At 63.8% G+C, this 57,671-nt stretch carries 44 protein-coding genes and 1 tRNA gene (1 of these 45 running past the window's edge); 22 read left to right on the plus strand and 23 right to left on the minus strand.

From position 1 onward, the window contains the following. The first annotated feature begins 202 nt into the window (after positions 1-202). The 18 genes from AAGD32_05380 (at position 203) to AAGD32_05465 (ending at position 19,948) form a co-directional block, all read left to right on the plus strand. A complete protein-coding gene (locus AAGD32_05380; protein ID MEM8873674.1) occupies positions 203-1,345 on the plus strand; it encodes a LacI family DNA-binding transcriptional regulator in 1,143 nt (380 codons plus the stop codon). Positions 1,346-1,449: 104 nt separating this feature from the next. Then, positions 1,450-2,310 carry a prepilin-type N-terminal cleavage/methylation domain-containing protein gene (locus AAGD32_05385; GenBank protein ID MEM8873675.1) on the plus strand — a complete coding sequence of 287 codons (861 nt, stop codon included), beginning with the start codon at positions 1,450-1,452 and terminating at the stop codon, positions 2,308-2,310. 74 nt (positions 2,311-2,384) lie between these two features. Then, positions 2,385-3,305 (plus strand): PEP-CTERM sorting domain-containing protein, encoded by a 921-nt coding sequence (locus tag AAGD32_05390; protein MEM8873676.1) that lies wholly within the window; start codon positions 2,385-2,387, stop codon positions 3,303-3,305. 81 nt (positions 3,306-3,386) lie between these two features. Beyond that, positions 3,387-4,187 (plus strand): hypothetical protein, encoded by an 801-nt coding sequence (locus AAGD32_05395; protein ID MEM8873677.1) that lies wholly within the window; start codon positions 3,387-3,389, stop codon positions 4,185-4,187. Positions 4,188-4,206: 19 nt separating this feature from the next. Continuing rightward, positions 4,207-5,715, plus strand: coding sequence for a sulfatase (locus tag AAGD32_05400; protein MEM8873678.1), 1,509 nt, complete (start codon positions 4,207-4,209; stop codon positions 5,713-5,715). Between the two features lie 71 nt (positions 5,716-5,786). Further along, positions 5,787-6,752, plus strand: a complete 966-nt coding sequence (locus AAGD32_05405; protein ID MEM8873679.1) for a glycoside hydrolase family 130 protein — start codon at positions 5,787-5,789, stop codon at positions 6,750-6,752. Between the two features lie 35 nt (positions 6,753-6,787). Then, a complete protein-coding gene (locus tag AAGD32_05410; GenBank protein ID MEM8873680.1) occupies positions 6,788-8,569 on the plus strand; it encodes a sulfatase-like hydrolase/transferase in 1,782 nt (593 codons plus the stop codon). Further along, a complete protein-coding gene (locus AAGD32_05415; GenBank protein MEM8873681.1) occupies positions 8,566-10,098 on the plus strand; it encodes a sulfatase-like hydrolase/transferase in 1,533 nt (510 codons plus the stop codon). Before AAGD32_05410 ends, AAGD32_05415 begins: the two co-directional genes overlap by 4 nt. A 105-nt stretch (positions 10,099-10,203) precedes the next feature. Further along, positions 10,204-11,631 carry a sulfatase gene (locus AAGD32_05420; protein MEM8873682.1) on the plus strand — a complete coding sequence of 476 codons (1,428 nt, stop codon included), beginning with the start codon at positions 10,204-10,206 and terminating at the stop codon, positions 11,629-11,631. A 49-nt stretch (positions 11,632-11,680) separates the two neighbouring features. Further along, a tRNA-Val gene (locus AAGD32_05425) sits at positions 11,681-11,754 on the plus strand. A gap of 8 nt (positions 11,755-11,762) precedes the next feature. After that, positions 11,763-12,932 carry a radical SAM family heme chaperone HemW gene (gene hemW, locus AAGD32_05430; GenBank protein MEM8873683.1) on the plus strand — a complete coding sequence of 390 codons (1,170 nt, stop codon included), beginning with the start codon at positions 11,763-11,765 and terminating at the stop codon, positions 12,930-12,932. Between the two features lie 63 nt (positions 12,933-12,995). Next, positions 12,996-13,529: a PilN domain-containing protein gene (locus tag AAGD32_05435; protein MEM8873684.1), complete on the plus strand. Its 534-nt coding sequence runs from the start codon at positions 12,996-12,998 to the stop codon at positions 13,527-13,529. Continuing rightward, a complete protein-coding gene (gene pilO, locus AAGD32_05440) occupies positions 13,526-14,089 on the plus strand; it encodes a type 4a pilus biogenesis protein PilO (GenBank protein ID MEM8873685.1) in 564 nt (187 codons plus the stop codon). Before AAGD32_05435 ends, pilO begins: the two co-directional genes overlap by 4 nt. 23 nt (positions 14,090-14,112) lie before the next feature. Then, positions 14,113-14,673 carry a hypothetical protein gene (locus tag AAGD32_05445; protein MEM8873686.1) on the plus strand — a complete coding sequence of 187 codons (561 nt, stop codon included), beginning with the start codon at positions 14,113-14,115 and terminating at the stop codon, positions 14,671-14,673. A 41-nt stretch (positions 14,674-14,714) separates the two neighbouring features. Beyond that, positions 14,715-15,869, plus strand: a complete 1,155-nt coding sequence (locus AAGD32_05450; protein MEM8873687.1) for a VWA domain-containing protein — start codon at positions 14,715-14,717, stop codon at positions 15,867-15,869. 113 nt (positions 15,870-15,982) lie between these two features. Further along, entirely contained in the window at positions 15,983-18,328 is a 2,346-nt protein-coding gene (bamA, locus tag AAGD32_05455; protein ID MEM8873688.1) for an outer membrane protein assembly factor BamA, read from the plus strand. An 82-nt stretch (positions 18,329-18,410) separates the two neighbouring features. Next, positions 18,411-19,025 carry an OmpH family outer membrane protein gene (locus AAGD32_05460; protein ID MEM8873689.1) on the plus strand — a complete coding sequence of 205 codons (615 nt, stop codon included), beginning with the start codon at positions 18,411-18,413 and terminating at the stop codon, positions 19,023-19,025. A 5-nt stretch (positions 19,026-19,030) separates the two neighbouring features. After that, positions 19,031-19,948 (plus strand): UDP-3-O-(3-hydroxymyristoyl)glucosamine N-acyltransferase, encoded by a 918-nt coding sequence (locus AAGD32_05465; protein MEM8873690.1) that lies wholly within the window; start codon positions 19,031-19,033, stop codon positions 19,946-19,948. Positions 19,949-19,972: 24 nt separating this feature from the next. On the opposite strand, the gene AAGD32_05470 is transcribed toward AAGD32_05465, so the two are convergent. From AAGD32_05470 to AAGD32_05515, 10 genes are all read right to left on the minus strand, one after another. Continuing rightward, positions 19,973-20,779, minus strand: a complete 807-nt coding sequence (locus tag AAGD32_05470; protein MEM8873691.1) for an enoyl-ACP reductase — start codon at positions 20,777-20,779, stop codon at positions 19,973-19,975. A gap of 60 nt (positions 20,780-20,839) precedes the next feature. Further along, entirely contained in the window at positions 20,840-21,280 is a 441-nt protein-coding gene (locus AAGD32_05475; GenBank protein MEM8873692.1) for a hypothetical protein, read from the minus strand. Between the two features lie 11 nt (positions 21,281-21,291). Further along, positions 21,292-21,480: a hypothetical protein gene (locus AAGD32_05480; protein ID MEM8873693.1), complete on the minus strand. Its 189-nt coding sequence runs from the start codon at positions 21,478-21,480 to the stop codon at positions 21,292-21,294. Positions 21,481-21,567: 87 nt separating this feature from the next. After that, on the minus strand, positions 21,568-22,749 hold the full coding sequence (locus tag AAGD32_05485; GenBank protein ID MEM8873694.1) for a glycosyltransferase: 1,182 nt from the start codon (positions 22,747-22,749) through the stop codon (positions 21,568-21,570). Further along, on the minus strand, positions 22,746-23,927 hold the full coding sequence (locus AAGD32_05490; GenBank protein MEM8873695.1) for a glycosyltransferase family 1 protein: 1,182 nt from the start codon (positions 23,925-23,927) through the stop codon (positions 22,746-22,748). Before AAGD32_05490 ends, AAGD32_05485 begins: the two co-directional genes overlap by 4 nt. Beyond that, positions 23,924-24,217 (minus strand): DUF2283 domain-containing protein, encoded by a 294-nt coding sequence (locus AAGD32_05495; protein ID MEM8873696.1) that lies wholly within the window; start codon positions 24,215-24,217, stop codon positions 23,924-23,926. Before AAGD32_05495 ends, AAGD32_05490 begins: the two co-directional genes overlap by 4 nt. Before the next feature lie 7 nt (positions 24,218-24,224). Continuing rightward, entirely contained in the window at positions 24,225-24,476 is a 252-nt protein-coding gene (locus AAGD32_05500) for a DUF4258 domain-containing protein (GenBank protein MEM8873697.1), read from the minus strand. Next, the gene (locus tag AAGD32_05505; protein ID MEM8873698.1) at positions 24,476-26,254 is read right to left on the minus strand and encodes an ABC transporter ATP-binding protein; all 1,779 of its coding nucleotides are present in this window, start codon (positions 26,252-26,254) and stop codon (positions 24,476-24,478) included. The genes AAGD32_05500 and AAGD32_05505 overlap by 1 nt, the downstream gene beginning before the upstream one ends. Continuing rightward, entirely contained in the window at positions 26,251-28,965 is a 2,715-nt protein-coding gene (locus tag AAGD32_05510) for a glycosyltransferase (GenBank protein ID MEM8873699.1), read from the minus strand. Before AAGD32_05510 ends, AAGD32_05505 begins: the two co-directional genes overlap by 4 nt. Before the next feature lie 87 nt (positions 28,966-29,052). After that, on the minus strand, positions 29,053-30,552 hold the full coding sequence (locus AAGD32_05515) for a hypothetical protein (GenBank protein MEM8873700.1): 1,500 nt from the start codon (positions 30,550-30,552) through the stop codon (positions 29,053-29,055). Positions 30,553-30,753: 201 nt separating this feature from the next. Between AAGD32_05515 and AAGD32_05520 the strand changes: the two genes are divergently transcribed. After that, positions 30,754-31,659: a metallophosphoesterase gene (locus AAGD32_05520; GenBank protein ID MEM8873701.1), complete on the plus strand. Its 906-nt coding sequence runs from the start codon at positions 30,754-30,756 to the stop codon at positions 31,657-31,659. Between the two features lie 7 nt (positions 31,660-31,666). Here the strand turns inward: AAGD32_05520 and AAGD32_05525 are convergent, their stop codons facing one another. From AAGD32_05525 to AAGD32_05555, 7 genes are all read right to left on the minus strand, one after another. Beyond that, entirely contained in the window at positions 31,667-33,199 is a 1,533-nt protein-coding gene (locus AAGD32_05525; protein ID MEM8873702.1) for an ABC transporter permease, read from the minus strand. After that, positions 33,192-34,448: an ABC transporter permease gene (locus AAGD32_05530; GenBank protein ID MEM8873703.1), complete on the minus strand. Its 1,257-nt coding sequence runs from the start codon at positions 34,446-34,448 to the stop codon at positions 33,192-33,194. The genes AAGD32_05525 and AAGD32_05530 overlap by 8 nt, the downstream gene beginning before the upstream one ends. 52 nt (positions 34,449-34,500) lie before the next feature. Beyond that, positions 34,501-36,504, minus strand: coding sequence for an ABC transporter substrate-binding protein (locus tag AAGD32_05535; GenBank protein MEM8873704.1), 2,004 nt, complete (start codon positions 36,502-36,504; stop codon positions 34,501-34,503). 32 nt (positions 36,505-36,536) lie between these two features. Beyond that, a complete protein-coding gene (locus AAGD32_05540) occupies positions 36,537-37,541 on the minus strand; it encodes an ABC transporter permease (protein MEM8873705.1) in 1,005 nt (334 codons plus the stop codon). Next, positions 37,538-38,530 (minus strand): ABC transporter permease, encoded by a 993-nt coding sequence (locus AAGD32_05545; GenBank protein MEM8873706.1) that lies wholly within the window; start codon positions 38,528-38,530, stop codon positions 37,538-37,540. The genes AAGD32_05540 and AAGD32_05545 overlap by 4 nt, the downstream gene beginning before the upstream one ends. A gap of 34 nt (positions 38,531-38,564) precedes the next feature. Next, positions 38,565-40,391 (minus strand): peptide ABC transporter substrate-binding protein, encoded by a 1,827-nt coding sequence (locus AAGD32_05550; protein ID MEM8873707.1) that lies wholly within the window; start codon positions 40,389-40,391, stop codon positions 38,565-38,567. Positions 40,392-40,477: 86 nt separating this feature from the next. Further along, on the minus strand, positions 40,478-41,638 hold the full coding sequence (locus tag AAGD32_05555; GenBank protein MEM8873708.1) for a hypothetical protein: 1,161 nt from the start codon (positions 41,636-41,638) through the stop codon (positions 40,478-40,480). A gap of 288 nt (positions 41,639-41,926) precedes the next feature. On the opposite strand from AAGD32_05555, the gene AAGD32_05560 reads away from it, so the two are divergent. Further along, a complete protein-coding gene (locus AAGD32_05560) occupies positions 41,927-42,562 on the plus strand; it encodes a redox-sensing transcriptional repressor Rex (GenBank protein MEM8873709.1) in 636 nt (211 codons plus the stop codon). A 29-nt stretch (positions 42,563-42,591) separates the two neighbouring features. Here AAGD32_05560 and AAGD32_05565 read toward each other — a convergent pair whose 3' ends face one another. Continuing rightward, positions 42,592-47,202: an Ig-like domain-containing protein gene (locus AAGD32_05565; protein MEM8873710.1), complete on the minus strand. Its 4,611-nt coding sequence runs from the start codon at positions 47,200-47,202 to the stop codon at positions 42,592-42,594. 153 nt (positions 47,203-47,355) lie between these two features. On the opposite strand from AAGD32_05565, the gene AAGD32_05570 reads away from it, so the two are divergent. Both AAGD32_05570 and AAGD32_05575 read left to right on the plus strand, forming a co-directional pair. Next, the gene (locus AAGD32_05570; GenBank protein ID MEM8873711.1) at positions 47,356-49,149 is read left to right on the plus strand and encodes a proline--tRNA ligase; all 1,794 of its coding nucleotides are present in this window, start codon (positions 47,356-47,358) and stop codon (positions 49,147-49,149) included. Positions 49,150-49,244: 95 nt separating this feature from the next. Next, complete coding sequence (locus AAGD32_05575) at positions 49,245-49,922, plus strand: mechanosensitive ion channel family protein (protein MEM8873712.1); 678 nt, start codon at positions 49,245-49,247, stop codon at positions 49,920-49,922. Positions 49,923-50,012: 90 nt separating this feature from the next. Here the strand turns inward: AAGD32_05575 and AAGD32_05580 are convergent, their stop codons facing one another. The 5 genes in view from AAGD32_05580 to AAGD32_05600 are tightly spaced (at most 20 nt apart) and all read right to left on the minus strand, a layout consistent with a single transcriptional unit that may run on beyond the window. Further along, positions 50,013-50,834 (minus strand): ferredoxin--NADP reductase, encoded by an 822-nt coding sequence (locus AAGD32_05580; GenBank protein MEM8873713.1) that lies wholly within the window; start codon positions 50,832-50,834, stop codon positions 50,013-50,015. 19 nt (positions 50,835-50,853) lie between these two features. Beyond that, a complete protein-coding gene (locus AAGD32_05585) occupies positions 50,854-52,206 on the minus strand; it encodes a GH1 family beta-glucosidase (protein ID MEM8873714.1) in 1,353 nt (450 codons plus the stop codon). A 20-nt stretch (positions 52,207-52,226) separates the two neighbouring features. Then, a complete protein-coding gene (locus tag AAGD32_05590) occupies positions 52,227-53,348 on the minus strand; it encodes an NPCBM/NEW2 domain-containing protein (protein MEM8873715.1) in 1,122 nt (373 codons plus the stop codon). Further along, the gene (locus tag AAGD32_05595) at positions 53,348-54,427 is read right to left on the minus strand and encodes a prenyltransferase/squalene oxidase repeat-containing protein (GenBank protein MEM8873716.1); all 1,080 of its coding nucleotides are present in this window, start codon (positions 54,425-54,427) and stop codon (positions 53,348-53,350) included. The genes AAGD32_05590 and AAGD32_05595 overlap by 1 nt, the downstream gene beginning before the upstream one ends. Next, positions 54,427-57,671, minus strand: partial view of a hypothetical protein gene (locus tag AAGD32_05600; protein ID MEM8873717.1) — the 3' portion only. 955 nt of this gene lie beyond the right edge of the window; 3,245 of the gene's 4,200 nt are visible here — the last part of the coding sequence; its start codon lies beyond the right edge, outside the window — the gene reads right to left on this strand; it ends in the stop codon at positions 54,427-54,429. Before AAGD32_05600 ends, AAGD32_05595 begins: the two co-directional genes overlap by 1 nt.

Here is a 57,671-nt window from a genome sequence, read left to right on the forward strand (position 1 = left end):
CGGCCGCGGACCAGAGCGGTGACACGAAACCACCGGCCCAAACCTCGTCTTGAAAAACAGCGACCGGGCTGTCTCGCGAACCGTGATGGGAAGTACGCCCGGAATCGGTCAGCCTCCTATTGCGGGCCATCAGTAGCCGCAATTCGATGAATGTTCGGAGTTTCGCTTGTCTTCGGGGCCGACTGCGATTGTGATAACACCAATGGCTCAATCGACACCGAGGTTGGTGGACATCGCCGAGCGATGCGGGACGTCGGTGACATCGGTGTCGAGGATACTGCGCAATCAACGGCTCGAGGAATACAGCCAGGACACACAAGACCGCGTCCGCAAAGCCGCGGCCGAGCTCGGCTGGCGGCCCAACCTCATCGTCCGCGGCATGCGGACTGGTAAGACCCAGACCATCGGTGTCTTCATCGCCCCGTACGACACCTTCTGGACCGGCGTGCTCTTTGGCGTTCACGACACGCTGCTCGAATCGGAGAAGGTTCCGCTCGTGCTCTGGCCCCACGCGCTGGTCCATCCGACACTCGACCCACACGATGCCAACCAACGCCCGGAAACCGTCTCGGCCAACAGCGACGAACGTCTGATCTTTTCCACCGGCAGCCAATCACTGACCGGATCGCCCGTCGATCCGACCGGCTCGGCCCGACGAGAACTGGATCGCATCAACTACCTCGAAGACCGGCGGGTCGACGCGATCATCTCCTGGCCCCTGCAAGAGGACAACGCACGTCAACGGCTCGCGATGCTCAGCAACCGCGGTTGGCGTGTCGTGATGATCGACGACCGACTGCCCGACGCCGAGTCGGCCCTGTTCGTCGGGATGAACGAACCGGCAACGATGAAACTAATCGCCGAGCATCTTCGAAAGCTGCAACACCAAACCATCGGGTTCGTCGGCTACGACCGTGATACGACCTGGTCCCGGCAACGCCGGGAGGCTTTCCTGGAGGTGTTCGGCCCGGACGCCCCGATGGTGAACCTCGTTGTCGACAACGACGACGTGCAGGACGAAGCGATCCGGATGCTCCGCGAACGGCCGGACATTACCGGCATCGTCGCCGGCAGCGACCACATGGCTCGCCATGTCTGCCGGGCGGCACTTCGGGTCGGGCGGTCAGTGCCGGGAGATCTTTCGGTCGTCGGCTATGGCAACGACCTTTACGGCCGGGGCGACGTACCACTGACCACGATCGACCAACGCCCGTACGATTTGGGCAAAGCGGCGGCCGATTTGGGCATTAACCGAACCGGCGATGCGTCGTCCGATGTCCTTTTTGTCGGTCAACTGGTGGAACGGGCCTCGACATCAATGCGAGGCGTCGGCGGTAAATCTTGACACGGCCAGAATTTCGGGCATTTTTCGGCACGCCCGGGAGAATCTCCGGCTTTTCGGCTTTCCCCTACACAAATGATTGTGTAGACTTCTCCGAAGGAGTTTCCATGGCTCAAAGCACCCCAACCCACCAGCAATCCACCGGGTTCACACTCGTCGAACTGCTCGTGGTCATCGGCATCATTGCCCTGCTCATCTCCATTCTGCTGCCAAGCCTTCAACGAGCCCGTGCCTCAGCGGTCGTCGTGGCCTGCCAGAGCAACATCCGCCAACTCGCCACCGGCGTCTCGCTGTATGCCGTCGAGTACGAGAATGGCATCCCGCCCGGGATTCGCACTAGAACAACGCCGAGCTTTGCCGTCTTGAACCGATTTGAAAACCCAGTCGCGCCCAATGCTCGCTTCCGCAGCGCGGCCCGCTGGCACCGGGACTATATCATGCCGGTTCTGACCGACGAGACGCTCCAGATCAACGACAAGGGTTGGGCACGCTGGCTCGAGATCGCCAACGACTCGATCTACACCTGCCCACGCGGCCGAGACCGCCCAAACTCGTTCGTCGAGAGCGAGCCGGGCGTGTTCAATCCCTGGAAATCGGGCTATGCGATCAATGGCACGCTCGGCATCGACAGCGACGAATACGAGGCCGTGACGCAGAGCCCGACATCGACGCTCAACATCAACACACTGCGCGGCAGCTTCAAGCGTCTGACCGCCGTCAAGAACGCCTCGGAAACGATGCTTCTCATCGAGTCCGAGTCTGAAAACGAAGACGCTTGGCGTATGCAGCAGGGCAGTCTCGAACAGCCCTTCAAGTTCGCCGGACTTCCGCACCTTGAAAAGAACACCATCGCTTATGCCGACGGGCACGCCCAGACGATCGTGTTCGACGACATTCCCAATCCTGACCCGACCCCAGAAGAAGCCCGCGAGCAAATCCGCTGGGAAGGCTTCTGGCTCGGCGACTAATCTCAATACGCGAGGCCATGACTGATGGTCAGTCGTGGATTTACCCTTTGTTACGTTTAGCACTTGGAGGAAACATGCTCAAGAACATCCCACTCTCTGCCGCAGTTGCGGCAACGTTCGGCCTTGCCGCGATCTCCCACGCGGCGACTCTTGCCAGTGATTCGTTCATTGTTGGCCCGGCTGATCCCGGCAACGACGCGGCCGGGATCTATACGGTCGGCTCCACCATCGAAGGCACGAACCCTGACACGTTCGGCTTCGGACCGACAAACAACTGGGGCGCCGATGGAGGAACCTATGTTGCTGACGCGGCGGGCCTGACAATCAATGGTCTGGGTGGTGGTGGTGCGGTCATCGCCACCAACACGGCCGGTAATTTCGACCAAAGCGGACGTCTGATCACCGCTGACGCTTCAGCCGTTACCGACAGCCTATTCGTCGGCGTATTGATGAACCGCAGTGAAACCATGGTTGGCGGCTCCCCGACGGGTTTGAATGAGTTTCTCACCTCCGCCTTCCTTGGCCGCGTCGGTAGCGAAGGTGGTGGCCCGATGGAGTTCGGTATTATTGGCGACGATTTTGGTGTTAATGTCAATACCACAGGCGGTAACGTTGTTTCACGCACGACCGGTAGCCTCTACACCGCCGACACGACGGTTCTGCTCGTGCTGCGTGTGGATATCAATGATGCCGAGGGTGACGACGATAATTGGTCTTTGTTCGCATTCAACGAGGGTGACACGATCCTTGAGTCGGCCACTCCTGTACTAACCGGTACGGCCCAGCTTTGGGATGCTGATACGAACTTCGGGCCAGGTGCGATTCGTTTTGTCGAAAATGAGCCTGGCACTCTTGCTGGAACCACCTCGTTCACCTTCGACGAGTTCCGTGTCGGAACCACTTTTGAATCTGTGGTTCCCATCCCTGAACCCACGGCCGCTTTGAGCGTTCTCGGTGGCCTCGGCATGCTCGGCATGCGTCGTCGGCAACGCTGATCACCCGCTAAGTTTCAACCTCCACAGCCCGGCTCCCGCTTCACCGGGAGCCGGGCTTTTTCTACCCATACCCGCCAAGCCATGAACCGCATCTCCTCCATCACCCTTCTCTGTTCCACGCTCGTCGGCGCGACAGCCGTCGCAACGGTCGGACTCGAATCAGACCAGCTCATTCTGCGCGAGTCGTTCGACGCGGCCATGTACGACGCGGGACGCTTAGACCAACAGGCACCGGAAGTAACCGGCTTCGACACGGAGCGTGGCTGGTACGTGCAAAACTTTGACGCACGCATTGTTCCTGACGATGGCCTTGAATACGAAGGGCTCCCCAGCCAGCCAGGCTGCCTGCGCCTCACCACGCGAAACAGACAGTTTGCACAGACCGGTCGGCTGATGTCCGCCGAACTCCCCGCCGACGCGGATCAGCTGTTCATCTCTTACCTTGTCAGGCTCGACGACAGCCAGCGGGGCATCATTGCGATGAATGTCGGCCGCGAGGACGAGGTCAAGGGGCCGCTGGACTTCGGATTGTCCGACGGCCAGCCGTTGCTGCGGTATCAGACGACGGGTGACCCCGAATCCGCTTCGGCGAGTGAAACGGCCGTTGCTGTCGGCGAGACCGCCCTGCTCGTACTCCGCGTCGACATCGACCCGGCCGACGGTGATGACGACACCATCCGTTTTTTCGTCAACCCGGAATCAGACAGCGAGCCCGCCGACGATGATGCGGTGATCGAGGTGACCGGCCGGATCTGGCACGAAAGCAGCGAGTTTGGATCGTTGCAGCTGCGTCGCCAGAAGTCCGTCGACGGAGAACTTACCCGCACCGTTGTCGACGAACTGCGGATTGCTTCGACCTACGCTGGTTTGTTTGCCGAGTAACCCCCTACCAACCCACCCGATGATCAATCGACTTCTTCTTGCCGTGACAGCCTGCGCCGGATCGCTGTTCGGGTCCACCGCCCTTGCGGATGAACTCCCGGAACGACCAAACATCCTTTTCATCGCCATTGACGATCTTCGCCCGGACTTGGGAGCGTACGGCAATGAACTGATCCACAGTCCAAACATTGATGGGCTCGCCGAGTCGGGCGTTCGGTTTGACCGGGCATACTGCCAACAGTCGCTCTGCGCTCCTTCGCGCACCAGCCTTATGACGGGGCTGCGGCCGGGTGTTCCTGGCGTCAACGCCACCGACTCCCGAGACAAGAAAGTCATTGATCGCGTCGTCGCCGAGGCACTCACGCTCCCCGAGTACCTGCGATCCGGCGGTTACACGACGCTCTCGGTCGGGAAGATCTTTCACACCTATGACACGCAAGGGGAAGGTGCTTGGGACAAGCAACTTCGTCCCGGTGGCGGCAGTTATCAACTCGAGAGCAACCGGGAAGCCGAACGACGCCAGCGTGAGAAGATCAAGGAAGAAGGCTCGTCGGCACGTTGGCGATATGGCCGGGGCAACGCCGCCGAATCCGCTGACGCACCGGACGAAAACTACCAAACCCATCGCATCACCACCCGGGCGCTCACACTCCTCGACGAGCACATGAACGAGGATGCCGACGAACCGTTTTTCCTGGCCGTCGGCTACCACAAACCGCACCTGCCGTTCGTCGCGCCCAAGAAGTACTGGGATCTCTACGACCGTTCGGAGATCACACTGCCATCACGCGATGAGCCTGACGGAGCACCGGAGTATTCGCTGGTACCAAGTTGGTACGAAATGCGGCTCTACGGCGATGTTCCCCGCAACCGTTCGAGGAACGTCAACGATGCCAAGACCCTGGAGTACATCCACGGGTACTACGCCTGCATCAGTTTCGTGGATGCACAAGTCGGGCGGCTCATGGATGACCTTAAAGCACGCGACCTGCTCGACAACACCGTCGTCATCCTTTGGAGCGACCACGGGTTCAAGCTCGGCGACTACGGCGACTGGTCGAAGTACACCAACATGGAAATCGACACGCGCGTACCGTTGATCGTCGCCGGGCCGGGCGTCTCGTCCGACGACAGCGACGCGCTGGTCGAGCTGATCGACCTTTACCCGACGGTCGCGGAGCTGGTCGGGATGAGCGTGCCGGAGCATGTTCAGGGAACGAGCTTCGTGCCGCTGCTGAGCGAGCCGAGTACGCCGTGGAAGCGTGGTGCCCTGTCGTACTACGACCGTCGCAACCCCGACGGCGAAGGCTTCAGCATTCGCACCGAACGATACCGCTACACCGAATGGCGTGACTTCGAGACCGGCGAAGTGTTGGCTCGCGAGTTGTACGACCAAGCCGACGGCCCGATCGTCGACCGCAACCTCGCCGACGACCCTGCCTACGCCGAAATCGTCGCCAAACACGCCGCATTGCTGGACGCTGGCTGGGAAGCACTCGTCCCAACGACCGCCGTGGAGGCTCACTGATGCACACACCGACCGACCCCGCACTGACCGCTTCCACCGGCCCGAAGCTAATCGCATCGGCGTTGCCGAACATGCCTTGGCAAGAACGCCCGGCCGGTGACAACGAGCCGATGTGGCGTCATGCCGCCAACCCGATCATCGACCGACGCCCTTTCCCCGGTGCGGATCGCGTTTACAACTCGGCCGTTGTCCCTTGGAAAGGCGGCTTCGCGGGTGTCTTCCGCAATGACGGCCGCAACGGGTTGCCGTTCCTCCACGTCGGCCGTAGCGCCGACGGTCTCGCCTGGGACTTCGATCACGAGCCGATCCTGTTCCGCCAGGCCGACGGCTCGATCAAGCAAGGTTCGGCCGACTACGGCTACCAGTACGACCCGCGCGTCGTACCCATCGATGGCCGGCAATACGTCATCTGGTGCAACGACTTCCATGGCCCGACCATCGGACTCGGCTACACCGACGACTTCGAAACGTTCCACCAACTCGAAAACGCCTTCGTTCCGTTCAACCGAAACGGCGTGCTGTTCCCGCGCAAGATCGACGGCGACTACGTCATGCTCAGCCGACCGTCCGACAGCGGCCACACGCCCTTCGGCGACATCTATCTGAGCCGAAGTACCGACCTGATCCACTGGGGCCGACACCGCTACGTCATGGGCGCGAGCGGTCCGGGCTGGTGGCAGAATCTCAAGATCGGCGCGGGTCCCGCACCGATCGAGACCTCGGCCGGCTGGCTGCTGTTCTACCACGCCGTCACCAAGCTGTGTAACGGACTGGTCTACAGCATGGGCGTCGCGCTGCTCGACCTCAACGAGCCGGACAAGGTGCTCATGCGTGGCGACGGGTATGTGCTCACGCCGGAGATGCCGTACGAGACAACCGGGCTGACGCCAAACGTGATCTTTCCGTGCGCCGCCTTGTGCGACGGCGAAACCGGCCGGATCGCGGTTTACTACGGCGGCGCAGACACTTTCACCAACGTCGCGTATACCCGGATCGAGTTGATCCTCGATTGGCTCGAAGTTCATCGCATTCGTTGACACCGTGGCCAACACTCCACAAAGTCCTCACCAACATGATCCGACCAATCCTGCATCGTGCGATCGCTTCGATTGCATTTGTTTCCATTTGCGGCTCGGCCGCCCTGGCCCAGTTCACCCGAGAAGATCTCCGCGACGGCAAAGACCGCCCCGCCAAGACCGCACTCGAACGCGCGGCCGAACGCAACGCCAATCGCATCAACGACGCCGAAGAAGCAGGCCAGCCCAACATCATCTTCTTCATCGTCGACGACCAGTATCGCGAACGGATCAACCAACTCCCCGAAGGCCGCAACGACGACGGCTCGCCGGCCAACTACACCCCAACGCTCGACCGGATGGCCGAGCAGGGCGTCATCCTCGACGGCATGCACGTCCCGTCGGCGGTCTGCATCCCGACGCGGTTCAGCGCGCTCACTGGTACCTACGGCAGCCGCGCGACCAACGACGAGATGCGGAAACGCTTCGCCCTGCATGGATTTCCACCGACCGGACAGAACACCCACATCCTCCCGGGCGAGACACGCACGATCGCCCACCTTCTCAAGGAAGCCGGCTACGTCACTGGCATGGTCGGCAAGAACCATGTCGTCGAAGTCAAGGGCTTTAAGCGATCACGTCACGACGAGGACATCAACGACCCGACCGTCGCAAAACGTCTCATTGATAATCAGGATAAAGTCCGCCGAGCATTTCACGCATCGGGTTTCGACTATGCCGAACGGCTCTACCACGACAACCTCCACCCCAACGGCCCCGGTGCACTGCTCGCGCACAACCTCGACTGGATCACCGAGGGCGCGCTGGAGTTCATCGAAGACAACCACGAGAAACCGTTCTTCCTGTTCTACTCCAGCACGCTTCCGCACGGTCCGAACGCGCCACGCTACTCGTGGCGGGCCGATCGCCGCATCACGCCGATCGGCATGCTCGACGAGCCAGTGAAAATCCTCGCGTCGCAGTGGGACATCACCAAAGCCCTTGAAAACGCCGGCATCGAAGACGATCACCGCGGCAACGGTGTCTGGATCGACTCGGCCATGGCCGCTCTCGAGGCCAAGCTCGAGGAGTTCGGAATCGCCGACAACACCATCATCATCTACTTCAACGATCACGGCGTGGAAGCCGGCAAAACGTCGGTGTTCCAGGGCGGCATGCAGACATATTCATTCGTCTACGGCCCCGACCGCTGGATCGAGGGTGAGCGCCGTGAAGATGCGCTGATCAGCAGCGTCGACCTCGCACCGACGATGCTCGCCTGGGCCGGTGCCGACCCTACCGTGCATGCCGCGACCCTCGACGGCGTCAGCGCCGCCCCGGTCATCAGCGGCCAAGTTCAAGCCACACGCACGTCGGTCTACGGCGAGATCGGTTACTCCCGCTCCATCCGCATCGGCGACTGGAAGTACATTGCCCTCCGCCCGTCACCCTACATCGAGGACATGAGCCTCGAAGACCGGCAGGCCATCCTCGACAAGTGGTTCGCCCGCCGTGACGCGATGGGCCGACGCCGGGAAGCCAACGAAGCGACCGACCCGTTCCCGCACATCATGGACATCCCCGGCGGCGTCGACAACACCTGGGGCCCGATGCGCAAGCACCCCCACTACTTCGACCGCGACCAGCTTTATAACCTCGCCGAAGATCCCAACGAACAGGTGAACCTCGCGGCCGACCCGGCCTACGCCGATATTCTCGCGACGCTCCGCCTCGAACTCGCCGACCAACTTGCCGACCTCCCCGGCCAGTTCGGAGAGTTCCCCGGCAACGGTACCCCCGCACCGGACATGCCGGACACCGACCAATCAAGCCGATGAATATCGCTCTGATCAAAAGTTGGCTCCTCATCACGGTCGGCTTGAGCCTTGCGATGGCTTCCCGCGCTGGAGCACTGCCAGCTCAATCCAAGCCCAACATCGTCGTTTTCACCGTCGACGACATGGACTTCACGTCGGTCAACGCTTTCGGCAACCCGATGGCCGGGCTCACGCCGAACATCGACCGCTTGGTAGCCGAAGGAACCAACTTTCCCAACGCACATGTGTCCACGCCCGCCTGTGCCCCCTGCCGGCAAAGCATGATGACCGGCAAACATCCGCACGCCAACGGGTCGTATGGGTTTGTCCGCATCGATCCCGACGTCGTCTCGCTCACGGACCTGCTCCGCGAACAAGGCTATTTCGCTGGCTCGATCGGCAAGGGCGGTGCTTACGGCGGCTTCGAATGGGATGCGTTCGTCGACTTCACGCCTGACTACGGCCGCAATCCGCAAGGCTACGTCGAAGCTGCGCGGGTGATGCTGGATAAAGCCGCACAAAAGGACGGTCCGTTCTATCTCGGCATCAACACGACCGACCCACACCGCCCGTTTGCGGCTTCCGATCAGGAACGCAACTACATCGAATACCGCCGCCGAAACCACCCTGACTGGGACAATCCACCGGCCCCGGTTTTTCCCGCGTTTACCACCGCCGAGGATGCGTATGTCATCCCCTATGTGCCCGACTTGGGGCCGGTCCGACGTGAGCTGGCCGAGTACTACACGAGCGTGCGCCGGGCCGACCACACCCTCGGACTTGTTCTGGACCTTCTTGACAAAAGAGGTCTGCTCGACGACACGCTTTTCGTGTTCTTCAGCGATCACGGCGCATCGCTGCCGATGGGCAAGAACAACCTCTTCAAGCATTCGACGCAAACGCCCCTGATCCTTCGTTGGCCCGGGCATGTGCCTGGCGCGACGTCTCGCGATGCCCCCATGGTCTCGACGCTCGACTTGATGCCGACGCTTCTTGAAGTCGCGAATGCACCCACGCCCGATGATCTCAATGGCCGCACCCTTTGGCCCTTGATTCGCGGCGATGATCAAACCGATCGCGACGCGGTGCTGACCACGAACAACTTCAAACAGCCGGGCCGCATCGTTTACCCAAGTCGCGCGGTGACCACACCGCGATACTCATACATCGTCAACTTCTGGGCGGACGGCCGGAGGAAGGACACCGAGAACATGCAGGGCCGATCGATGCAAGCGATCGAGAAAGCCGCCGAGCAGACCGGACGAGAAGACTTGGAAGCGTATGTCGAGTTCGCGCGCTACCGCCGGGTAGGCGACGAGCTGATTCGCGAAGAAATCTACGATTTATCGCGTGATCCCTGGAGCCGACGGAATCTGATCGACGATCCCGAGTACGCGAAAGTCAAGGACGATCTGCGGAAGAAGATGGAAGCCCGAATGAAGGCGAGTAACGATCCATTGCTCGATGCATTTTTGGCCGGCGGCAGCTTCCCCAAGTGGTGGGACGACCCGAGCCAGATGCGGGCTCGCAACTTCAAACCAATACACTGACGAGCCCGTCGAAACGGTCGCGTCCAGCAACCTGAGCAAGCTTGCCGACATTTGCGGCAACGCATGAGCATGGTGGCGAGAAGCCCACTCGGGTAACTTGTCGGCATGGCCCGGCCGAACCTACTCGTGATCCTCATGGACGACTTGGGCTGGGCGGACCTGGGTTGCTACGGCAGCACGTTTTACGAGACGCCGCGTCTCGATCGACTCGCGGCCCAAGGGGTTCGGTTTACCGATGGCTACGCCGCGGCACCGGTGTGTTCGCCGACCCGAGCGAGCCTGCTCACCGGCCAGTACCCCGCGCGGCTCAACCTCACGAACTTCATCCCTGGCAATGCGACCGGCAAACTCGCCGGGCCACCCTTTCGCCATCATCTGCCCGATGGGGCCGTGACCATCGCCGGCCTCCTGCGTGACGCCGGCTACCGCACCGGCCACATCGGCAAGTGGCACCTGGGCAATCCCCGCAACGGCCACGGGCCGCTCGACGCCGGTTTCGACCGCAACATCGCCGGCTGTAGTCGGGGGCTTCCCAACAACGGCTTCTTCAGCCCCTATGGCATGCCCGCCGAGGCCAACCTGCCCGATGGTCCCGATGGCGAGTACCTCACCGACCGCCTGACCGACGAGGCGATCGACGAACTCCACGCCGCGGCCGACGACAACCGTCCGTTCTTCATGCACCTGAGCCACTACGCCGTGCATGTCCCGATCCAGGCACCCGAACCGCTCGTCGAAAAGTACCGGACCAAGGCCGAGCGTCTGGGCCTCGACCGCGCGGACGTGATCGTGCCCGGCGAACACTTTCCGACACGTCACAAAGCAGACCAACGCATCGAACGCCGCATCATCCAGAGCGATCCGGCCTACGCGGCGATGGTCGAGAACATGGACACCAACATCGGCCGACTCCTCGACGCGCTCGATGAACTCGGCATGGCCGACGACACGCTGGTGCTTTTCACCAGCGACAACGGCGGACTGGCTACCGCTGAGGGTTCGCCGACGTGCAACGCACCGCTGAGCGAGGGCAAGGGCTGGACGGCCGACGGCGGCCTGCGTGAGCCGTTCATCATGCGCTGGCCGGGCGTGACGCCGGCGGGTGCCGAGTGCGGCGTGCCGGTGACGACGCCGGACATCCTACCGACCTTCGCCTCGGCAGCGGGGATGGAGCTGCCGGAGGATCTTCCGATCGATGGCGAGAGCCTGCTGCCGTTGCTGCGGTCGCCGGAGGTCGCATTCGATCGCCCCGGCATCTACTGGCACTACCCGCACTACAGCAACCAGGGCGGAACACCCAGCAGCGCGATCCGTGCCGGGCGTTGGAAGCTCATCGAGTTTTACGAGGATGACCGCGTCGAGTTGTACGACCTCGCCACTGACATCGGCGAGGCCCGCGACCGGGCTGCCGACGAGCCGGACATCGCTGCCGACCTGCGTCGGCGTTTGCAAACATGGCGGGCCTCGGTCGACGCCCGGTACCCCACACCCGCGCTCCCGCCCGCTCCGCCGCTCCACACCCGGCCCGAATGAGTCTCCCGGTTGATTCGCACCTGCCCGGTCCTATCGTTGGGGCCGCACCGGGCGATTAGCTCAGTTGGCTAGAGCGCTGCCGTCACATGGCAGAAGTCACTGGTTCGAGTCCAGTATCGCCCACTTTCCCCGTGAAAACGCTTACCGTCATCGACTCGTCCGTGGCGTTTGACCCGCCGCGGCCGGCGTCCGTGGCGGGCCTGTACGTACATGTCCCGTTCTGTTTTCACAAGTGCCACTACTGCGACTTCTATTCGATCACGCGGCAGACGCCGGCGCGGATGTCGGCGTTCGTGGATCGACTGCTCGTCGAAGCCGACGGATACGCGGGGCTCGGCGTCGATACGATCTTCTTCGGCGGGGGGACACCATCGCTGCTTCCGCTTGACGACATGCGTCAACTCTTGGTCGGGCTTGGCGAACGGCTCGATCTCTCGGCCGTGCGGGAGTGGACCGTCGAAGTCAATCCCGCGACCGCCGACGGTACCTACCTACGCATGATGCGAGATCACGGCGTCGATCGCGTGTCGTTCGGGGCACAGTCCTTCGACCGCGACGACCTGGCGAATCTCGAACGACACCATGATCCCGATGACGTCCCACGGAGCGTCGAGTTGGCGAGGTCGGCCGGGTACGAACGTTGGTCGATCGACCTGATCTATGCGGTGCCGGGGCAGACTTTGGCCTCGTGGGAGAGGACGCTTGCGGCGGCGTTGGAACTTCGACCGCGACACCTCTCGTGTTACGGACTGACCTACGAGCCCAACACGCCGCTGGGTGTGCGGCAACGGTTGGGGCAGGTCGACGCCGCGGAGGAGTCGCTCGAGTTGCAGATGCTCTGGCACACGCGCCGAACGCTCACCGATGCGGGACTGCCGCCGTACGAGATTTCCAACTACGCTGCACCCGGCCACGAGTCGCTCCACAATCTCCACTACTGGCACGGCGAGAACTACATCGGCCTGGGCCCGTCCGCCGCGAGCCATGTCGACGGCACCCGTTGGCGTAACGCGCCGCACATCGGCAAATGGGAACGCGGCATCGATACCGTCGGCCACGCTGCGATCGACGCCGAACGCCTCGACAGAGACGCCCGGGCATCCGAACGCACCTGGCTCGCCCTACGCACCGCGGCCGGGCTGTGTTGGGACGAACTCGACTTGCGACACTCGCACGCCGACACGATCGACATGCTCACCAAGCGTGGCCTGCTGGTCGCGGACGAAGACGGCATGCGACTAACCGACACAGGCATCCCCTTGGCCGACGCGATTGCCGCCGAGTTCTTCGGTGACGACTAGAAAATCGGACGTCCCTGTTCTTTCCAACTTGCCCCGCTTAACACCGAATCGGACGTTCCGGGTATGTCCGATCCGAATCAAGTTGCCGGTCCGTTTGTCCGAAGGTGGCTGCTCGTCGTCGCGATCGGGCTGGTGTTCGTGTGGGGTTGGTGGTCGACGCAAACGCTGCGTAACGCCGAGTACGCCAATGCCGTCGCCACCGAGGCGCTGGCCGCGGAGATGCGGCTGCGAGACACGCAACACGTACAGACCCGGCAACAGCAGGCGCTGGTCCGCCGGGCAAGCCTGATCGACGCCCTCGCCGAGACCACGCCCCGCTCCGCGATCCTGCGGGCCCTCGGCAACGCGTTGCCGACCGGTGTCGCGCTCGAACAGCTTCGGCTCTCAACCCAGCGACAAAACACCGACGACGCGACACGCCTGGATTACGACGTGAGCCTCGCCATCGTCGGCCGGGCTGACACGACGCGTGAAACCTCGGCCTTCATGTCCCGGCTGCGCACCTCGCACCTGTTCAGCGACGAAGGCGGATTGCGCGTTGTGCCCACGGACAAAGTGCGATTCGAGGCCGAACTCGATGTGGAGGTGGGGTTGTGAAACACACGAAAAAGCCGCTCGCCGGAACGCTGGGCGTCAGCCCGAACACGCAAGTCGCCGTCGCGGTCGTACTCATCCTGACCTCGGTCTGGTGGTTCGGCATCCGTGTCGCGGACCAACGACGAGCCGCCCTTTTACACGAGGAAGCCCGCATGCGTGACCACCTCGACGAACTTCGAGAGACCCACAGCCGGCCCTCCCCCGATGCCGCTCGGCCTGGTGAAGTTGACCACGCGTTACGGCTGGTCAACGACGCCCTGCCGGCGGAGCGGGAGTCGCAAACGCTCGTCGACGAGCTGGTCACGCTGGTGAAAAGGCACGGTCTGAACATGGAAAGCTGCGCCACCGCACCGATGCGTCGCGAGCCAGCCTTTAGCGAACTGCCCCTGACACTCCGCCTGCTGGGAACGTTCGACGCGTTCTACCAGTTCCTGCTCACGCTCGAGGCCTCGCCGCAGGTCATGCGCGTTACCGGACTCGATCTGAGGAAGGTCAAAGAGCCCAATGAGCCGATGCTGGTGAGAATGGAGTTGAGTTTGTTCTTCCGGCCCGACGATTGATCGACCGAGGGAGAAACATCGCCATGGATCAGGCGCACGAACGAACGACGGATCAAGTTGGCAATACCGCGCAACGGACCGGCCGAATGTCGGTCCGTCGGCTCACGGTCGTTGCGGCGTTGCTCACCATCACGGCTGGCTGGCTTTCGTACCACCTCGTCGGTGGACCGACACCGGCGTCGGGAACGTACGTCGCCGTGCCCGTCGAGCCGCTGCCGCAGTGGGACCGACAGCAACTCGACGTGCAGACCCGCACCGTACTCGCCGACTGGCCGACGATGCTCAACGACGCGCCGACCGTGCGGAACAGGCTGGCGATCCGCGCGAACCTTTTCGAAGCCGCCCGTACTCGCCAGATCGCCGGCGACCACGACGAGACCGCCCTGACCGCCGCGACGTTCATCCGCGTCCAGAGCATCATCGCGGTCGGCAACGATCTCCGCTGCACGATCGACGGCAAGCTTTACCGCACGGGCGATACGTTCACTGTCGAAGGCGTGAGCTTCGAGCTGGTCGCCGTCGGCACGACCGACATCGAAATCGCCACCGATGACGCGACGTTCAAAGTCCCCGTCCGACTGTGACTTTCCGAAACTGCCCTGACCGATTCCGCTAATATGGCACTGTGAAGTATGCCTACGGCGAGTTCGACGGCGAGGAGTTTCCGACACCGGATTCGCTCTTCGACACCGGCAATCTCATGGACTTCCTGCTCCAGCACGGCGAGGACGCCCTCGACGCGCTGCAGAACATGATGGAGTCCCAGGAAGATCCGAACATCCAGGACCTGATCGATCAGTTGATCAAGGAAGGCATGCTCGACAAGGACGGCAACGGCAAACTCCGCATGACGCCGCGGGCCGTGACGCGGATGCAACAGAAAGCGCTGGAGGAAGTGTTCAAGAACCTCCAGCGTGGCCAGCGCGAGGGGCATGAAAAGACCACCCCCGGACACGGCGGCGAGCGGATCGACGGCACCAAGGTCTACCAGTACGGCGACCCGGTCTCCGAAGTCGATCTACACCAGACGATCCACAACGCCCTGCAGCGCCGTGGCCTGCCGCAGTCCGGTCAACGCATTGCCTTCGACGAGCGTGATATGGAGTTGCACCTGCACGAAGGCCTGACCTCCTGCAGCACGGTCGTGCTCATCGACCAGTCGGGCAGCATGATGCGCTACGGCCGGTACCTCTCGGCCAAGAAGGTCGCCCTGGCGATGCAGGCGCTGGTGCGACAAAGGTTCCCGCAGGACACGATCGACTTCGTCGGTTTCTACAGCGGCGCACAGCGGGTGCCGGAGATGCAGTTGCCGCTGCTCATGCCCAAGCCGGTGACGATCTACGACAGCACGGTGCGGGTGCGGGTGCCGAAGGACCAGCTCGACGCCGGGCCGCAACACTTCACCAACCTGCACATGGGTCTGCAACTCGCACGACAGATCCTGCGACGCCGCGGGGCGGAGAACAAGCAAATCTTCATCATCACCGACGGCCAGCCGACCGCCCACGTCGAGGGCGAGTTCGTCTACCTGCTCTACCCGCCCGACCCGCGCTCGACGGCGGCGACGCTCAAGGAGGCGTTGCTCTGCACGAAGCAGGATTGTCGCATCGCCACGTTCGCGCTGGTCGAGGACTACTGGGGCATGGACTGGGTGGGTTTCGTCGACCAACTCGCCAAGCTCACCAAGGGCGTGGCGTTCTACACATCCTCGGGCGAGCTCTCCAACTGCATCATGGAGAGCTACCTCGCCGGACGAAAGACCAAGTCTTATCTGGGCTAGCCCCCACCAGTCGCTTTGACACGCGCGCGCGGCCCTTTACACTTCTCGCCACCTTGCGTGGACGCCCTCTACATCGAATGGTCCGGAAGTCGGCAGCCCTTGTGGTTTGCGGCATGCTGTGCCTTCCGGCATACGGACAAGACGCGGCCGAGCCGGCGCTCCCGCCCGTTCCCGCCGCCGCCGCGAGCGAGTTCGACAACCGTCCCATCCGAACGGTCACCATCCAGGGCAACCAACGCGTCTCCGACGAGACCATCCTCAACCTCATCCGAACCGACGTTGGTACGCAGTTCGATCACCTCACGGTGCAGGAAGACTACCAGCGGCTCGACGCGACACGTCGCTTCCGCTCGGTCACGGCCGACGTCGTGCCGACCGCCGACGGCGGCGTCGACGTGGTGTTCATCGTAAGCGAGCTTCGGCCGATCGAGTCCATCACGTTCCGCGGCAACCGCGCCGTCGACGACGAAACACTCCGCAGCCTGGTCGATCTCAACCCCGGCGAAGCGGTCGACCAGTTCCGAATCTCGTTGGCCCAACAGTCGATCGAGACGTTCTACGAGGCGCGGAACTTTCCGTTGACCCGCGTCTCCGTGGACGCACAGGCGGCCGCCGACACCGGCGAACTGGTCTTCACCATTAACGAAGGTCCCAACGTCCGCGTCCGCAACATCGACTTCATCGGCAACGAATCGTTCAGCGAAGACGCGCTCAAGAAACAGATCCGCTCGCGCACGTGGATTCCGCTGCTCCGCCGGGGCACGTTCGACGAAGACGCGATCGAGGACGACGTGGCACTGCTGGTGCGGTTCTACGAGAGCAAGGGGTTCTTCGACGCGAAAGTCGGACGCCGGCTCAGGTTCAGCGCCAACCAACGTGAGGTGCAGGTGGAGTTCCTCGTCGATGAGGGACCGCGTTACACGATCGACGCGATCCGCTTCGTCGGGAACAACATACAAGGCGAGCAGCAACTGCGTGAGTTGCTCAAGGCCGAGCCCGGTATGGCCTACGACGACGCGCTCATCCGCCGGGACGTGCGGCGTGTAGTCGAGAGCTACGCCCCGTTCGGCCGGCTCTTCGACCCGCAGTCCAACGATCCCGACTACCTGCAGGTCACCGCGCGGCCGCAGTACAAGCTAGAGCCCGGCAGCGTCGATCTTGTCTTCGAGATCAACGAGGGCGAGCCCTTCCGTGTCGGCAACGTCATCGTCCGAGGCAACCGTAAAACCCAGGACAAGGTCGCCCTCCGTGAACTCCGCTTGGCACCGGGCGATTTGTACGACACGAAGGTTCTGCTCCAGGCCAACGAACGCCTGCTCTCGGTTCCGAGCTTCGCCGACGTGCGGATCACGCCGGTGGGCAAAGACCCGAACTTCCGCGACCTCATCGTGGAAGTCGAGGAAGCGCAAACCGCGACGGTCGGATTTGCTGCGGGCGTGAACTCCAACGGCGGCTTCGGCGGCACCATCTCCTACACCCAACGTAACTTCGACATCACCAACGTGCCGGGCAGTTGGGACCAAATCCGACGCGGCGAAGCCTTCACCGGTGCGGGCCAAACCCTCTCGATCCGCATCGAGCCCGGCGACGAAACGACCAACGCCTCGATCCTCTTCACCGAGCCCTACCTTTTCGATCAGCCCTATTCGCTGACGACCGAGGCCTTCATCCGCAACCGCAGCCGAACGGAGTTCAACATCGGCCGCTCCGGCGCTCGGATTACGCTCGGTCGCTTCCTCGACGAGGACCGCGTCTATTCCATCTCCGGCACCGCCCGCATCGAGGACGTCGATATCTTCGACATTCCCGACGAGGAAATTCGCGCCTTCGAGATTCTGGCAGAAGAGGGCAACACCACGCTCGACAGCCTCAGCGTGCTCTTCCGCCGAAACACGACCGACAGCCGGTTCGTACCCACCACCGGCACGATCCTGACCGCCGGTGCCGACTTCTACGGCTTACTCGGGGGCAACGAAAACTTCCAGCGCTACACCGCCACCTTCGACTGGTTCATCCTGCTCAACGAAGACCTGCGTGACCGCAAGACCGTCTTCCGCGTCGCGACCGATGTAGGCTTCATCACCGGTGACGCGCCCTTCTTCGAGCGATTCTTCGAGGGGGGCATCCGAAGTGTCCGCGGCTTCGCCTTCCGCGGCATCTCCCCCCGATCGGGCCCCGACGACGACCGCATCGGCGGCGAATTTTCGTTCGTCGGCACCGCCGAAATCGAGTACCCGCTGCTCTCGGATGCACTGCGCGGCGTCGCGTTCGTTGACTTCGGCACCAACGAAATGGGCGTCGACTTCGACGGCATCCGCACCGCCGCCGGAGCCGGCGTACGCCTGACCCTGCCGGTCTTCGGCCAGGTGCCCATCGCCATCGACTTCGGATTCCCGATCACCAGCGAGGAAGAGGACGACATCCAACTGGTCAGTTTCTCGCTCGGGTACATTCCTTGACGTCCGAGCTCGTTCCGATGGCCGCGTGCTTTTGTTGATACCGGCTGCACTTTCGGGGGAGGGTCCATACACTTACCGGACCATGACGAAGAACCGCCCGTTGATTGCCGTTTCTTTGCTCGCCGCGCTGCTTGCTGCCGTGCTCGTCGGGCGGGAATCGGTGGCCCAGAACGCCGCCCAGCCCTCCACGGCGGTCGCGATCGTCGACCTGCCCCGCGTGTTCCGCGAAAACCAGTTCGTCCAGAACATCAACACCCGCCTCGCCGGTCGCGAACAGGAACTCGGTGCCGCACTCAAGGCACGACAGGATCAAATCCGCGCCCTGGGCAGTTCGCTCGAGATGCTCGCCGTCGGCTCCGACGAATACAAGGCCAAGCGGTCCGAGTTCATCAAAGCCCAGGTCGATCTCCAGGCATGGCAAAACTTCGAGCAGGTGCAGATCCAGAACGAACAGCGTGAACTGCTCGCACAGGTGCAAGGCAAAATCGAGGAAGCCATCGCCGAGGTCGCCCGGGCACGCGGCGTCCAGGTCGTACTCTCAAGCGACCCGTCACTCCCCGAAAATCTCGGCCAGCTCTCGCCGCAGCAACTTCAGCAGTTCGTTCTGAGCATGCGTATGCCTTACCACGACACCACGCTGGACATCAGCGCAGACGTGATCGCCAGGATCGACGCCAACTTCCAAGCGGCCGAGTAAACGACATGATGACGGTTGCGGAAATTGCCGCGCTGATTGGCTGCACGACACCGCCCGGGGCGGAGTCCGAGCGCGTCGTACGAGCGCCCAACACCCTCGAACATGCCGGGCCCGACGAGGTCGCCTTGCTTGGGAGCCAGCGGTACGTCCACCTGCTCGAGACAACGGGTGCCGGCGTGGTTATCGCGGCCGACAGTGTCGAACTACCCACCCGTGCGCAATCGCCCGTGGTGCTGCGGGTCGCGGACGCAGAAGCCGCGTTTCATTCGGTGGTCCGCCAGTTCGCCCCGCCCCGCGCAACGGGCGTACACCCGTCGGCCGTCGTCGACGCATCGGTGGTGATGGGAAGTGACTGCTACATCGGCCCGAACTGCTACGTCGGCCCCGGCACGATCCTCGGCGATCGCGTCACGCTCCAGGCCAACGTCGTGATCGGCACCGACGGGTTCGGCTATCGCTGGGACGGATCCGCCCACGTTCGCGTCCCGCACCTCGGCCATGTCGAGATCGGCGACGATGTGGAGATCGGGGCCAACACCTGTATTGACCGCAGCAAGTACGCCGCCCAGCCGACTGTCATCGGTACGGGCACCAAGATCGACAACCTTGTCCAAATCGCCCACAACGTCCGCATCGGGAAGCACTGCATCATCGTGAGCGGGACGGGCATCGCCGGATCGACCACGGTCGGCGACGGTGTCGTGTTCGCGGCCCATGTTTCGGTGCGGGACCACATCACGATCGGGGATGGTGCGGCCTTCTCGGCCCGCGCGGCCATCGCCCAAGACGTCCCGCCGGGCGCGCACCTTGGTGGCATGCCGGCCGTCAACCACCGAAATTTCCTCCGTACCGCCATCTTACTCGAGAAGCTCCCCCAGATGTTTCGGGACATCAAGGCGCTCAAGAATCGGCCGGACGAGTAGTTCGGTCTCACCGGCCGTGATGATTTACAGCCCGACCTGCCGGAAGCCGGCGTCTACATAATGGCATTCACCGGTGACGCCGCTACTCAGATCGCTGAGCAGGTAGAGCGCGGTCTTGCCGACTTCGTCGCCTTCGATGTTGCGTTTGAGCGGTGCCTTGCGTTCGGTGTGCTCGAACATCTCGTCGATGCCGCCGACGGCCATGGCGCTGAGCGTGCGGACCGGGCCAGCGGAGAGGCTGTTGACACGGATGTTCTTCTCGCCGAGCTCGAAAGCGAGGTATCGGGCGGCCGACTCCAGCGCGGCCTTGGCAACGCCCATAACGTTGTACCCGGGAACAGCTTTCTCGCTGCCGAGGTAGGTCAGCGCGATGACACTGCCGCCATCGCTCATCAGCGGCGCGGCCGCACGGGTCAGCCCGATCAACGAGTACGCCGAAATGTCCAACGCCTGGGCAAACACGTCACGCGGTGTCTCGAGAAACTTGCCCTTCGCGAGGTAAGTGCGGTCCGCGAACGCCAGCGAATGCACGAGGAAGTCGATCTTGCCGAACCGCTTACTGGCAGCATCAAAGAACTCGGCGATGGACTCGTCCGAGCCGACGTCACAGCCGTGCAGGAAGTAGTCGTCGGGGATGCCGTCAATCGCCTCGATCGCCTTGCGGGCACGCCGTTCCATCTTTTCGTTCGCCGACAGAAAGCCGTACCCGACGTCGGCACCATGGCTGACACATTGCTGCGCGATATGCCATGCGATCGAGCGATCGTTGGCGATGTTCAGGACGAGTCCGGTTTTACCGGCGAGGAGGCCGTTGGCGGTCGGGGTGGACATCCGTGGAACCTAGACAACCGCTGCCGCGAATCAAGCACGGCCACGCGATTGGCCAACACGTCAATCGAGAGCGTAACGCGCCTTCCAACTTGGCGGGATCGGGAGTCGAAGTCCGTAGAGATAGCGAATGAGTTGACCGTGGTGGGCCGATTCATGTTCGAGCAGGGCAAGGGCAAGTTCGATCCGTGCCGAGTCGAGTTCGGCCCCTTCGCCGAGTGCATCCATCACCGCGTTGGCCGAGCCACGCAGCGCATCGGCAACCGTTCCCGGGTCGCTGACGTCCTGGAGCGAGCAGGCAAACCCTTCCCACTGACCCGAGCGGATTGCCCGGGCATAACTCTCACGTGCCCCCACGACACACCAAAACTGCTCGCCGATCGTGTTGGAAGCCAGGCCGGGCAGCTTGTGCATTAACGCATCCGGCGGGATCGACTCGACGAGGTCGCCGTAAAGCCCAAAAGCCTGGCCGAGACGCTTCCGAAGGATGTCGGTCCAAGCCATGGGCGACCATCCTAATCGTCGTCGTCGAGTTCGGCTATCCGACGCAACATGGCCAGTTCGTTGAGCACGTTGCGGAGGTCGTGCTCGAGCTTGGTCGGGTCGGTGCAGCCGATGAGCTGGGCGTAGCGTTGTTCCCGTTCGCGTAGACGTTCGATCTCGCGGCGTAACTCGGCTTCGGTCATGTCGGCTGTCTCTTGCATGGGAGCCCGCCCTGCGGGAAAGCTAACGATGGATCGGCTTACTTGAGAACCCGTAAAGAAGTTTCAATCTCTTCGCAACCGGCAGATTCAGTCCAACGCATAACAGAGCAGCGTCGGCAGCAAATCTCGTGCATCAAAATGCCACTCGGCGATTTGGCGTGCTGCGGTCGCATGGCGTTGGGGGTCCGACAGGATGGTCCGAACAGCCGCAGCGGCCTCAGCAATATCCGCGAAAGCAAGGAGGCCCTCGCCGGTCGGTAGATGCTGCTCGAAGCCCGTCGACTGCGTCACGACAGGCCGACCCGACGCGAGGTAGCACGCCGAGCGGTCGCTGAACCAGCCGCAATGACTGCCCGCGTAAATCTGCTTGGCCGGCGTCAACTCCGCCAGACTGGCACCGATGTAGCCGCCGTATGCGTCAAGCGACAACGACGGCTCGGTCGGATCCGTGAACGTCCAACCACGGTCCGCAAACGCCTTGGCCACGTCGCCCGGCACCTTTGACATGGCCGGCCGATAGCTGGCGGGTACCCGATCCGGTAGGTCTCGCAAGGACAGCCAGCCCGGGGCTTTGCTGCTGAGGAATCGGCTGCCGGCAACATCGACGTGTCGATCGGAGTCGTGGTCCCATTGGCCGACGGTCGTGAACGCCCCGTCGTTCGGCACCGGCGTGACCGGCCATTGGTCCAGCACGATCGGCTGGCGTGTCGGGAACCAGTCGAGCCCGTGCGTCGGCACGTCACAGCCGGGCGTGCCAAGGTTCGTCCCGAACGTCGCACGGCGGTCGAAGTCACGCCAGTACGTGTCGAACTCCGCATCACGGGGCATCTTGCCTTGCGTGTAGACGGGGTCGGTGTCGATGCCGAGCGTGCGACGGGGTCGAGGGCGTGACGCGTGCCACGGCGTAACCCCGCTGACAGAGATGTACAGGTCGGCCGACTTGATCGCGTCGTGAAGCTCACGTTCGTTCAAGCCAAAGTGCGTCAGTTCGCCCGGGCCGGTGTGGCGACTGACATAGCACCACGGAATCTCCAGCCCGACAGCCGCGAAGCATCGCCGCAGATACGCGATCCCGTAGCTCGGGTCCGCTTCGGTGGCGAACGTCATCGGGTTGTACGGCACCGCGAACGCCCCACTGTCTTCGAGAAACGTCACCCGATGCCCGAGACGGGCCAAGCCAAGCAGATAATGCAGGTGATGCCAAGTCATCCCCGCCAGTGGCAGTCCGACGATGTACCCACCGACGACGATGTTGAGCGAAGCGGTCATGACTGGATCGCGTCGAGCATCGGCGGCAACACCCGGTCCGGCGCGAGGTGCTCACGGGCGAAGTCGTAGGCGGCGGCGCGGTGGGTCGGAAGGTCCGCTTGCATCTCGGCCAGCGCTTCGGTCGCTTCGGCCATCGTCGTGAACGCCCGGCAACCCGGGCCGCTGGGGAGGTACTTGCTCCAGCCGGTTTCCTGCACGACCGCCGGCCGGCCGGCCGCGAGGTAGCACGCGGTCCGGCAGCTGAACCACCCGCTGCGCGTGGCGACGTACACGTTCTTCGCCACCGACCACTCGCCGACGCTTGTCGCGATGAAGTCCTGATAACTCTCGGGCATGAGCGTGGCTTGCTGTCCGTCGAGGAAGTCCCAGCCAAGACCGCCGATCTTTCCCGGGTCGAACTGGTGTCCCGCCACCGCCATGCGGAGCGGCACGTCGGTCCGGCTCGGCAGCGTCTCGAACTTCTCGAACTCCGGCACCTTCTGCCCGTAGTCCACGCCCTGCCAGGTGAGCTTCCCCTTGAAATATCCCCACGTCATGATCGTCGTCCATGGCGCTCCGGGCTTGGGCGCGGGCAAAGCTTTCCATTGCGGCAACGTCACCACGCAACGCGTCGGCTTCCAATCGATGCCGCAACGAGGGATCAGGCAGTCGTCGGCGTAGAGGTTCTCCGCATACGTCAGATGCACGTCATGCGCCCGCACCGTGTCGGCCCAGCGGTCGACGTTCTCGCTCCACGTCGGCTTGGTTTCTAGGACGATCTGGTTGTAGCCGGGGTCGGTGTCGAGGAAGACACGCTTACATTGCGGGCCGAGGTTGTCGGGCAAAAAGCACGCGCCGCTGACGTTGAGATAGACGTCGGCCGTGCGGCAGACCTCGTCGAACGCCGCCTTGCTCATGCCAAAGTGCTTGTCATGCAGGAGCACATAGCACCAGCGGTCGGCCAGGTGCGGCGCGTGGCGTTCGAAGAAGCCCCGGATGAAATCGACGGTGTAGCTCGGATCGTCGACAGGATAGTTCTTGCGCGGATCGTGTGGCCAGACCCACGTGTCCTCGTGGTAGTACACCTCATGCCCAAGCTCGGCCAGACCGAGGACGTAGTGGAAGTAATCCCACGCCACCCCGCCCAACGGATACTGGCCGACAAGCCCGCCGACGATGATGCGCAGGCGTGAGGTCACGCGGCGAGTTTCTCCAGCTGCCCCAGCTCGCCACTTGGCATCGGATCAACCCCGAGTTCACCGAGTAGTTCCACAAGGTCAGCGACCACCGTCGCGTCGAAACGGAGAATCTCGACACCGAGCGGCTGACCGTCCGCATTGAAATCAACGACAAGCCCCGCGCGCATTTCCTTTGTGTTGGCCGACTTGTCTGCCCTATGCGATTCAAGATACAGGTATCCCGCGTACGGTCGGCCACGCATGAAGGAGATCGTCATCTCCATCGGTCGCATTGGTGAAATCGTCCTCATGGCTTAATCATACCGCAAAAGTCGTCACGACTTCGATCGCTTCGATGTTCTCTTGCGGCTCGACCACGATCCGCCATGCTCGACCATTCATTGTGGTATGTAGCCTTACGCGACCAGGGTACGGGTCGAAGCTCCAACCGTCGGCGCGCTCGGCCATGTCTCGGATGTCCAACTCGCTGATGTCACGCGAGGCCATCCGCTTCACCACATGCGGCGACATCACAAGCTCCCAATCCCACCAATACGGCGCGTCCCGCATCACTCCTCCTCCAGACGCAGCTGGTGTCTCGCCATCTGCCAGTAGACGCCGCGCTTCTCCAGCAGTTGCTCGTGGGTGCCCTGTTCGACGATCCGGCCGGCGTCCATGACGTGGATCACGTCGGCGTCGAGCACCGTGCTCAGGCGGTGGCTCACGACGATGATGGTGCGCTGGCGCTTGAGGCCGATGAGCGTGTCGTTGATGCGCTGCTCGTGGACAGCGTCGAGGGCGCTGGTTGGCTCGTCGAGGACGACGATCGGGGCTTCGGTGAGCAGGGCACGGGCGATGGCGATGCGTTGGCGTTGGCCGCCGGAGAGGTTGCTGCCTTGCTCGCTAATCGTCGTCGCGTAGCCGTCAGGCATCGCGTCGATGAAGTTGGCCGCCCCGGCGAGTTCGGCGGCCCGGCGGATGTCTTCGTCGGTCGCGTCGGGGCGGCCGTAGGCAATGTTCTCCGCGACACTCGTCGGCAAGATCGGGTTCTCTTGCAGCACCAACGCCACATGCCGGCGGACATCGTGAACACGCACGTCGCGCATGTCGTGATCGTCGAGCAACACCCGCCCGCCGACCGGATCGTGGAAACGTGGCAGCAGATTGAGCAGCGTCGTTTTACCCACCCCGCTGCTGCCGACGAACGCCACCATTTGCCCCGGCTCGACGGTGAAGCTCACGTCGTTGAGTACCAACTCGCCGTCGCCATAGCGGAAGTCGACGCCTTCGAAACGCAGCGTCCGCGGCCGCGTCGTCAACGCCTGAGCGTCGGGCAGATCGGAGATGATCGGGTCACGGTCCAACACCTCGAACACGCGCTCCACGCCGACCCCCGCCGACTGCAAACCGGCGGTCGAGCCCGACAGCTTGCTCAGCGGATCGTACAGCTGACCGAGGTAGCTGATGAAAAGCCAAAGCGTTCCGACGGAGATGCCGTCGTTGATCGCGCTGAGTCCGCCGAAGAGAAACATCGCGGTCGAGCCGACGGCGATGATCACGCCCAGCACGAGCCAGTACATGATCTCCTGCCAGTGCAGCCGCAGCGACGCGTCGATGTAGGTCCGGACGGTGTCGCCGAAACGTGCGTGCTCATCGCCCTGCCGGTTGAACGCCTGCACCAAACCGACCGCCGAGAGTGAGCGTTGGATCTGCGTCGTCAGGTTCGTGTCGGCTTCCTTCTGGGCGACGTTGTACTTCTTGAGCACGTTGCCCCACTTGGTGATGACGAGAAACAGCGCCGGCACGATCGCCAGCGAGATCAGCGTCAGCTTCCAATCGAGGTTCAGCATGATCACGAGCATCACGACGAGCGTGAGCACGTTGACCAGCGCCCCGGTCGCGACGCCCAGCACGCCGTGGAAGCCGTGGGTGTCGTAGCTGAGCCGGTAGATCGCGTCACCCTGCGGCTGTGACTTGTGGTAGCCGAGCGAGAGTTGTTGGAGTTTCTGGAACAGGTCCAGCTGCACGCGCGTCCGGCCGCGGTAGCCGATGAGGATGTTGAGCTGCGCTTGGACGGTGCGGATGATCTCGTTGCCGAGGCGCAGCACGAGCATCGCCGCCGTGAGGGTGACGACCATCGCCGTCGTCTTCTCGCGCGGCACCCAGTCGAACAGGCGATACACCCAGCCGCGTGCCGAGTCGTCCTCGTTCATCACGTTGAAGAAGATCGCAATCGGCACCGGCGAGAGCAGGCCGAGCAACACCATCGCGGCAATGAGCACGAAGCTCAGCAGGATCTTCCCCAGATCATCGCGGTAGTAAGCCAGCGCCCGCCGATAGGTGTTCACGAACCGGCCTCCCCACCGCGCGCGAGTTCCGCATCGCTCGGCGACGTCTTGTCGAAGCCCCCCGCGCCGGCTGATGGCGAGATCGGCTCCGCACGCATGGCCGGCTCTGGGTCATCCTTCCGCGCGTCTTCATCCACCGGCCAGAATCCCGCCTTCATCGCGGCCGTGTCGACCATGCCCAAAATCGGCCCGCGCACCTTCCACTTGTTGAACAGGAACAGCGCCCACCACGTGAGCGGGATCAACACCGCCGGGCGACTGAACGGCCAGAGCAGCAGCAAAAGCAACGCCGACAACACCAACGACCCGGCGAAGAGCACCTTGCCGAATCCGCTGGGTCGAATGTCCATGCGCAGCCGCGTGAGCATGCCCGCCGCGTGGTGCTCGGTGACGCTGGTGAGTTGCACCTTCACGTACCGGCTGCCGTAGATCTCCATGTCCCAGCCGGCCCAGCCCGAATCGACGCGCATCTTCAGTCGTGCCTTGCGCCCCTCGGCGGCGATGCGTTCGAGCAGCACATGACGATCGTGCTCGGTCGACCAGTACTGCAACACCCGACGGTCGCCGGGGGCGAAGGGGAACTTCTGCACGCGTCGATGGGCACGGGCTTCCTGGGTGAGCTCCTTCTCCTTGAGCCGAACGGTGTAGCGGGCGGCGCCGCGGGTGATCGGCTGACGCCAGTGCAAGTACGCGATGAGCGGCTTGGTCCAGATCGACGCGTGCTGCGGCCGGGGTGCCTGCCACGCCGCGACGATGGCCAACACGATCGGCACGCAGAACATCCCGAGCGCCACGTACACCAACGGCAGAAACGCCGCCGACAACAGGAAAACGAACGCGGTGAGCAGGTGCCACTCGACGCTCTGCAACAGCTGCGCGACAAGCGACACGGGTCGGCGGTAGATGGTTTGGAAAAGCCCGGTCCCCCAGACGCCGTGGTAGATGACGTCCTTGCCGACGCGCACGCCGATATCAGCCCCGTAGATGCGGCCGCGCCAATGGGCGCTGCCGAGCGTGTTGAAGCGGTCGGGGTGCTTGAACTTCAGCAGCGCCTCGGCCTCGCCGTAGCCGCGCTGTTGCTTGAGGTACGCTTCGATGGAGTTGCGGCGGTAGTGCCAGACTTGCGCGGCCGACGCGAAGCCGATCGAGCCGCCGGCGTTCTGCAAACGCCAGATGAAGTCGACGTCGTCGCCGGCCTTGCGGAACTGCGAGTCGAACCCGCCGACGTCCAACGCCGCCCAGCGGTAGAACGCCATGTTGCAGCCCGGCACATGCTCGGCGGTGCGATCGTCGATCATCACGTGCGTCGGCCCACCCGGCGAAAGCCCCACGCAGTCCGCAACCCATGAGCCTTCATCCGGGATCAAGTTCGGCCCGCCGATGCCGACATGGTCGCTGCGCGTCAGATGCAGCGCGATCTGGTACAGCCAATCCTCGTCGGCCTCGCAGTCGCTGTCGGTGTAGACGATGATCTCGCCCTCGGCCGCCTCCATGCCGACATTGCGCGCGACGCTCAGGCCCTTGTTCGTCTGCTTGATGTTCCGCACCCAGGGGAACTTGGCGAGGATGTCTTGCGTGTGGTCGGTGCTGCCATCGTCGACGAAAACGACTTCGTAGTCCGGGTAGTTGATCCGCTCCATCGACGCCAGGCACGACTCGACGGTGCTCGCGCCGTTGTAGCTGCAGACGATGACGCTGATCTTCGGCAGCTCGATATCGGCCGTCTGCGGAGCACGGCGGAACGCGTCGGCGACCGCTGCAAACGCCGGCTTCTCGATCCGCTTGCCGTCCTCACCGACCTCGGCTCGCGTGCAACCAAAGAGCCAATCGTCCACGCGATAGCCGTGCGTGAACCAGTCATCGGTGAAGGCGAAGACGAACCCGCCGGCCAGACCTTCCTCGTACATCGCGGCAAGCTGTTGTCCGAGCCGATCGGCCTGCTCCTGCTCGTCGGCTTCGCGGAAGGTATCGACGCCGTACTCGCCGAGCACCAACGGCTTCTCGCCCGCGATGTGCTGAAGCCGCGCGAGGTACCGGCGAAACGTCTCCGGCTCATGCAGATAAACGTTGTACGTCACGAAGTCGATCGCGTCGGACGTGAGGTACTCGGTGCTCGGGAAGTTGGCGAAGGTCACCAGGCACGCCGGCGCGATCGCCTTGACCTCCGCGACCAAGTCATCGAGGAACGCGCTGATCCGCTTGGCACGCATGAAGCGCACCATGTCGGCCGGGATCTCGTTGGCGATCGAGAGCGCAAAGACGGCCGGGTGATTTCCACACCGCTCTGCCGCCTCGCGCATCGACGCCTTGGCCGACTCGACGACTTCACGGTCGCTGATCGCCTGGTTCTTCGGCCAGGCCACGTCGACTAGCAGCTTCATCCCCAGCTCATCCGCCAGCGCCATCAACCAGCCCGGCGGGATGTGATACACCCGCACGCAGTTGGCCCCGCCGTCGCGCATCTGCACGAAGTCCCGCCGCGTCTGCTCCGGGTCGGGCAGCGGATCGCCATCGGCGTTGGGTTCGAACGGCCCGTAGGTGAACCCCTTGATGTACCACTTGGCATCGCCGAGCCTAAAGAACTTGCCATCAAGCCGGACCCGATTGGTCACCGGCTCGGCGACGCGCTTGCGGCCGGTGGCGGACCGCTCGGAAATTATCGCCGACGCGGCGGGATCGCGCACGGCGGGCTCGGCTTCGGACACACTCATGCGGCTAGGTATCGTAGACAATCCGCCCGCGACTGAGCACATCAACCGAAAAGCCGACAACTGCCCCCGAGTCATGACTTGGCACCATCACCCGGCGAATCCTGCGGTCGAGTCCGAATTCATGTCCCCAGGGAAGTTTTCTCTGAACCAATGACCGATCAGTCGATCGATTGATTTCTCGCTTTTGGCGTCGAAGGCGGTGACATGAGTGAACTCCCCACATCCGCGGGCCCGCAGCACGGCGTAGTTCTCGTTAAAGTCCGTGACACACTCGGCATCGAGCAACACCAGCAGGGGCTTTTCCTGACCGTCGAGGTAGCCGAACTCGTGGCCCATGCTCGGGGTGATCGAAGCATGAACGTCGCCGTTGTTCCGGGGCCGGGTCACGACCATGATGCCGCCGTCGGCGATCCACAGGCGGGATGTCACTTCATTGTACGGCGAACGGCCCTGCACGATGTCAACGGTCGCTTCGACCGGGTCGGCCCCCAGATCCGCGAGCACCTTCTTGATGCGTTCGAACAGGCGGTTGGTCTGCTGGCAGAGGTCGACGTCGAAGAATCGGCGTGAGAGAAAGATCTTGCGCCGCTTGGCCGAATACTTGCGCTCGGCCGATTCGATGAAACCGCGAAACTCCTTGCGTGCTTCGACCGGCTTGATCCAGCGGTTCGCCTTGCGGGCGACAGGATTGAGCTGCGGTTCGGTCGGGCCGTCCCATCGCACGATGTTGGTCGCGAACTGCTTGGCCGCTCCGCTTTCTCGCAACAGCGCCGAAAGCCGTGCTTGCGTGAACTCCGACGCCTGCTCCACCCCGTCCGGCTCACAGACCGCGATGAGGCTGGCAAGCCCGCTGCGCATCCCGCCACGCCGCAGCAGCGCCGAAAGAATGTTCGCCTTGGCCTCGAACAGGCATCCCAGGATCGCGTCGAGCGCGCCGGGCTCGTCCTCATGCTGAATCGCAACGGTCCGCGCGCCCTTGAGCGGGAACACCAGACGCAGCAACCGCCGCTCGGTGTCTGAGCAGATCACCGCGGCGTTGAGGTCGACCTTGTCGGCGCCGTCGGGAAAGTGCTCGCGGATCTGCTCCCGCCAGTCGTTGTCGGCCGGGAGTTGGACCCACCCGTCCTGGAGCGACGCGATCGTCCGCCACGCCAGGTCCAGCGACGGTCCGTGCTCCATCACCTCCCAGCCTTCCGCGGCCGATATCGTCTCCACGTCCGGGTCGGCCGGGTTGATCAGCTGAAGCACCATCGTCAACTCATGACGGGCCCCGCTCGCGACGGTCGCCGCCTCCGCCAGGGCAATGTTGTACGAATGGGACTTGGGCAGGTTGTCGCGGATCGCCCCGGGGCTCTCGGCGGCTGAGATTTTCACCGTCGCGATCTTGTCCAGTTTCATCAGGTCCAGCACTGACACCACCAGGTCGCCCACCGGACGACCGTTCTCGGCACGCTCTAGACCGACACGCACGTCCGTGCCTGTCATCAGTCCCAACGCCCCACGGTGGTACCACGGCACCGGCAACAACTGCTGGCCACGCGAATCCGCGCGGTGCTTCAACTCGACCAAGCCACTCAAGATCAACATGGCAACCCCTTCGACGGCTGGAGACACAGCGCCCGGCGAGCGGTCCCGAGATCGGACCGGCGAGTAACCACCTGGCACCCGGAACACTCATACTGAGCCCCGGCGTCACGTGCAAAACCGCCCGAAACTCGCCACATCTGCACGATCCGGCATTTGGCCAGCTCGATTGACGCCGATGCATGCGTGCGCAACACTGCCCGAATGAGCGACTGGGCCGACGTTTCGGATGTGACCGCGGACGAGGTGAGTGAGACCTTCGAAGCAGCGCGCGACGAGCTCATGCTCGATCCCTATCGCGACGGGCAGGTGGTACGCCTGCAAGAGAATGCCGAACTCTGGGTCACCGGCGACCTGCACGACCAGCGGACTAACTTTTCCAAACTGCTGGCCACCGCTGACCTGGGCGACAACCCACGCCGGCACCTGCTGCTGCACGAACTCATCCACGGCAGCTACTTCGATCCCAACGGGGCCGAGGATAGCTGGAAGATGCTCTACCGAGCCGCCGAGCTCAAGTGCGACTTTCCCGAGCAGGTTCACTTCATCCTCGCCAACCACGACCTGGCCCAGATCTTCGGCGAGGGCATCATGAAGGCTGGCCTCAGCGTCTGCGAGGCCTACACCAAGGGCATCAAGAACCACTTCGGCGAGACCGGCGGCGCCCTGGTCGAGTCGGTCATGACCGAATTCTTCCTCGCCCTGCCACTGGCGGTCAGCACGCCGGGCGGGACGTTCGTCTGCCACTCGCTGCCGCAGGACGAACAGATCGATGACTTCGACTACACGGTGTTCAAACGCGAACGGCTCAAGAAGCCGGACTACCAGCGTCGCACCGGCCCGGCCTACCAGCTCATCTGGGGCCGCAACATGTCGCCGGCCACCACCGAGAAGTTCGCCGAGAACGTCGGTGCCAACGTCATCATCACCGGCCATCAGCCCCAGGACAGCGGCTTCATGGTCAACGGCGACAAGCACCTCATCATCGCCTCCGACCACGCCCAGGGCGTGCTCCTGCCGATCGACTGCGGCGAGAAGTACGAGATGGCCGACCTGGTCAGCAAGATCACCCGCTTCGTCGCGATCGATCCGGAGACGTTCGGGAAGTAGCTCGACGTCAGTCCTTCTTGAGCTTCGGATCGATCGCGTCGCGGACCGATTCGCCGATGAGGATGTAGCTGAACACGGTCAGGAAAATCGCCAGTCCCGGGAAAATCGCAATCCACCAGCTGAAGCCGGTGCCGGTCTCGCGAGCTTGGTTGAGCAGCTGACCCCAAGACGGGTCCTTGGCTTCGAGGCCGAGGCCGAGGAAGCTCAGCACGGACTCGAGCAGGATGGCGGCCGCGATGCCGAAGCTGGCGTTGACCAACACCGGCGCGACGCCGTTGGGCAACATGTGACGAAACAGGATCGACCGAAGCGGCAGCCCAAGCGCTCGACCGGCCTGCACGAAGTCCTGGCCACGAAGCCGCAGGAACTCGGCGCGCACAAACCGTGCGTCCGCCGTCCATGTCATCAGCCCGATCGCGACCATCATCAGCCAGATGTCCTTACCGAAGAACTGCGTCACGATCAGCAGCACGATCAGCACCGGCACCGCCTGGAGGATCTCGATGAATCGCATCAGCACCAAGTCGACGATCCCGCCGAAGTAGCCCATCACCGCGCCAACGAAGATGCCAATGAGCGAGGAGATGCCGGTCGCGATGATGCCGATCGCAAGTGCGACGCGCGTGGCGAAAATCATCCGGCTGGCCATGTCCTCGCCGTTGATCGTCGTGCCGAGCCAGTGGTTGGTCGGAAACTCCGCCGACACTTCGTCGGCACCCCACCACGGCGCGATCTTCCGTGCGTCGCCCAAATCACGCAGGCGATCGTTTGGGCTGAACGGAATCGGGGCATTGATGACCCAGTCGATCTGTTCACGCTGCTCGGCCTGGCGCCACTGCTGGAGCCGGGCCAGGCGCGGCGGGTTGGTCGGGTTGACCGCGAACCAAACGACGATCGGCAACAACACCGCGACCAGCGCGGCCGCCGCACCGAGGCGAACCTTCGCCGACCACGCCCTCATCGTCAGCCACGGCAGCGTCGCAACCAACGCCAGCAACGCCAACACACCGGCCGCCGGCCAGCGATGTTCCAGCGGGTCTTCGGCAAGCGCGCCGTTCAAGAGCCGTTCGTGATTCGCCAGTTCCCAAAGCTCGGTCCACCAAAGCGTCAGTCCGCTTACGAAGAACACGGTCGCGAACGCACCAAGTCCGATGCCGAACGTGAGTCGACGAACAAACTTGTGAACGATCACCAGCGTCGCCACCACCCCGAAGAGGATCAGCAACAGCACGTCGATGTCCGTCAGCCCGCGCAGCAACGGCGACTCCCACGCGCCATCGCGTCGCAGCAGGAACGGCCGACTGTTGGCGATCAGCGGCGCGAACACCGCGATGAGCAGCAGGAACACGATCCACACCGCACCGACCCGCGCACCGATCTTGCGGAACGTCTCGGAAAAAACGTTGGCCAACAGCGACCGCGTCGGCGGCTCGTCCGGCGGGGGCTCGGTCGGCGGAAGCTCCTTGCCGTAGTCCGCCACGGGCTGGACCGACGACGCCTCCGCCGCGACCGCGCGATAAAGACGGATGAACTCAGTCATAGCTCACCCGCGGGTCAGCGATCGCGTACAGCACGTCGGCGATCAGGTAACTCATGATCGTCAGCAGCAGCGTGACCACCGTCAAACTCAAGAACAGCTCCTTGTCCTGGCGCAGCAGCGCCTCAATGACCAGTCGGCCCATGCCGTCGATGGTGAAGATCGTCTCGACCACCACGCTGCCGGTGATGACCGCCGGCAGCAGTGCCGCGAGGAACGTGATGATCGGGCCCAGTGCGTTACGGAACGCATGCCGCCAGACCACCACCCGCCCGGGCAAGCCCTTGGCACGCGCGGTGCGAACGAAGTCGGCGTTGAGCGTTTCGAGCATGCTCGTCCGGCTCAACTTCGACAGGTACGCGAACTGCGTGTAGGTCAGGCAAAGCACGGGCAACACCAGGTGCCACATCGAATCGAGCAGGAAACCGGGCCGGAAGTTCGCTGTGCCCCAACCGGTTGGAAAGAACGGTTGCTGCTCGGCTTCGAGGCTCGAAAGCCCGGCCGCGGGGAACCATTGAAAGTACTTGTCGTTGGCGAGGAAGCCGATCGCCAGCACGCCGGCCCAGATGATCGGGATCGAGAACAGAGCGAGTAGGGTCGAGCCGCTGACGATGTCCTGCCAACCGCCGCGATGACGGGCGGCCCACACGCCGGTCAGGATGCTGATCGAAAGCGCCAGCGGGATCGACAACGCGTTGAGCAACAGCGTCACCGGCAGGCGTTCCTTGATCAGTTCGGAGGTCGGACGTTTGAGCACGATGCTGTAGCCGAGGTCGCTGCCCTTGAACGGGTTGGTGCCCCACAGCAGGTCGCCGGACTCGATGCCGAAGTCGATCTCGCCGTCGGCGCGGGCTTTTTGCTCGATCTCATCGACGGCGTCGATGAGAGCGTCGCCGTCCAAGTCCGGGTCGTCGGCCTGCAGTTCGTTTTCGACCGTCGCGCGCCAGGCGCGTCGCTCGGCCCGCGCGTCGATCGCCGCCGGGTCGTCGAAGGGCACCGCCGTGACACCCACCGGCGAGACGTTGTTCAGCCAACGCAGGTACTGCTCGAAGAACGGCTTGTCCAAGCCGAAGCGGGCGTTGATATACGCCTCCCGCTCGGCGCGGGCACCGGGGGTCATCTGGCCGTCGGGCGGGAGGATCGAATCCTCGATGCTCACCGGCGAGAAATGCATCAACGCGAACACCAGCAACGTCGCCCCCAGCAGCGTCGGGATAAACAACAGGATGCGGCGGACGATGTAGTTGAGCATCAGGACGGATCAGGCGGACCGGCGACGAAGACCACGCGACGAACAGCAGCCACTACTGCGTGCGTTGCTGCATGGTCTGGGGGATGTACCACGGGATCACGCCGCCATTGAGGTACTCGTAGTTCAGGCCCGCCGGCGCGGTCTCGACGTTCTTGACCCGCTTGTTGAACAGACGCAGCGCTTGGCGGTTAAGCAGGAAGGTGTAGGGCTGATCCTCGTGAAGGATGCGGTGTACCTCGTGCCACTTGGGATAGCGTGCCTTCGGGTCGATCGTGGTGCGAGCGTCTTCGATAGCGGCATCCAAGCGTTCGGAACGATAGCCGGTACGATTGTCGCCGCCGACCTTGGCTTGGTCGGAGTGGAAGATCTGGTACGGGTCGGATTCGGGCGTGCTGCTCCAGCCGAGCGTCACCGCCTCGAACTCACTCTTCTTGAGCCGATCGACCAGCACAGGCCAGTCGGCACGCTCAAGATTCATCAGCACGCCACCCTCGGCGAGGTTGTCTTGGATCGAGAGGACAATCTTCTCGGTGAACTGACTGCCGCCTGGGTAGAGAAGGTTGAACTCCAACGGCGTCCCATCTTCGTTTTCGAGAATTCCGTCGCCGTCGCGGTCCTGCCAACCAATCGACTCAAGTAACTCCAACGCCGCACCGATGTCGTAGGGCCAGGGCTCGATCCCCGGGTTGCTTTGCGGTCCAGTGGGCGCGAAAGGACCATCGGCAACCGTGGCGTAACCCTTGTAGAGCTCGTCGGCCAGTCGCTGACGGTCGATCATCATCGTCATCGCCCGACGCAGCATCGGGTCGGCGAAGATCGTGTCGATCTCTTCGTCACTCTCGCGCCGGAGCTGATTCCAGCCGATGTAGGTGTACCCGCCGTACGGCGTGTCGTAGTTGAGCGGATACCCGATCTCCTGAATGTCCGAGTCAGCCTTGAGATCGTCGAAGTTCTCCGGCGTCGCGGCGTAGCGGTCGAGTTGGCCGTTGCGGAACATCACTTCCTCGGCCGCCTCTTCCTGCACTTGGCGAAAAATCATCCGGTCGAACGTCGTGGGCTTGCCCCAGTAGCGCGGATTACGCACCAGCACCACGTCTTCGGCTGGGGTCCAAGTCTCCCAATCACGCAGCATCATCGGCCCACTGCCCACCAATAGACCAAGCTCTTCGTTGTACTGCGTCGGCGAATACGTCTCGTAAATGTGCTTGGGAAAAACAAGCTGCCCGCCAACGGCAGTGAAGTTCAGGAAGTACGGCTCGTTGAACTTGAATTGGACGGTCCGGCTGTCCAGCGCTTCGTAGCTCTCAAGCTTGTCGAGGTACGAGCGGTGCCGATCGGCTTGGATTTCGGGGTTGAGAATCCAGTCGAACGTGAACACGACGTCCTCCGCCGTGAGCGGCTCGCCGTCGGAGAAGCGCAGGCCGTCGCGCAGGTAGAACGTCATCGTCAACCCGTCGTCGCTGATGTCCCACCGCTCGGCCAGCCGAGGCTCGAACTCCAGTGTGATCGGATCACGCTGGGCCATGCTCTCCTGCACGATCAGCTCGATCCATGTCTGGTACACGTCAGAGGCGACCAGCGGGGTGAGTCGACCGATTTTGGTGCCGAAGTTGTCGAGGAACCAGCCGCCGCGGGCGAAGTCGGGCATCGCCTCGGCTTCTTCGAGCAGGGCAAACGTCGCGTCGCCGTCGAACTGGGCCGACTGCTGAGCGACCTCGGCGGGATCGACATTGGGGTCTTCGGTGTCGCCGCTGTCCACCGCTTCGGTGATCTGCTCGGTGCCGGAGGTGCCGTCGCTCGGTAGCAGCGCCGCACCGCCCTGCAGAGCCGTCGGGTCGATAACGCGGATGGTGCCGTTGCGGGTCTCGGCGAGCAGGGTGTCGAGCTTCTGGCCGAGCTGGTTCAGGTCCTTGGCGAGGATCTCGTTCTGCCGATCCAGACGGGCGACGGTGTCGAACTGGCGATCGAACTGGAGCATCGCCAACACGACCGCGACGAGCACGACGGCGATCAGGCCGAACAGAAAAAAGTCTTTGACGCCGAATCGGTTTTCCATGAGTGGCTTCCGTTACGAGATACTGACCAAACTCAAATCTTCGCGGCTTCGCGCTTGGGGTCAAACAAATCCCGCAAGCCGTCACCGAGGAAGTTTAGGGCAAGCAGCGTCACCGCCAAAAGTGCGCACGGAAACACCAACTGCCACCATGTACTGCGGAATGGGTTGAACGCGTTGTCGAGCCCTTCGGACGCCAGCGAACCCCAGCTGGGCAGCGGCGGGACGACGCCGATGCCGAGGAAGCTGAGGAAACTTTCTTGCAAAATCGCCTGCGGCACCGTCAGCGTCGCGTACACGATGATCGGCCCGATGAGGTTGGGCAGCAGGTGCCGACGGAAAATGCGGAACGGCGAAAGCCCGGCGGCACGCGACGCTTCGATGAACGGCTGCTCCCGCAGGCTCAGCGTCTGGCCACGCACCACCCGCGCCATCGTGAGCCAGCTCACCAAGCCGATCGCGAGGAACATCACCGCCAGCGATGCCGCCGATGAAGGGGAGCGGAAGAACCCGACCGATTCGAAGAGCGCTTCGAGCGGGCCTTGGAGGGCGACCTTGAAAAGGATGACGAGCAGGATGTACGGCAAGCCGTACATGATGTCGACGAACCGCATGAGGGCCGCGTCGACCTTGCCGCCGGCGTAGCCCGCGAGGAGCCCGACACCGCAGCCGAGCACGACGCTGATCGCCGCGGCTGCGATGCCGACCGCGAGCGAGATCACCCCGCCCAGCAGCGTGCGCGCGAGCATCGAGCGTGACTCGGCGTCGTAGCCGAAGATGCCGATGAGCCCCTGCCCGCCTTCGAGCGGCGCGGCACTGGGCGGAACGCTTACCTGGCCGTCGTAGTAGAACGCCGAGTCCTGCATGAACAGCGTCCACGGCAACGTCACCACGCAGATCAACGCGATCACCAGCAGCACCCCTCCGCCGATGAGCACGCGATTGGACCGCAGCGCCTGCCGCCAGATCGAGTCGGGCGCGGCGGCGCGTTGGTCACGCTGGTAGTCGACGTCGGCCGTTGCGGGCGCGGGTGCCGTCATGACGCACCCCCGACGCTGATGCGAGGATCAACCACGCTGTAGAGCACGTCGACCACGAGGTTGAGCGTGAGCAGCAGGATGGAAAAGACCATGACAGTACCGAGGATCATGGGCTGATCGCGTGACTGGACGGACTCAATGAAGAAGGTGCCGAGGCCGGGGAGTTGGAAGATCTTTTCGACGACGAACGAGCCGACCAGCACGTTGGCGGTCGCGGGGCCGAGGAAGCTGAGCACGGGGAGCAGACCGTTGCGCAGGGCGTGTTTGAAGATGACCTTGATCCGGCTCACGCCCTTGGCCCGGGCGGTGCGGACGTAGTCGTTGCCGAGCACGTCGATCATGCTCACGCGGGTCAGGCGTGTGATGTACGCCATCGGCAGGAGCGAGAGCGCCGCGGCCGGGAGAATCATGTAACCGAGGTAATCGAAACACGCCGCGAGGAACGGGAACGACGAGTCGTACGCGTCGAGGTTCGCAAAGCCCCGCGTCGGCCAGCCGCCCTGCGGGAAAACTTCAAAGTTGTAGGTCAGCCCGGTGATCAGCGTCGCCGCCACCACGAAGCTCGGCAGGCTCACGCCGATGAGCGCGACCGTGAGCGAAAGGAAGTCGATCACCCCGCCCCGCCGAACCGACGCGAGCGTCCCGATGCCCACGCCCATGAACGTCGCGAAGATGATCGCCAGCGTCCCGACCGCCAGCGACACCGGCAACGCGTCGGCGATGATCTCGTTCACCGTCGTCCCCGGCCGCGAAAAGCTCGGGCCCATCTCACCCTTGAGCATGTTGACCGGGTACGTTGTGAGAAAGTCCCAGCTGCTGGTGACGTTGTATTTTTCCTTGAGCGCTTCGACACGCTCGGGATCGTTGCGTTCCGACTGGGCGGAAAACGGATCACCCGGCGCGACCCACGCGAGCAGAAACGTAACCAAGTAGATGATCGCCAGGATCAACGGAAACTGGGCGATGCGAATAGCGAGAAATCGGGCCATGAAGGTGAGGGATGCGAGGCTTGAACCGAATCAGTTACTCGGCATCAGCAGCCGCACCGTCATTGCCGTTACTCGCGCCGGGACCCGTTGACCGTGGCGTTTCGACCGCTTTGAGCATCACCATGTTTCGCGGGTTCATCGGGATGCCATCGACCGCAGGGTTCTTGATGAAGGTGTTGACGTAGTGGTAGATCGGCATGATCACCGCTTCGTCGATGAGTAGCTGCTCGGCCTGGGCGTAGAGGTCCAGGCGGGCCTGGGGATCGATCGTTTGGGCGGCCTCGTTGCAGAGGCGGGCGTATTCCTCGCTGACCCAGCCCGGCGTGTTGTTGAGCGAGTCGGGCATGAACATGTCGGTGAAGGTCGTCACGTCCATGTAGTCGCCATACCAGCTACCACGGCTGATCGCGAACTCGCCGGCACGCAGGCCGTCTCCGGCAATGGCACGCATCTCGTCAGTCTCGGCGTACTCGGGCTTGTAGCGGACCTTGAACTGGGCCATCTCGACCGGGTCCAAGTCGAACTCGATGCCGAGCTTCTCGCGCCACTGGCGGGCGAGGTTCTGGGCGATCTGCTCGTGGTCGCCGGTGCCGGTGTTGTAGAACAGCTTGAGCCGGGGGAAACCCTCGCCATTGGGGTAGCCGGCCTCGGCGAGCCACTTCTTCGCCTGCTCGACGTCGTAGTCAATGCCGGTCGGGTGGTTGTAACCGTCAAAGTAATTGGCGTTCTGCGGGATGAACGTCGTCGCGACCATCTGATCCATGCGGACGATGGTGTCGACGATCTCCTGCTTATCGACCGCGGCCGAGAGGGCCTTGCGAACCAGCACGTCAGAGATCGGGTTGTCGGTTCCGTCGGCGAGTTGGGGATCGGTGTTGAACGACCAGAAGTATGTGCCGAACGCCGGACCCACCAGCAGGTCGTCGCGGCCGGACTGCCGCATGTCGTAGGCGAACTGGCCGGGGATGTCGGTGAGCCAGTCGATCAGGCCGTTCTCGTAACGCTGGAACGCGAGGTTGTGCTCGATCGGCGAGATGCTGCGAACCGTGCGGCTCTTGACGTTTTCGGCATCCCAATAGTGCTCGTTCATCACGAGCGTCTGGCCCTGCTTCTGGTCGTTGCGGTCAAGCTTGTAGGCACCGTTGGTGACCGGGCCGTCCGCGGTCGGCTGCCACCAGTTGTCGGCGTACGTCACACGGCCCTTGTCATCGACTTCCTTGAACGGCTCCATCGACGCCTCGTGCATCGGCCAGTAGACCGTGAACGTGAGCAGGTCCGGGAAGAACGCGACCGGGCGGGTGAGGTTGACTTCGAGCGTGCGGTCGTCGATCGCCCGCATGCCGAGCATCGACTCATCGGCCATGTCGGGGCCACCTTCGCGGTAGGTCTCGGAATACTCCTTGGCACCGACGATGTACTTCTCGACGAGGTAGCTGTAGTAGCCGGCCTCGTGAAGGTGCCGTTTCCACGCGAAAATGAAATCGCCGGCGACGACAGGGTCGCCGTTGTTCCACTTGGCGTTGTCCTTGAGCGTGATGGTCCAGGTCTTGAAATCCTCGGAGTGCTCCACGCTCTCGCCCACGCCAAGGACCGGCTCGAGCGTCGCGGCGTCGAGGCGGTAGATGCCTTCCCACATGCCCTGAGCGATGCGGATGTCCTGCATCCAGGACATCTGGTTGGGATCGAGCTGGGTGACTTCGCCGCGATTGGCAAAGACGAACTCGGCCTCGGCATCCGGATTGATCTCGGGGCCGGCGAATTCCGCCGAATCGTCACACCCCACCACGGCAACCAGTGCCGCCACGGACAGGAAGCTCGAAGTGACAAGCCGGCGGCACGATACGAAAGTGGGTCTGCTCATGGCGATGACGAACGGTAAACCACACGAGCTTGCCGTTCCAGTATGAATACGGAACAACACGGCCGTGGTTCGGATTCAGAAGGCGTTCACTCGCCGGCAGGCAGTTCGCCGGGCACGCGGAGGTCGGGATATGCCGTCGAGAGGTCGCCGATCAGCGCGTCGACCAGCGGTTGGACCTGCGAAGGCGGGGTCTGGCTGCGGACATTGCTGGCAAGGGTCTTGGCCGATTCCCTGGCCTCGTTCAGCTTGGCCGGCTGGGCGACGAAGCTGGAGAAGGGGAAGAACCCGCCGCCGACATTGTCGATCAACGTGTTAATCCGGCCACGCTCGGCAGCATTCTCCGGGATCAGGTTCTGCTTCTGGGCCAGCACGAGCAAGTCGGCCAGTGCTTGCGCCACCCGCTGCTCCCGGTCGCCAAGGTTACGGACGACGTCTTTGTCGGTGAGGAACATCGTGGCGGTCAGCTCCGGCTCGGCCGTGTCGGGCAAGCCGTCGACGAACTCGGGCAACCGGGCTTCGACCAACTCGAGCACACCGTCAACGAGCAGCGGAACCGCGGCCCGAAGTTCGTTGCTGCCGTTGAGCCCTTGCGGTCCGTTGACCATGCCGACCTGAAGCGACTCGTGTACGGCGAGCAGGATCGCCGGTTCGTCGCTGAATCGCTCGGTGGCCGACACCAACTCCTCAACAAGCAACACGCCGTCGGGCTGACGCACCATCGTTGCGAGCAGCACCGGCAGGACACCTTCGGCGGCGCGGATGCCGTGGATCGCGATTGCCTGATTGTCGGACTTGACCGCAGTGAGCACGGGCTCGAGCAGGTCACCGCTGCGCGACTTGGTGGCCGCCTCGTGCAACACGATCGCGGCGTTGATCTTGGCCAAGGTGTTATCGCCACTGATCGCGGCGTTCAACGGCCCGGCCAAGGCGGAGCCGTAGGCACGCAGGAACGCGTCCGACGGCGACGGGCTTCCGCCGAGCTCCGCCAAGAGCTTCGCACGCGCGCCGGCGACAGTTGCGGGGTCGGCCAAGGCCGCGACCTCGTCGCCGACGAACTGGTTGATCGCCGCATTGTTCGACGTGGTGTCGGGGTCCGACCGGACCGAGGAAGAAAGCTGCGCACCGGCCGTCCCGGCGAAGCACGCCGAGACCAGCAGTGCTGCGGCAACGGTCCGACGGATACAACTGTGACGATGTCCGGCAAGGCGGTGGTTCAACACGATCTCCGGGGAGGTTGGTCGGGCCATGGCAGCGTGCCATGGCGGTCGCGAGCGACCCCGGCACACGCCCGTACAGGTCGTGCCGAAACCGCATTTTCGCAAGGCACGGACGCTAAACGCCGCTGCCGGGGGTGTCAAGCCGGGCGGACCCTGATGTCGCTACCGGCGACCAATCCCCGTCGTGATCGGCAGCCCACGTTCCTATCGGACACCCATCGGCAGACACGGTCGCCGCGCCACACCCATCTGCAAAACAGGCGGCGCGAAACGCAAATCACCCCCACGTCGACGATCCGCCGCCAATGATCCCTCGCCTTGCCCGACGACCCGTTGCCCACATCCGTTGCCACCCCGATGGTTCGTCGGCTCACGCTCTACCTGCGCGAGCTCGAAGCGCTGGCGTTGCAACGGGAAGCGACGGTATCGAGTCGGGTACTCGGGGCCGCGTTGTCGCTCACCGACGCGCAGGTCCGCAAGGATCTGGCCGCGTTCGGGCAGTTCGGCCAGCCGGGCGTCGGGTATCGCGTCGACGACCTCATCCACCGCTTGCGTGGGATTCTCGGGACCGACCGCCAGTGGAACGTGCTCCTCGCCGGGGCCGGCAACATCGGGCGGGCGTTGCTGACGTACAAGCCGTTCGAAACCAAGGGCTTTCGCATCGTCGCGGTCGTCGACTCGGATGCGGGGAAGATCGGCAAGTCGCTCGGCGGCGTCGAGATTCACGACCCCGCACGCATCAACCCGTTGGTCGAAACCCACGACATCACGCTCGGCATTCTCGCGGTCCCCGCCACCGCCGCGCAACGCACCGCCGACGCGTTGGCCAACGCCGGCGTCCGCGGCCTACTCAACTTCGCCCCGACCACCCTACAAACGCCCGATGACGTCTTCGTCAACAGCGTCGACCTCGTCGGCCAGATGGAACAACTGGCGTTTCGTGTGAAGGGCTAAGACCGTTTCATCAACCTGGGTTTGAACGTCTACGCCTCCACCACCACGCTCGTCGCTTCGCTCGCCGTATCGTCGGCATCGAGGGCGATGACCTGGTAGTAGTACGTCTGGCCGTCGACGACGTCGGTGTCGTTGAAGAACGAGATGTTCAGGTTGAAGCCGGTGATGTTGGTGTACTGGCCGTTGGGCGTGGTGGCACGGAAGACCGCGTAGCGGTCCTGCGGCTGATCGGCCCAGTCGAGGAAGACACCATCGCCGGTCGAGTAGCCGCCGAGATTGCGCGGCACTTCCGGCTTGTCGCTGGGCTTGACGTTCTGGATCAGATAGAGGTTGTCGTTGTAGTCGTAGTTGATCCCGGCGAAGTCCATCGACATGAGATAAGTGTCGGGGATGCTGCGGCCCTCGCGGTCACGGGCGGGGTAGAACCGCATGTGGTGCCCGAACCCGCCGCCGCCTTGCTCCTGAACGTTGAGCGCGGAGTCGGACGACTCGTTCTCGACGCGCAGGCCGAAGACGGTCGAGCCAGGGTCGAAGGTCGCGATCGCCGGATCGGTGGAACCGAACAAGCGCGGCTGGAACGACTGCGACCATGCCCCGTCCATGCGGAGGATCTCGTTGTTCTGACTCGTGTTGTTCTGCGGGAACCAACGCAAGCGATTCGCATCGCCCTGCATGTGGTAGGCGGCGAGTTGTTGCACGCGGACCGGCAGTTCCTCGTCGGCCTTCTCCCAGTAGAAGCTGAGCACTTCCTCGCCGATGGCCTCGACCCGGCCGCCGCCGTTGAGGTCTTGGCCGGCGAAAGCCGTGACGGTGCTGAAGCCGTAGACGTCGAACATCGTCTGGAGCGTCGGCTCCTGGCTGACGAAGCTGCTGTTGTCCTCGGAGTCGCTCTGGCTGTAGCCGGCGAGTTGCACACGCGGGAACGGCTCGTCGGCGTCGTTGGTGCTGAACTCGACGAAGCCGTTGAGCCGGGTGATCGTGCCGCTCGCGGTGAACTGGATCAGCACGTCCTCGAACCCGCCGGGGCCGACGGTGAAGCTGCTGTCGGAGAGGAGCGTGAACTGGCCCTGCACGTTGACGTTGGAAACGACGAGGTTGGCGTCGCCGGTGTTGCGGACGCGAACCTTGGCGGTGTCCTTGAACTCGTTGGGAATGACCGGATCGAGCCCGGCCGTGTCGATCCGACTGAACACCAGGCGATTGCTGTACGGCTGGCCGTCAAGGTTGTCGAAGCCGATCTCGGGGCCGCTAGTCAGCACCGGCTCGACGTTGCGGAGGATCATGACCGCGTCTTGGAAATCACTCGGGAAGCCGGCGTTGGTCGACTCCTCGAACACGACCACGTAGGCATTGGGCACGACGGTGCCGTTGCCGTCGACTAGCGGGTAGGTCTTGACCTTGTCCTTGAACGCATTGTCGGGCTCCCAGAAATTGAGCGTCGACTCACTGAAGATCACGCGGGCCTGCCCGTCATCGACGAACTTGTTGAAGCGACCGACCACGCCGAACTCCTCGGACGTGATGCCCTGACCGAAGACGAGGCTGTCGACGTTGAACTTCTGCGGGCCCTGGATTTTGACGTTGACGGTCTGGTCGTCGCCCTCGGTGGTGCCGTTGATGAACCTGGCGGTCTGCGGGCTGCCGGGCGAGTAGATGCCGTACTCGGTGGGCCGGCCGGAGTCGGGGCCGAAGCCCGCGAGCGGGACGATGCTGACCGGGCCGGGGCCGGCCTTGCGGAAGCGGTCGGCGTTGATGTCGTCATTCGCACCGGTGATCGTCAATGCCGAGGTCGTCGGATCGCTGTCGCCGGTCTCGAGGTCGAACTCGTACAACTCGAAGAGCTGTTGCAACGACGGCTCGTCGCTGCCGCCCTCGGCCTTGGTCACCAAGCCGCGCAGGTTCACCGCGACCTCGCCGGCGTTGGTCGCGCTCGAGCGGATGATGAGCGTGTCGGTGAAGATCGCGCCCGCGGCATCACCCGCGTCAGGATTGAAGTTCAACGGCAGATCCGCCCCCTCGCCGGGGTCGACGAAGATCGGATCGCTGAGTGCCGGCAGTTCGAACTTCGACCCGCTGCCGCCGAGGAGCGAAAGCCCGTCCGTCGGGATCAACAGCGGCTCGGTGCCGTTGTTGAAGATGGTGACCTGCGACGGGTTCTGCACGCCGCTGCCACGCGGGTCGTTGATGAACGAACGCTTGGGCGCGCTGATGACACCGCCCGTCTCCACCGGACGCAGGAGCGTGAGCGTCTGCCCGCCGTACTCGGCGACGTAGAGGTTGCCGTTGTCGAGGTCTTCGGTGACGTCGAGCGGATCGACGAAGCCGGTCAGGCCGGGGATACCCGCCTGAACCGACGCGACGCCGCCGGAGTTGTTGGGCCGCACCGCGAGCAAGTCGTCGCCGCCGGAGTAGCGGGTCACCAACAGTCGTCCCTGCAGCGCGCCGCCGAAGGTGTTGGATTGGTATTCGATGGTGCCGTTGGGGCTGAAGTTGTTGCCGAAGGAGAAAATCGGCTCGGCGAAGTTCACATCGGGCTGAGTACCGACCGGATACTCGGGGACGAACTCCCACGCGTCGGGTCCGGAGGTCGGGTTGCCGCCGAAGCTGACGAACTCGCCGCGGGTCGGGTTCGGGTGGCCGTAGTAGCTGCCCTGCTCGATGCGGTAGAGCGTGTCGGGCTGGGTGTTCGCGGCGTTGGTCACGCCGGTGATCGGTCCGCCGGTGTAAGGCTGGCCGTCGATCCGCGTGCCGTTGAAGACGCCGTTGGAACTAGGCGTGTTACCGCCGGCGGCACTTCCGTTGTTCGCGCCGTAGAGATTGCCGTTGGAGTGCCAGACAAGCTCATAGATGTTGCGGAAGCCCGTGGCATAGATCTGCACCGGGGCCGACGGATCGAACGGGTCGTACGGGTCCGCGACCCCCTCGGTGGTCACGTCGAGCGGGCCGTCACCGCTGATGAGGCGGGCTTCGAGCGCGTCGGTATCCGCGACGAGCACCGATGCGGAGAGCAGCCGCTCGGGCCGATTGCCCCACGCCGCGTCGGGCGCGCCGAACGCGGTGTTGCCGGCCTGCGGGATGTACAGCTTGCCGTCGGGGCCGAAGTCGGGCTGGTTGGTCAGGTGGTCACGGATCGAACGCGGGAAGCCGACCACGACGTCGTCGACGGTTTCCAGGAACGAACCGGTCAGGCGCGTGAGCTTGCTGGTGAAATCGGGCGCGTTGACGATGTTGGTTACGGTGTGCGTGACCCACGCGATCGGATTGGCCGGCGTCGAGCGCGGGTCCCATTCCAGCCCGGTGATCAGCCGGGCCGCACCCTCGGCATCGCGCAGGCTCGTGATCGTCTGCCGGGCACTGAGCGTGCCGTCGGATTCGATGTCGTAGCGGAAGATGAACCCGTCGAACGTCGTCCCCCAGAGCCGGCCGTCCGGGCCGACGCTCACGCTCGTCCACTGCCGGCCGTCGACGTTCTGCAGCTCGACCTTCTCGAACGCGATATTCAACGGCACCGGCGTCGCCGTCGCGCCGGTCGTGAACGTGCTGGTGAACGGCACCATCTGCAGGCCGTCCTCGTCGAGCACACCTGCGGTGATGCGGAAGGTGTAGTTCGTGTTGGCGTCGAGCAGCGCGCTGGGCGTGAGGACGATCGCGTCGCCACCGCCGGTCGTGTTGACCGCGGCGGGGACTTTTACGTTGTCGCTCGTGCGGATCAGTTCCACCGTGTCGCTGTTGACCGTCGCGACATCGAGGCCCGAATCGATCAAGTTCAGCCCGGTCGTGGCGATGAACGCGTCACGCAGCACGTCGGTCGCGGTGTTCTCGGGGTTGATCCCGGCAACGGTCGGCCGACTGTTGCTCACCGACTCGATCTTGAACTGGTCGAAGTCGGCGGTGATCGGCGTGCCGTTGTTCTTGTGGATGACGAGCAGCCCGGCACGGGCCTCGTCGCGGAAAAAGCTGTCGCGCTGAGCACCGGTGAAAGTAACGCTGCCGGGGACGGTCTGGAGCGCGCCGCCATCGATGCGGTACGCGGCGGTGAACTGCCCCGCCGCCGGGTCGCCGGTGAGGATCAGCTCCAAGCTCGTGGTGATCGTCGCGGTGTCGATGCCGACGGTCAGACCCGAAAGCCCGTTCTGGTGGAAGATGCCGCTGCCGGTGTCCTGCTCGTCGAGGAACTGGATAACCTCGTTGCCGTTGACGACGCCGACGACGAGCTTGAGGTAGTTGTCCTGGGAAGGGCCGAAGAGAATGCCGGCCTGCTCGTTGGCGACGTTGATGTAGCCGAGCGGGCCGCGGATGGTGGTGGAGATCTGGAACGTGCCGGCCGAGGCGTCGAACTGCGTTTGCAAACCGTTGGCGAGCGTGTTGTCTTCGCGGTAGTTGCCGCCAAACGCCGCGTCGCCACGGCTGGTCAGCGACAGGATGCCGGCCGTCTGCTTGATGTCGATGAGGCTCGGCTCGTACTCGTCGCCGGCGGTGTTGCCCTGCACCACCGTGAACCCGGTCCCCTGCCCGTCCTTGTCGACCACGCCGCCACGAAAACGGTCGAAGTCGAGGACATACGGCAAATCCTGCACCATGCCGGCGAGAAGCTGGCGGGGTTCCAGGGACTCAACGAAAGAACGGATGGGAGTGCTCATCTGAAAAAATCGGGGGGATCGGCCGGCAAACGCCGTTGCAGCGTTTGTCTACAGTGTCGGCCGCTGGCAGGTTCCAACACCAACCGTAGGCTCTCCCCTGCGGCGGTTACATGGAAGACGCCGCCACGGTCTCATTCTTACAAGGTTCATTTCATGCGCTGGTCGCAATCGCTCATTCCGACGCTCAAGCAAGATCCCGCCGACGCGGTCATCCCCTCCCACAAGCTTCTGGTCCGGGCCGGGTTCATCCGCCAGCTCACCGCCGGCGTTTACACGCTCTTGCCATTGGGGCTCCGCTCGCTCCAGAAGGCTGAGCAGGTCGTCCGCGGGGAGATGGACGCGGCGGGCGCGGTTGAACTGCGTATGCCGACCTTGCAGCCGATGGAGCTCTGGCGCCAGACCGGCCGCGACGTGTCCTACGGCGAGAACCTCTTCCGCCTCGAAGACCGCCACGGCACCGAAAACGTCCTCGGCCCCACGCACGAGGAAGTCGTCACCTCCGTCGTCAAGGACGCGGTCAGCTCCTACAAGCAGCTCCCGCTCAACGTCTACCAGATCCAGACCAAGTTCCGCGACGAGTTCCGCCCGCGGTTCGGCCTGCTGCGCGTGCGCGAGTTCACGATGAAGGACGCGTACAGCTTCGACGTCGACCTGGCCGGCCTCGACGCGGCGTACGACAAGATGTACGCGGCCTACGAGAAGATCTACGCCCGATGCGGGATCGAGGTGATGGCCGTCGAAGCCGAGTCCGGCCCCATCGGCGGCAACGCCTCCCACGAGTTCATGGCCCCCTGCGACGTCGGCGAAGACACGATCCTCGTGTCCGACAAGGGCAACTACGCCGCGAACGTGGAGAAGGCCGGCATCGGCGAGCGCGAGTGGACCTTCGACGGCGAGCCGACGGGTGAGCTGGAAGAAGTCCACACCCCCGGCATGCCCGGCATCGAAGAAGTCGGCAAGTTCATGAAGGTCAAGCCGAAGAACATGCTCAAGACGCTGATCTTCGAAGCAGATTGCGGCAAGGGCAACGAACATACCGCCTGGATGAATACGGTATTGGTGCTCGCAGTGGTTCGAGGGGACCAAGAGGTGAACGAGGCGAAACTGCTTTCTGCCGCGAAGATTGCGAGCCCAGACATCCGCGCAATGCGACTGCTGCCGGATGAGCGTAAAGGGGACTTGCCGATTGGGTTCGTCGGTCCGCACATCCTGCAAAGAGACCCGCAGTCGGCCGCCGAGGGCGGGCTTCTCTTGGTTGATCCCGATGCGGCTCAAGATGGGTTCTGGACCGTCGGGGCAAACAAAGTCGACCATCACGTCAAACACTTCAACTGGAAACGCGACTGCATCGATCCGCTGATGTCGGCAAAACGGCGCGTGCATGTCGCGGACATCCGCAACGCCCACGCTGATGACCCGTCGCCGCTGAACGACGGCGGCACGCTTGCCGAGCGCAAGGGCATCGAGCTTGGCCACGTCTTCAAGCTCGGCACCAAATACTCCGACGCGCTCGATGCGCAGGTGCAGACCGAGTCGGGCGAGCGGGTGCCGATGATCATGGGGTGCTACGGCATCGGCGTGGGTCGCATCCTCATCGCCGCCGTCGAGCAGGGCCACGACGACCGCGGCATCGTCTGGCCGACCGCCCTCGCGCCCTTCACCGTCGTCATCACGCCGATCAAGTACGACGGCGAGATGAAGACCGTCGCCGACCAGCTCTACGCCGACCTGCAGGCGAAAGGCATCGACGTCCTCCTCGACGACCGCGACGCGCGGCCCGGCAGCAAGTTCGCCGACGCCGACCTCATCGGCATCCCCCACCGCATCACCGTCGGCGACCGCGGCCTCGCCGAAGGCGTCGTCGAACACAAACGCCGCGGCGACAAGGACGCCACCAACGTCCCCGTCGCCGACATCGTCGATGTGATCGCCAACGCACTGAAGTAAAGCCCACGCCTTCAGGCGTGGGTCGGCAGTTGCGCAGGGTCGGGCAGACCCACGGCTGAAGCCGTGGGCTTTCGGTTGGCGCGTACGATCGCGCCATGTTCGCTAGCGCCCCGCCGCAGGTCGTCGACAACGCACGCAATCAGTTCCACATCCTGATCGAGACCGTGTCCGATCCGAACTGGTGGATCAACAAGGCGGCGGCGATCGGGCTCATCCTCGGCGTGCTGCTCGCGGCGGTCATCATCGCACGCCTGCTCCAAAAGGTCATCAACGAAGTCCGCGACGCCCGCAAGCTCCCCGACAGCGTCGTGCTGCCGATCCGACGGTTCGTGCGGTATGTCGTCTACCTGATCGCGTTGCTGCTGGTCTTGCAGTGGTTTGGCGTGCCGATGCACTCGATCTGGGCGGCGCTCAGCGCGGTGGCCGCCCTGGTCGCGATCGGGTTCGTCGCGGTGTGGTCGGTGCTGTCGAACATCAGTTGCTCGGTGATGCTGATGATCTTCAAACCGTTCCGCATCGGCGACCGCATCGAACTGGTCGAGAACGCCGCCGGGCCCAACGTCGTCGGGCAGGTGGTCGACCTGACCATGATGTACGTCGTCATCCGCGAGGAAACCGACGACCCCGCCCGCGACGGCAGCACGATCCAGATCCCCAACAACCTGTTCTTCCAAAAGACCATCCGCCGCACCGAGAGCAAGACCGGCGTCAACCTCGAAGACCACATCGAAAAGCACGGTCTGGTCGGCTTCAGCGAAGACGCGAAGGCGTGAGTAAATCTCACACCCCCATGTCATCCTGAGCGCAGTCGAAGGATGACATGGTTAAGCGTGCTTCAGGCACGATTCGTTCGACGGCGAGGATCACCAGTACTTCTCGTGGTGGATGTTGCCGTCGGGGTTGTTCTTTTTCTGGTACGTCGTGAAGCCGCGTTGGTGCAGGTCGTGCTCGATGTCTTCGATCATCTGCGGGTTGCCGCAAAGGAAGACCTGGCAGTCGGCCGGGTCGAGGTCGATGCCGGCGAACTGGCGGAAGTTCTTGGTCTCGATCGCGACGTTCACCCGGCCACGCAGACCCTTCCAGTCGTTGCCCGGCTCGTCCGGCTCCCGGCTGCACGTCGGGATGTAGCGGACCGTCGGATCATCGCCGACCACCGCCTCGAGCTCGCGGCGGTACCCGAGGTCGTTGCACTTGCGCGTGCCGTGGATGACGGTGTAGGTCTTCCAGCGATCCTGCCCGCGGTAGTGGTTGAGCATCGACATGAAGGGCGCGAGCCCGGTACCGGTGGAGATGGTGACGATGTGCTGATCGCGGGGCAGGTGCTCCATCGTGAAGGTGCCCTTGCACTTGGGCCCCATCCACAAGCCGTCGCCCTCTTGCAGCGCCCACATCTTCGGCGTGAACGCCCCGTCCTCGACGAGCGCGACGTAGAACTCGAGGAAGCGCCGCTCGCTCGGCGGCGAGGCGATCGAGTAGGGCCGAAGCCAGAACCGACCGAGGCCCTTCTTCGCTTGCTGCTCCGTGTCATCCTCCGCCGGCGGCAGGCCGAGTGTCGCGTACTGACCGGGCAGAAAGTCGGGCGCCTCGCCCTTCTCGGGCGCGACACGGATCACGCACAACTCGGGCGTGAGGTCTTCACGGCCGACGACTTTCGCGTTGAACAGGGCTTCGTCCGCTGGATTCATGGGCCGGGATAGTAGCGGCCTACCCGTCGAGCGCGCCGCCGTTGCTTTCGATGATCTTCGCATACCACTTGTACGAGTCCTTCGGGATGCGCTGCTGCGTCTCGAAGTCGACGTAGACGATGCCGAACCGCATGCGGTAGCCCTCGGCCCATTCGTAGTTGTCGAGCACGGACCAGTGGAAGTACCCGGCGATGTCGACGTCGTCGGCAGCGGCTCGTTTGAGCGCACGCAGGTAACGGGTGATGAAATCGACCCGCGGGGCATCATGGACCTCGCCGTCGACGTGGACCCAGTCCATGCTCGCGCAACCGTTCTCCGTGACGTAGACCGGCAGGCCGTACCGCTCGTTGAAGAGCTTCGGGCCCCAGTACAGCACTTCGGGCGTGACGGCCCAGTGGAACATCGTGATCGGCCCGCCGACGGGGAATGGCACCGGCTTGGGACCGTCGTCGGTCGCCTTGATCGTCGGTCCTTGGTAGACGTTGACGCCAAAGAAATCGAGCGGCTCGTGGATGACGCGAGCGATATCGTCCTCGAAGCCGGCGGGCAGGTGCTTGCCGAGAAATGCCAGACCGTCATCGGGATATGCCCCCTGGATCGCCGGGCCGCTGTACCAGGTGTCGGACCAGATCCAACGCTTGGGCTCGCAGGTGAACATGAACCGGCGAGCGGCTTCGATGTCCTCGGGGCTGTCCGATGCTGCGGCAGCAACTGGGCTGGTCGGGGCGAAGCCGACGCGAGCGTCGTCGACCTTTTCACGCAGCACCTTCACCGCGCGGCCGTGCGCCATGAGCGTGTGATGCGCCGCGATGACGAGTTCGCTGTCGGGCAGCTTGATCCCGGGCGCGTGCTCACCGGTTTGATGCCCGAGCCCGAGGAACACCTGCGGCTCATTGAGCGTGAACCAATTCTTCACTCGGTCGCCCAATGCGTCGGCGATGTGCTCGACGTACTCGGCGAACCAGTCGGCCGACGCGCGGTTGAGCCAGCCACCCTTGCGGAAGGCCCACATTGGCATGTCCCAGTGGAAGAGCGTCGCCCAAGGCGTCACGCCTTTGGCCAGCAGCGCATCGGCAAGTCGGTCGTAGTAGTCGAGACCGGGCTTGTTGAGTTGACCGTCATCGCTCATCACGCGCGGCCAGGCGATGCTGAAGCGATACGCCTTCGCACCCAGGTCGGCCATGAGTTGGGCGTCTTCTTCGTAACGGTTGTACTGATCGCAGGCGACCGAGCCGTTATGCTCCTCGAACACTTTGCCGGGCCAAGCGGCATGCATGTCCCACACGCTCGGCACACGTCCGTCGGTGTGCCCGCCCTCGACTTGATACGACGCAGCGGCCACGCCCCAGAGAAAGTCTTTCGAGAAGCTCATGGACCGCGAGTGTAGACCGCTCAGCGTTTCAGAAAGGTTGGCTCGAGCCAGAGCAGCTCGTCCTGCACGTCGAAGTTCTCACCGTAATCAACCTCGAGCGTCAGTGACGAACCGCCCGCGATGTCGAGATCGAGGCGGACCGCAACGGCGGACGTGACGTTCCGTGCTTCGTGGATCGACACGCCGTCGAGCAACACACGCACCGAGACGTCACCGAGCGGGCGATGGCCGGGGGCAAGTTCGTAGCCGAACCGCAGATGGGTGAACCCTTCAGGAATGTCGAAAGTCAACGTGCTTCGGGGCCGAACACGCAGGTTGCGTTCTTCGACGAGATAAGGAACCGTCGTACCGGCATCGGACGCGGCGAGGTACGGCGTCATCGTCGCGTCGGTCGGCGTGAGATCGCTGACGAAACGCACCGGGCCCCCGACTTGCTCGATCTGATCGAGCCAGCTTTTCGAAATCGGTGCGAACGGCTCCGCCGGCGACCCCTCGGGGCGGCGGATCGTCAACCGCAAAGCGCCGCGCTCGATCGTCACCGCCGAGACCGGATAGGCCCAACCGCCGCCGAGGTGAACGAGGTAGCGTCCCACATCCGGAGTTGGCCCGAGCGGCGCGAGTTGCAGCCGGGTCACCGTGGCGAGTTCGACGGCGATGGTTTGACCGTCGTCGGTTTGGATCGTGGCTTGGTCGGCGTCGAGTTCGAGCACGACGCCACGGAGCACATCATCGTTGGCCAGCCGGAGCACGTCGGTCGCACTGGGCATGCTCGGCAGTGACTGTCCGTACGGCACCATGCCCGCGATGGCCGAAAGATCGACCGCGATCTCGCCGACGTTCGCGTCATCGAAGTGCAGCGTTTCGCCGACGGTCTCGATCGGTCGGCCGACCAGCCTGCCGCCGCCACGCAGGTGCAACGCGAACGTCCCACGCCGGGCATCGAGAGCGGGCGAGGTCCGATCGACACGCACGATCTGATCCCACGGGATGACGGTTGCCGTGTCGATGCTGACGCCGGCTTCGGGGTCGATCTTCAGAATCTCGGCGTCGATGGAACTGCCGTCGGTCTGAACCACACGCAACTGCGCGAACACGGTAACGGGCAGCGACAATGCGAGCGCGATGGCAAGGGCAACACGCATCAGCTTCCCGGCCCTTTCCCGCTGAACACCGGCAAGTAACGGTTGGGCATTTGCAGGATGATCAACGCCATCGACGTGGCGTACTCGTCGTTGACCTCGCCGGACCACGCGCCGCTGGTGGCGTTCTGGTTGGCGAGGAGTTCTTCGCGGATGGCCGGGAACCACTGCGCCCACCACTCGCCGCCGGCGAGGAAGGCGGCCTGGGCGGCGTAGTAGTGGCCGTAGTAGTAGTGTGCCTGACGACCGCCCCGGCCCTGGCCGGGGATGTTGCGGAGCAAGTACGCCAACGCCCGCTCGACCTCCGGGCCTTCGCTGATGCCCGCGTAGTACAGACTCGCGAGCCCGGCAGCGCTGCGGGGAAACGCGCTGCTGCCGTGCGCACGCCCGGCGGCGAGCATGTACGAAAAGCCGCCGTCGGCAGTCTGGCATTTTTTGACGTACTCGACCGCGCGGTCGATCACTTCGGCGTCGACGTTGATCCCTGCATCACGCGCCGCACGCAACGCCATGATCTGGCAAATCGTGACGGAAACGTCCGCGTCGACCGGGGCCGGTTGGTAGCGCCAGCCGCCTTCGTGGTTCTGGGACTTCTCGATGAGCTTGACGGCGTCCTTGAGCACCTCCTTGATCCGCGGGTCGCCGGTCATGCCGTAAACCTCGCCAAGGAAAAGCGCGGCAAAGCCATGGGAGTACATCACGCCGTGAGCATTCTCGGCGCTAAGCAGACCGGACGGCTGGGCGGTGTCGAGGATGTAATCAACGGCGCGGGCGACGTTGTCGCCGTAAATGCCCCGACCCGGCAGGTTGCCGGCGGACATGAACGCCAACGCGGCCAGCGAAGTAATAGCGCTCGATGCGCCGACACCACCACGCGCACCGAACGAACCGTTGTCGTTCTGCCGGGTGGACAGGTAGGCCAATCCACGCTCGATCGCACGGCGCGCTTCGGGCGTGATCTCTTCACCGGTGATGGGGTCGAATCGTTCCTGGCCGTTGCCGGGCAACGGGGCTTCCTGAGCCAGCGCGGGAGATGTCAGTAACGCCGCGGCCAGCAACGGTGAGATCGGGAGGTTCCGCATTATTCGCCCTGCGCTTTCTCGTTGAGGCCTCTGTAATAGTCACGAACCAACTGTTCGTAGGCCGGCAGTGTTTGGTCGTCGGTGCCTTCGATAACGGCTTGGCGCTGGCGTTCGGTGAGTTGGCCCCACTCGTTGACGGCGCCGGCGATGTCGCCGCCGGTAACGGCTTCGCCGACGTCCATCTCACGCGTGCCGTCAGTGCTGTCCTCGGCGTTGCCCTGGGCGGCGGCGTTTTGCTGGGCGTTGGCTTGTCCGCCTTGCGGCTGCCCTTGATTGGGCTGGGCCGCTTGCTGCTCGCCGCCTCCGCCGCCCTGCTGTTGTTGCTGTTGCGACTGCTGCTCGCGAGCTTGTGCGATCAGGTCGTCGAAGTCGAGCTGGATACGACGCTGGATGATCTGCGTCGTCTTACCCGGGTCGTGGTTGATCGCGAGGCGTTGGCGGCTGCGGGCCATCCGGTCGCCGATGCGATTGACCTGTTTTTCCTGGGCGTTTTGGCCTTCGTTACCGCCGAGCAACTCGGCCATGAGCTCGTCGTCCTCGACCTCCTGCTCGGTGACTTCCTCGGGCAGTTGGTCGCGATTGTCCGGTTCGGGACCGAGTTGCATCTCGCCACGGGAGGCTTTCCGCAAGAGCTCGTCGAGCAGGTTACGCATCTCGCCCTGACGTGCCCCGAGGCGTTCGAGTTCGCCTTCATTACGGGGCTCGATCGCGGCCTGTTCGATCGTCGCGTCGTTGACCGTTTGCTGAATCGACTGCAAAAGCTTCAGCTCGGTCACGGTTGGGAAGGACGGCTGATCGCCACCGCCGCCGCCTCCACCACCACCGCCCTGCTGGCGTTGCTCGAACTCCTGTTCCCGTGGCTCCTGCTTGAGGTTCTCGATCATCGCGTCCAACTGCGCGATCACCGTCGCCTGCTGGGCCTGCGTGCCGGCGGCGGTGTCGGAGTCGGCGAGCTTTTGCTTGACGGCGTTCATGCCGTCACGGACCTGGTTGGCGGTCCAGACGTAGACGACACCACCGAGGCCGGCGAGGTCGCTGCTGATGCCGTTCATCGAATCGGCAAGCTTGCCCTGACCGGCGGGCATCCGCGTCAACTCCAAGCGGTCGGCGCGGTTGAGTTCACCGGCGACACGCTTGGCCTCCAGCTCGGCGGTCCGCTCGTTGATCGCGATCTGATCGGTGCGCGTTTGGATCAATCGCTGTCGGATCGCGTCGCGTTGCTGTTGGGCGACCTGTTCGTCGACCTCGTTCTTCTGTTCGTCGAGCAGCGTCTTGGCTTCACGAAGCGAGGCGAGGGCTTCGTCCATCGACGGGTAGGCGCCGGGCAGGTCGCGGTCGCGGAGCATGATGATCGCACGCTCCATGCGGCCGGCGGCACGGGTCAGCTTGGCCGCGACTTCGCCGCCGTTGCGTTGCTCCTCGGCGTCCTTGGAGATCGACCGCGTGTTGCGTTCGGTCTGCTGCTGCGACTGGGAGAGGATGTTGGCGTCGAGGCGATCGGGCGGGACGGGATTGCCCTCGGCGTCGAGGCGTTCGGCGGTCGCGAGCAGTTCGGCGACGACCTCTGCCGCGACGGCTTCGAGCCCCTCGGCACCACGCAGGGCGAGGTTGTCGACGTTGTGCCCGGCCTGCCGACGGATGAGCGTCGCGACCTGTTCCTGCAACTCGGCGAGCTTGCGCTGCATGCGGGCGAGTTGCTGCTTCTCGGCCTCCTTGAGATCCCTGAGGATCATCTCCATGCCGAGCTCAACCTGCTGCTGGTTCTGCTGGGCCTGTTGGCCGGCGTTCTGCTCGGTTTGCTCGGCGGCTTCCTGCTGCTGCTGGGTGACGTTGCGGCGTTGAGCGGTCTGGGCGGCCTGCTGCATCGCCTCGGACGCCTCGGGGTCCGACTGCTTCATCTGCTCGGCCATCTTCTCCATCTGCTCGATGGCCTTCTGCGTCTGCTCGGCGACCTCGCGTTGCTGCTCCGCGGCGGCGTCGAGTTTTTCCTGCGTGTCTTCCCCGACATCGGCGCGGTCCTTGCCGCGCTCCTGGTTGACGGCTTCGCGCGTGGCCTGGGCGGCTTCGCGTTGCTTATCGAGGAGGTTTTCAAGTTGTTCGATCGCGCCGCGCAGCGAGCCGATGTTTTCCATCTGCTGGATCGCGTCTTCCAGTTGAGCGACGGCCTGCTGTTGGGCTTGGCCGGCGTCTTCGAGGGCTTGTTCGCGGCGTGGCTGGGCGGCCTTCTCGGAGGCGGCCGTGGAGAGTTCACCGGTCGCCTCCTTCATCGGCTCTTCCGCCGCACGCTCGAGCTTCTCGGCAACGGTCTCGGTCAGATCCGTAAGATCCTCGTCTTCCGACGCGTTCTCTTCAAGGCGGTCTTGCAGTTCCTGCACCTGCTGGGCCAGTCGCTTGGCGGCACCGGCGGCGGCGCTTTGGTCGCGCACCAGGCGTTTGGCCGTTGCCTGGTCCGCTTCGTCGAGCTCCTGCTTGTCGCGCGTGTCCTGGGCGAGGTCGCTGGTCTCCTGCCGGGTGCGTTCCTGTCGGCCGCGCACGGCGGAGACCTGATCGCGGATTTGACGCAGGTCGTCGATGATCTCGTTGGAGAGGTCTTCTTGCGAAATGATCGTGATGCGGAGCTTACCGGAGAGCGCGGGTGCGTGGCGGGAGCCGGCGCGTTCGTAGTTGTCCTGGGCGGCGAGTTGGTACTCGAGCACGTCGCCGGGTTCGAGGTCGGCCCCGTCGAGATCGGCAGGCTTCCAGTCGTGGACGAGGCGGAAGCGCACGCCGGTGTCGCCGCGCTGGGAGCGGGTCCAACCGACGCCGTCGACCGGCTCGGCCTCCGCGACCAGCGGCACCACCCAGTCCACCGGTTCCTCGTCGGGGCCGCCCAGCTTGCGAACACGCAGCTCGACACCGTCGAAGCCATAGTCGTCCTCGGCAGCAGCGATCAACGGCACCGTCGTGTCGGCGGTGCGGCGCTCGTTGCGGCGGGGCTGCTCGATCACGATCGTCGGCGACTGGTCGGGGCGAACCAACAGCCCATACTCGCCGACGGCGCTGTTCTTGAACCCGTCGGCATCGGTCGCGTTCACCCGGAAGCGCAGCGAATCCTCGGCGACGAAGCTAGCCGTCGCGGTGTTGCCGTCGAGCACCCAGGGCAACTCGGGCAGCTGCGTCTCGCCCAGCGGCACGAGGTCGATCATGTCGCCGAGCTGTTTGTTGAAGGCAACGCGGAGCGTGACCGACGACCCCTGGCCGACGA

The sequence above is a fragment of the Planctomycetota bacterium genome (genome assembly GCA_039182125.1).
In the GTDB taxonomy this organism is placed as follows: domain Bacteria; phylum Planctomycetota; class Phycisphaerae; order Tepidisphaerales; family Tepidisphaeraceae; genus JBCDCH01.

What these genes read in the sequence shown, in the direction of transcription:
- AAGD32_05575 (MEM8873712.1), top strand. Translation starts at nt 49,245, where the DNA reads ATGTTCGCTAGCGCCCCGCCGCAGGTCGTCGACAACGCACGCAATCAG.
- AAGD32_05435 (MEM8873684.1), top strand. Translation starts at nt 12,996, where the DNA reads ATGTCCGATCCGAATCAAGTTGCCGGTCCGTTTGTCCGAAGGTGGCTG.
- AAGD32_05580 (MEM8873713.1), bottom strand. Translation starts at nt 50,834, where the DNA reads ATGAATCCAGCGGACGAAGCCCTGTTCAACGCGAAAGTCGTCGGCCGT.
- AAGD32_05540 (MEM8873705.1), bottom strand. Translation starts at nt 37,541, where the DNA reads ATGACGGCACCCGCGCCCGCAACGGCCGACGTCGACTACCAGCGTGAC.
- AAGD32_05500 (MEM8873697.1), bottom strand. Translation starts at nt 24,476, where the DNA reads ATGCGGGACGCGCCGTATTGGTGGGATTGGGAGCTTGTGATGTCGCCG.
- AAGD32_05585 (MEM8873714.1), bottom strand. Translation starts at nt 52,206, where the DNA reads ATGAGCTTCTCGAAAGACTTTCTCTGGGGCGTGGCCGCTGCGTCGTAT.
- AAGD32_05380 (MEM8873674.1), top strand. Translation starts at nt 203, where the DNA reads ATGGCTCAATCGACACCGAGGTTGGTGGACATCGCCGAGCGATGCGGG.
- AAGD32_05390 (MEM8873676.1), top strand. Translation starts at nt 2,385, where the DNA reads ATGCTCAAGAACATCCCACTCTCTGCCGCAGTTGCGGCAACGTTCGGC.
- AAGD32_05400 (MEM8873678.1), top strand. Translation starts at nt 4,207, where the DNA reads ATGATCAATCGACTTCTTCTTGCCGTGACAGCCTGCGCCGGATCGCTG.
- AAGD32_05565 (MEM8873710.1), bottom strand. Translation starts at nt 47,202, where the DNA reads ATGAGCACTCCCATCCGTTCTTTCGTTGAGTCCCTGGAACCCCGCCAG.
- AAGD32_05595 (MEM8873716.1), bottom strand. Translation starts at nt 54,427, where the DNA reads ATGCGGAACCTCCCGATCTCACCGTTGCTGGCCGCGGCGTTACTGACA.
- AAGD32_05460 (MEM8873689.1), top strand. Translation starts at nt 18,411, where the DNA reads ATGACGAAGAACCGCCCGTTGATTGCCGTTTCTTTGCTCGCCGCGCTG.
- AAGD32_05535 (MEM8873704.1), bottom strand. Translation starts at nt 36,504, where the DNA reads ATGGAAAACCGATTCGGCGTCAAAGACTTTTTTCTGTTCGGCCTGATC.
- AAGD32_05410 (MEM8873680.1), top strand. Translation starts at nt 6,788, where the DNA reads ATGATCCGACCAATCCTGCATCGTGCGATCGCTTCGATTGCATTTGTT.
- AAGD32_05590 (MEM8873715.1), bottom strand. Translation starts at nt 53,348, where the DNA reads ATGCGTGTTGCCCTTGCCATCGCGCTCGCATTGTCGCTGCCCGTTACC.
- AAGD32_05485 (MEM8873694.1), bottom strand. Translation starts at nt 22,749, where the DNA reads ATGACCGCTTCGCTCAACATCGTCGTCGGTGGGTACATCGTCGGACTG.
- AAGD32_05555 (MEM8873708.1), bottom strand. Translation starts at nt 41,638, where the DNA reads ATGGCCCGACCAACCTCCCCGGAGATCGTGTTGAACCACCGCCTTGCC.
- AAGD32_05550 (MEM8873707.1), bottom strand. Translation starts at nt 40,391, where the DNA reads ATGAGCAGACCCACTTTCGTATCGTGCCGCCGGCTTGTCACTTCGAGC.
- AAGD32_05480 (MEM8873693.1), bottom strand. Translation starts at nt 21,480, where the DNA reads ATGCAAGAGACAGCCGACATGACCGAAGCCGAGTTACGCCGCGAGATC.
- AAGD32_05520 (MEM8873701.1), top strand. Translation starts at nt 30,754, where the DNA reads ATGAGCGACTGGGCCGACGTTTCGGATGTGACCGCGGACGAGGTGAGT.
- AAGD32_05495 (MEM8873696.1), bottom strand. Translation starts at nt 24,217, where the DNA reads ATGAGGACGATTTCACCAATGCGACCGATGGAGATGACGATCTCCTTC.
- AAGD32_05470 (MEM8873691.1), bottom strand. Translation starts at nt 20,779, where the DNA reads ATGTCCACCCCGACCGCCAACGGCCTCCTCGCCGGTAAAACCGGACTC.
- AAGD32_05515 (MEM8873700.1), bottom strand. Translation starts at nt 30,552, where the DNA reads ATGTTGATCTTGAGTGGCTTGGTCGAGTTGAAGCACCGCGCGGATTCG.
- AAGD32_05405 (MEM8873679.1), top strand. Translation starts at nt 5,787, where the DNA reads ATGCCTTGGCAAGAACGCCCGGCCGGTGACAACGAGCCGATGTGGCGT.
- AAGD32_05415 (MEM8873681.1), top strand. Translation starts at nt 8,566, where the DNA reads ATGAATATCGCTCTGATCAAAAGTTGGCTCCTCATCACGGTCGGCTTG.
- AAGD32_05465 (MEM8873690.1), top strand. Translation starts at nt 19,031, where the DNA reads ATGATGACGGTTGCGGAAATTGCCGCGCTGATTGGCTGCACGACACCG.
- AAGD32_05420 (MEM8873682.1), top strand. Translation starts at nt 10,204, where the DNA reads ATGGCCCGGCCGAACCTACTCGTGATCCTCATGGACGACTTGGGCTGG.
- AAGD32_05525 (MEM8873702.1), bottom strand. Translation starts at nt 33,199, where the DNA reads ATGACTGAGTTCATCCGTCTTTATCGCGCGGTCGCGGCGGAGGCGTCG.
- AAGD32_05545 (MEM8873706.1), bottom strand. Translation starts at nt 38,530, where the DNA reads ATGGCCCGATTTCTCGCTATTCGCATCGCCCAGTTTCCGTTGATCCTG.
- bamA (MEM8873688.1), top strand. Translation starts at nt 15,983, where the DNA reads ATGCTGTGCCTTCCGGCATACGGACAAGACGCGGCCGAGCCGGCGCTC.
- AAGD32_05385 (MEM8873675.1), top strand. Translation starts at nt 1,450, where the DNA reads ATGGCTCAAAGCACCCCAACCCACCAGCAATCCACCGGGTTCACACTC.
- AAGD32_05395 (MEM8873677.1), top strand. Translation starts at nt 3,387, where the DNA reads ATGAACCGCATCTCCTCCATCACCCTTCTCTGTTCCACGCTCGTCGGC.
- AAGD32_05475 (MEM8873692.1), bottom strand. Translation starts at nt 21,280, where the DNA reads ATGGCTTGGACCGACATCCTTCGGAAGCGTCTCGGCCAGGCTTTTGGG.
- AAGD32_05570 (MEM8873711.1), top strand. Translation starts at nt 47,356, where the DNA reads ATGCGCTGGTCGCAATCGCTCATTCCGACGCTCAAGCAAGATCCCGCC.
- AAGD32_05510 (MEM8873699.1), bottom strand. Translation starts at nt 28,965, where the DNA reads ATGAGTGTGTCCGAAGCCGAGCCCGCCGTGCGCGATCCCGCCGCGTCG.
- AAGD32_05530 (MEM8873703.1), bottom strand. Translation starts at nt 34,448, where the DNA reads ATGCTCAACTACATCGTCCGCCGCATCCTGTTGTTTATCCCGACGCTG.
- AAGD32_05445 (MEM8873686.1), top strand. Translation starts at nt 14,113, where the DNA reads ATGGATCAGGCGCACGAACGAACGACGGATCAAGTTGGCAATACCGCG.